Annotated in this window: 56 protein-coding genes and 1 tRNA gene (1 of these 57 only partly in view); 19 read left to right on the forward strand and 38 right to left on the reverse strand. The window is 64.7% G+C overall.

Annotated elements, in window-relative coordinates; all coding sequences use genetic code 11:
- Positions 1-258 precede the first annotated feature (258 nt).
- The 4 genes from U5798_RS18195 to U5798_RS18210 all read left to right on the forward strand — a co-directional run bounded on the left by U5798_RS18195 (position 259) and on the right by U5798_RS18210 (position 4,064).
- Positions 259-1,476, forward strand: coding sequence for a DUF2863 family protein (locus U5798_RS18195; RefSeq protein ID WP_124453116.1), 1,218 nt, complete (start codon positions 259-261; stop codon positions 1,474-1,476).
- Positions 1,477-1,687: 211 nt separating this feature from the next.
- Entirely contained in the window at positions 1,688-2,524 is an 837-nt protein-coding gene (locus U5798_RS18200; protein WP_124453114.1) for a response regulator transcription factor, read from the forward strand.
- 75 nt (positions 2,525-2,599) lie between these two features.
- Positions 2,600-3,274 (forward strand): energy-coupling factor ABC transporter permease, encoded by a 675-nt coding sequence (locus U5798_RS18205; protein WP_124453112.1) that lies wholly within the window; start codon positions 2,600-2,602, stop codon positions 3,272-3,274.
- 139 nt (positions 3,275-3,413) lie between these two features.
- The gene (locus tag U5798_RS18210) at positions 3,414-4,064 is read left to right on the forward strand and encodes a BspC domain-containing protein (RefSeq protein WP_124453110.1); all 651 of its coding nucleotides are present in this window, start codon (positions 3,414-3,416) and stop codon (positions 4,062-4,064) included.
- 82 nt (positions 4,065-4,146) lie between these two features.
- Here the strand turns inward: U5798_RS18210 and U5798_RS18215 are convergent, their stop codons facing one another.
- Positions 4,147-5,301: a M14-type cytosolic carboxypeptidase gene (locus tag U5798_RS18215; RefSeq protein WP_322082806.1), complete on the reverse strand. Its 1,155-nt coding sequence runs from the start codon at positions 5,299-5,301 to the stop codon at positions 4,147-4,149.
- A gap of 182 nt (positions 5,302-5,483) precedes the next feature.
- Entirely contained in the window at positions 5,484-6,266 is a 783-nt protein-coding gene (gene yaaA / locus U5798_RS18220) for a peroxide stress protein YaaA (RefSeq protein ID WP_322082807.1), read from the reverse strand.
- 57 nt (positions 6,267-6,323) lie between these two features.
- Here yaaA and U5798_RS18225 point away from each other — a divergent pair, with 57 nt between their 5' ends.
- Both U5798_RS18225 and U5798_RS18230 read left to right on the forward strand, forming a co-directional pair.
- Positions 6,324-6,821: a putative toxin-antitoxin system toxin component, PIN family gene (locus tag U5798_RS18225; RefSeq protein WP_124453104.1), complete on the forward strand. Its 498-nt coding sequence runs from the start codon at positions 6,324-6,326 to the stop codon at positions 6,819-6,821.
- Between the two features lie 33 nt (positions 6,822-6,854).
- A complete protein-coding gene (locus U5798_RS18230; RefSeq protein ID WP_322082808.1) occupies positions 6,855-8,027 on the forward strand; it encodes a pyridoxal phosphate-dependent aminotransferase in 1,173 nt (390 codons plus the stop codon).
- Between the two features lie 42 nt (positions 8,028-8,069).
- On the opposite strand, the gene U5798_RS18235 is transcribed toward U5798_RS18230, so the two are convergent.
- The gene (locus U5798_RS18235; protein ID WP_322082809.1) at positions 8,070-8,726 is read right to left on the reverse strand and encodes a glutathione S-transferase; all 657 of its coding nucleotides are present in this window, start codon (positions 8,724-8,726) and stop codon (positions 8,070-8,072) included.
- Between the two features lie 202 nt (positions 8,727-8,928).
- Here U5798_RS18235 and U5798_RS18240 point away from each other — a divergent pair, with 202 nt between their 5' ends.
- The gene (locus U5798_RS18240) at positions 8,929-9,720 is read left to right on the forward strand and encodes an oxepin-CoA hydrolase, alternative type (RefSeq protein ID WP_322082810.1); all 792 of its coding nucleotides are present in this window, start codon (positions 8,929-8,931) and stop codon (positions 9,718-9,720) included.
- Positions 9,721-9,927: 207 nt separating this feature from the next.
- Positions 9,928-10,620, forward strand: a complete 693-nt coding sequence (locus U5798_RS18245; protein ID WP_124453096.1) for a glutathione binding-like protein — start codon at positions 9,928-9,930, stop codon at positions 10,618-10,620.
- A gap of 52 nt (positions 10,621-10,672) precedes the next feature.
- On the opposite strand, the gene U5798_RS18250 is transcribed toward U5798_RS18245, so the two are convergent.
- From U5798_RS18250 to U5798_RS18385, 28 genes are all read right to left on the reverse strand, one after another.
- Entirely contained in the window at positions 10,673-11,149 is a 477-nt protein-coding gene (locus tag U5798_RS18250; protein ID WP_124453094.1) for a MaoC family dehydratase, read from the reverse strand.
- On the reverse strand, positions 11,146-11,607 hold the full coding sequence (locus U5798_RS18255) for a MaoC family dehydratase (protein ID WP_124453092.1): 462 nt from the start codon (positions 11,605-11,607) through the stop codon (positions 11,146-11,148). Before U5798_RS18255 ends, U5798_RS18250 begins: the two co-directional genes overlap by 4 nt.
- A 38-nt stretch (positions 11,608-11,645) precedes the next feature.
- A complete protein-coding gene (locus U5798_RS18260; RefSeq protein ID WP_124453090.1) occupies positions 11,646-12,779 on the reverse strand; it encodes an acyl-CoA dehydrogenase family protein in 1,134 nt (377 codons plus the stop codon).
- A gap of 19 nt (positions 12,780-12,798) precedes the next feature.
- Positions 12,799-13,995, reverse strand: coding sequence for an acyl-CoA dehydrogenase family protein (locus tag U5798_RS18265; RefSeq protein ID WP_322082811.1), 1,197 nt, complete (start codon positions 13,993-13,995; stop codon positions 12,799-12,801).
- 54 nt (positions 13,996-14,049) lie between these two features.
- A complete protein-coding gene (locus U5798_RS18270) occupies positions 14,050-14,472 on the reverse strand; it encodes a DUF1178 family protein (protein ID WP_034190812.1) in 423 nt (140 codons plus the stop codon).
- Positions 14,473-14,608: 136 nt separating this feature from the next.
- Positions 14,609-15,199: an NUDIX domain-containing protein gene (locus U5798_RS18275; protein ID WP_124453087.1), complete on the reverse strand. Its 591-nt coding sequence runs from the start codon at positions 15,197-15,199 to the stop codon at positions 14,609-14,611.
- A gap of 40 nt (positions 15,200-15,239) precedes the next feature.
- Positions 15,240-15,536, reverse strand: a complete 297-nt coding sequence (locus U5798_RS18280; RefSeq protein ID WP_034184896.1) for a DUF2818 family protein — start codon at positions 15,534-15,536, stop codon at positions 15,240-15,242.
- Positions 15,536-16,990: an NADH-quinone oxidoreductase subunit NuoN gene (nuoN, locus tag U5798_RS18285; protein WP_185658183.1), complete on the reverse strand. Its 1,455-nt coding sequence runs from the start codon at positions 16,988-16,990 to the stop codon at positions 15,536-15,538. Before nuoN ends, U5798_RS18280 begins: the two co-directional genes overlap by 1 nt.
- Positions 16,991-17,026: 36 nt before the next feature.
- Entirely contained in the window at positions 17,027-18,517 is a 1,491-nt protein-coding gene (locus U5798_RS18290) for an NADH-quinone oxidoreductase subunit M (protein WP_059233608.1), read from the reverse strand.
- Between the two features lie 18 nt (positions 18,518-18,535).
- Entirely contained in the window at positions 18,536-20,590 is a 2,055-nt protein-coding gene (gene nuoL, locus U5798_RS18295) for an NADH-quinone oxidoreductase subunit L (protein WP_124453083.1), read from the reverse strand.
- 17 nt (positions 20,591-20,607) lie between these two features.
- Positions 20,608-20,913 (reverse strand): NADH-quinone oxidoreductase subunit NuoK, encoded by a 306-nt coding sequence (nuoK, locus tag U5798_RS18300; protein ID WP_006478272.1) that lies wholly within the window; start codon positions 20,911-20,913, stop codon positions 20,608-20,610.
- A gap of 18 nt (positions 20,914-20,931) precedes the next feature.
- Complete coding sequence (locus U5798_RS18305) at positions 20,932-21,582, reverse strand: NADH-quinone oxidoreductase subunit J (protein WP_124453081.1); 651 nt, start codon at positions 21,580-21,582, stop codon at positions 20,932-20,934.
- 112 nt (positions 21,583-21,694) lie between these two features.
- Positions 21,695-22,183 (reverse strand): NADH-quinone oxidoreductase subunit NuoI, encoded by a 489-nt coding sequence (nuoI, locus tag U5798_RS18310; RefSeq protein WP_124453079.1) that lies wholly within the window; start codon positions 22,181-22,183, stop codon positions 21,695-21,697.
- Positions 22,184-22,193: 10 nt separating this feature from the next.
- Positions 22,194-23,261: an NADH-quinone oxidoreductase subunit NuoH gene (gene nuoH, locus U5798_RS18315; RefSeq protein ID WP_059233605.1), complete on the reverse strand. Its 1,068-nt coding sequence runs from the start codon at positions 23,259-23,261 to the stop codon at positions 22,194-22,196.
- Complete coding sequence (nuoG, locus tag U5798_RS18320; protein ID WP_322082812.1) at positions 23,262-25,592, reverse strand: NADH-quinone oxidoreductase subunit NuoG; 2,331 nt, start codon at positions 25,590-25,592, stop codon at positions 23,262-23,264.
- A gap of 82 nt (positions 25,593-25,674) precedes the next feature.
- Positions 25,675-26,985, reverse strand: coding sequence for an NADH-quinone oxidoreductase subunit NuoF (nuoF, locus tag U5798_RS18325; protein ID WP_034184889.1), 1,311 nt, complete (start codon positions 26,983-26,985; stop codon positions 25,675-25,677).
- On the reverse strand, positions 26,982-27,467 hold the full coding sequence (nuoE, locus tag U5798_RS18330; RefSeq protein ID WP_006756903.1) for an NADH-quinone oxidoreductase subunit NuoE: 486 nt from the start codon (positions 27,465-27,467) through the stop codon (positions 26,982-26,984). Before nuoE ends, nuoF begins: the two co-directional genes overlap by 4 nt.
- Before the next feature lie 172 nt (positions 27,468-27,639).
- Positions 27,640-28,893, reverse strand: a complete 1,254-nt coding sequence (locus U5798_RS18335; protein WP_124453075.1) for an NADH-quinone oxidoreductase subunit D — start codon at positions 28,891-28,893, stop codon at positions 27,640-27,642.
- Between the two features lie 9 nt (positions 28,894-28,902).
- Positions 28,903-29,505, reverse strand: coding sequence for an NADH-quinone oxidoreductase subunit C (locus U5798_RS18340; RefSeq protein ID WP_006478264.1), 603 nt, complete (start codon positions 29,503-29,505; stop codon positions 28,903-28,905).
- A gap of 21 nt (positions 29,506-29,526) precedes the next feature.
- On the reverse strand, positions 29,527-30,006 hold the full coding sequence (locus tag U5798_RS18345) for a NuoB/complex I 20 kDa subunit family protein (protein ID WP_006398799.1): 480 nt from the start codon (positions 30,004-30,006) through the stop codon (positions 29,527-29,529).
- Between the two features lie 62 nt (positions 30,007-30,068).
- Positions 30,069-30,428 carry an NADH-quinone oxidoreductase subunit A gene (locus tag U5798_RS18350; protein WP_006398798.1) on the reverse strand — a complete coding sequence of 120 codons (360 nt, stop codon included), beginning with the start codon at positions 30,426-30,428 and terminating at the stop codon, positions 30,069-30,071.
- Positions 30,429-30,581: 153 nt separating this feature from the next.
- Positions 30,582-30,666: transfer RNA gene (locus U5798_RS18355), tRNA-Leu, on the reverse strand.
- Between the two features lie 111 nt (positions 30,667-30,777).
- Positions 30,778-31,158, reverse strand: coding sequence for a preprotein translocase subunit SecG (gene secG, locus U5798_RS18360; protein WP_124453073.1), 381 nt, complete (start codon positions 31,156-31,158; stop codon positions 30,778-30,780).
- A gap of 72 nt (positions 31,159-31,230) precedes the next feature.
- The gene (gene tpiA, locus U5798_RS18365; RefSeq protein WP_124453071.1) at positions 31,231-31,986 is read right to left on the reverse strand and encodes a triose-phosphate isomerase; all 756 of its coding nucleotides are present in this window, start codon (positions 31,984-31,986) and stop codon (positions 31,231-31,233) included.
- A gap of 141 nt (positions 31,987-32,127) precedes the next feature.
- The gene (locus U5798_RS18370) at positions 32,128-33,147 is read right to left on the reverse strand and encodes an NAD(P)H-quinone oxidoreductase (RefSeq protein WP_124453069.1); all 1,020 of its coding nucleotides are present in this window, start codon (positions 33,145-33,147) and stop codon (positions 32,128-32,130) included.
- A 148-nt stretch (positions 33,148-33,295) separates the two neighbouring features.
- A complete protein-coding gene (gene pnp / locus U5798_RS18375; protein ID WP_124453067.1) occupies positions 33,296-35,443 on the reverse strand; it encodes a polyribonucleotide nucleotidyltransferase in 2,148 nt (715 codons plus the stop codon).
- A gap of 290 nt (positions 35,444-35,733) precedes the next feature.
- Positions 35,734-36,003 (reverse strand): 30S ribosomal protein S15, encoded by a 270-nt coding sequence (rpsO, locus tag U5798_RS18380; RefSeq protein WP_006398792.1) that lies wholly within the window; start codon positions 36,001-36,003, stop codon positions 35,734-35,736.
- A 107-nt stretch (positions 36,004-36,110) separates the two neighbouring features.
- Positions 36,111-37,370 (reverse strand): branched-chain amino acid ABC transporter substrate-binding protein, encoded by a 1,260-nt coding sequence (locus tag U5798_RS18385; RefSeq protein ID WP_322082813.1) that lies wholly within the window; start codon positions 37,368-37,370, stop codon positions 36,111-36,113.
- Positions 37,371-37,538: 168 nt separating this feature from the next.
- Here U5798_RS18385 and U5798_RS18390 point away from each other — a divergent pair, with 168 nt between their 5' ends.
- The 3 genes from U5798_RS18390 to U5798_RS18400 all read left to right on the forward strand — a co-directional run bounded on the left by U5798_RS18390 (position 37,539) and on the right by U5798_RS18400 (position 40,669).
- Entirely contained in the window at positions 37,539-38,051 is a 513-nt protein-coding gene (locus U5798_RS18390; RefSeq protein ID WP_322082814.1) for a hypothetical protein, read from the forward strand.
- 386 nt (positions 38,052-38,437) lie between these two features.
- Positions 38,438-39,079 carry a carbonic anhydrase gene (locus U5798_RS18395; RefSeq protein ID WP_322082815.1) on the forward strand — a complete coding sequence of 214 codons (642 nt, stop codon included), beginning with the start codon at positions 38,438-38,440 and terminating at the stop codon, positions 39,077-39,079.
- Positions 39,080-39,118: 39 nt separating this feature from the next.
- On the forward strand, positions 39,119-40,669 hold the full coding sequence (locus tag U5798_RS18400; RefSeq protein WP_322082816.1) for a SulP family inorganic anion transporter: 1,551 nt from the start codon (positions 39,119-39,121) through the stop codon (positions 40,667-40,669).
- 72 nt (positions 40,670-40,741) lie between these two features.
- On the opposite strand, the gene U5798_RS18405 is transcribed toward U5798_RS18400, so the two are convergent.
- The 7 genes from U5798_RS18405 to U5798_RS18435 all read right to left on the reverse strand — a co-directional run bounded on the left by U5798_RS18405 (position 40,742) and on the right by U5798_RS18435 (position 50,590).
- Positions 40,742-42,286, reverse strand: coding sequence for a 2-isopropylmalate synthase (locus U5798_RS18405; RefSeq protein WP_124453057.1), 1,545 nt, complete (start codon positions 42,284-42,286; stop codon positions 40,742-40,744).
- Between the two features lie 317 nt (positions 42,287-42,603).
- Positions 42,604-43,476: a CDP-diacylglycerol--serine O-phosphatidyltransferase gene (gene pssA / locus U5798_RS18410; RefSeq protein ID WP_089435395.1), complete on the reverse strand. Its 873-nt coding sequence runs from the start codon at positions 43,474-43,476 to the stop codon at positions 42,604-42,606.
- 15 nt (positions 43,477-43,491) lie between these two features.
- Positions 43,492-44,136, reverse strand: a complete 645-nt coding sequence (locus U5798_RS18415; RefSeq protein WP_124453055.1) for a phosphatidylserine decarboxylase — start codon at positions 44,134-44,136, stop codon at positions 43,492-43,494.
- 116 nt (positions 44,137-44,252) lie between these two features.
- The gene (gene ltrA, locus U5798_RS18420; protein WP_322082817.1) at positions 44,253-45,965 is read right to left on the reverse strand and encodes a group II intron reverse transcriptase/maturase; all 1,713 of its coding nucleotides are present in this window, start codon (positions 45,963-45,965) and stop codon (positions 44,253-44,255) included.
- A 1,136-nt stretch (positions 45,966-47,101) separates the two neighbouring features.
- Positions 47,102-48,118: a ketol-acid reductoisomerase gene (gene ilvC / locus U5798_RS18425; protein WP_322082818.1), complete on the reverse strand. Its 1,017-nt coding sequence runs from the start codon at positions 48,116-48,118 to the stop codon at positions 47,102-47,104.
- A 104-nt stretch (positions 48,119-48,222) separates the two neighbouring features.
- Complete coding sequence (ilvN, locus tag U5798_RS18430; protein ID WP_006398781.1) at positions 48,223-48,714, reverse strand: acetolactate synthase small subunit; 492 nt, start codon at positions 48,712-48,714, stop codon at positions 48,223-48,225.
- A gap of 112 nt (positions 48,715-48,826) precedes the next feature.
- Positions 48,827-50,590, reverse strand: coding sequence for an acetolactate synthase 3 catalytic subunit (locus U5798_RS18435; RefSeq protein ID WP_124453053.1), 1,764 nt, complete (start codon positions 50,588-50,590; stop codon positions 48,827-48,829).
- A 355-nt stretch (positions 50,591-50,945) separates the two neighbouring features.
- Between U5798_RS18435 and U5798_RS18440 the strand changes: the two genes are divergently transcribed.
- The 8 genes from U5798_RS18440 to U5798_RS18475 all read left to right on the forward strand — a co-directional run.
- Positions 50,946-51,509, forward strand: coding sequence for an RNA polymerase sigma factor (locus U5798_RS18440; protein ID WP_034190792.1), 564 nt, complete (start codon positions 50,946-50,948; stop codon positions 51,507-51,509).
- Complete coding sequence (locus U5798_RS18445) at positions 51,506-51,931, forward strand: DUF3619 family protein (protein ID WP_124453052.1); 426 nt, start codon at positions 51,506-51,508, stop codon at positions 51,929-51,931. Before U5798_RS18440 ends, U5798_RS18445 begins: the two co-directional genes overlap by 4 nt.
- Before the next feature lie 26 nt (positions 51,932-51,957).
- Positions 51,958-52,719 (forward strand): DUF3106 domain-containing protein, encoded by a 762-nt coding sequence (locus tag U5798_RS18450; protein WP_124453050.1) that lies wholly within the window; start codon positions 51,958-51,960, stop codon positions 52,717-52,719.
- Between the two features lie 6 nt (positions 52,720-52,725).
- On the forward strand, positions 52,726-53,232 hold the full coding sequence (locus tag U5798_RS18455; protein ID WP_322082819.1) for an RDD family protein: 507 nt from the start codon (positions 52,726-52,728) through the stop codon (positions 53,230-53,232).
- Positions 53,233-53,457: 225 nt separating this feature from the next.
- Complete coding sequence (locus U5798_RS18460) at positions 53,458-54,396, forward strand: UDP-2,3-diacylglucosamine diphosphatase (protein ID WP_124453045.1); 939 nt, start codon at positions 53,458-53,460, stop codon at positions 54,394-54,396.
- A 29-nt stretch (positions 54,397-54,425) separates the two neighbouring features.
- Positions 54,426-55,460, forward strand: coding sequence for a glycosyltransferase family 1 protein (locus tag U5798_RS18465; RefSeq protein WP_322082820.1), 1,035 nt, complete (start codon positions 54,426-54,428; stop codon positions 55,458-55,460).
- A complete protein-coding gene (locus U5798_RS18470) occupies positions 55,457-55,993 on the forward strand; it encodes a diacylglycerol kinase (protein WP_085042043.1) in 537 nt (178 codons plus the stop codon). The genes U5798_RS18465 and U5798_RS18470 overlap by 4 nt, the downstream gene beginning before the upstream one ends.
- A 215-nt stretch (positions 55,994-56,208) precedes the next feature.
- Positions 56,209-56,799: the 5' portion of a TetR/AcrR family transcriptional regulator gene (locus tag U5798_RS18475; RefSeq protein ID WP_021161119.1), read on the forward strand. The gene runs 168 nt beyond the window's last position; only the first 591 of its 759 coding nucleotides appear in the window; its start codon is at positions 56,209-56,211; its stop codon lies off the right edge, out of view.

The raw sequence follows: 56,799 nt of genomic DNA on the forward strand, positions 1-56,799 counted from the left end.
TTCTACTTCCGTACCGCCGAGGCCCGTACCACCTGCCCCAACAGCACCGCTTCCCTTCCTTCCCCGCCGTGTTTCCGTTAGCGCGAAAGAGGCGTGATTCTATGCACCTGATGGCAATCGCGCAAGGGGTTCGACGCAACTTTTTTACGAACGCTGCAAATTCGGCCGCTCGGCCCTGTCCGGGCACGAGACCGCTTATGGTGCAAAGAACGGACTAGAATGTGAGGTTCTTCGCCTCTTTCTATATACGTCTTTAATATGCGCCAGCGAATCGCCAAACGCCTCCCCCCCGATGCCGACAAACTGGTCGGCCTGTCGCTTGCGCTCTTCGCCTCGGGCAGCCGCATCGAGGATCGCTTCTGGGAAGCGAAGCTCGATGCGCTGCTCGCCAAGATTGTCCGCAACGGCAACCAGACCACGCTCGACGCAGCACTCGACCACCTTCAGCAGAATCACCCCGATGCGTACGGTGCGCTGGCCGACATGGCCGAGACGCACAGCGAGTCGATGGTGCTCGAGCACGACGGCCAACCATACGATGCGCTGCTGGTCGCGGTTCCGGTGCTTGCATGGACGCGCTACATGATTCCGTCGGGGCCGCTCAAGGGCGACGTTGCCGACGCACTGCGAACGCACCTGCAGGCGCATGTCCTCGCGAACGGTACGCTCGTCGGGCTCGCGCCGTTCCTCTACAGCATCGACCAGCTGCCGCGGCACCACGTCGAGACCTACCGGCTTGCGCAGCAGCTCGCACATGCGGCGATCAGCCAGCACACGCCCAAGCTGAGCTTCGGCGACCTGCCCGAAACGTCGCCGATCCTGGCCGACCCGCGCTTCCTGCTTGCGGTCGTCGCCGCGCCTGCCGGCGCGCCACTGTTCCGCTGGCAGGAAGAGGAGAACGGCAGCCGGATCGAACGCGGCCAGTGTCTCGAGCAGTGGACGGCCCAGGGCGGCCCGAACCTGTCGATCGCCCTGCCCGGCTGTGAATTCGAATGCCTGCTTCCGGACGCGTACTACTCGGCCTGCCGCGATGCGGACGAGCGCATTCGTCCGCACACGGTGCGAACGGCCATTCGTTATCTGTTTGACACACTTGGTGCGGCGCCGCAGGAGCTGCGCGCGGTGGTCGCGGGCTTCGGCGAGCGCCGTATCGACGAGTATCGTGTCGGCTTCACGCGGCGTGCCAGCAACGACGTGATCTACGGCGTCGTATGGCCGCTGTACGGCCGCGAAAACGGCGACGTGTCGATCGACAGCGCGACGCTCGAAGGCGAAGCGCCGATGGAAGGACCGCTCGAGGAAATCGTGAGCCTGCTGAAGGAATGCGGCGTAACCGACGTCCGCAGGCACGCGGGCCGCTTCGAACCGGAATACTGCGACGACTGCGGCGTGCCGCTCTACGCGGATCCGCTCGGCGAAATCGTCCATGCGGAGATGCCGGAAGACGCATCGCCCGCCCAGCCTCACTTCCACTGACCCGATGCCGCAGGCCTCCACGGCCTGCCGGTCCGAAGCCGCTCCCGGTTGCCGCCGGAGCGGCTTTTTTCTTGTCTGATCGTTTTCCGCCTGAAATTTCGGACAATTCCTAAGCCTTTCAGCCTAGCAGACATCGTGTAAGGTCTTTGTCATTATCGGGGCCAACGCATGCCCGACAGCAATCAATGACTCACCCTTACGGAGATTGAATATGCGGTTCCTGATGCTTAACTCAGACGCCGAGCGGCGTGATGGACTGAAGGCCCTGCTGCGGCAGATCGACCGTCACGCCAGCATCAACGATGCGCCCGACAGTTTTCAGGCGCGCCGCCTGCTGCGTGCCCAGCGTTTCGACCTCGTCGCAATCGACTGGCTCGACGTCGGCCGGCTCGGCGAGCTTCAGGCGCTCTGCAGCGCATGTTCGCCGACACCGGCCGCCGTGCTGGTCGACGAAGCGCCGCCCGACGCCGTCCAGCGCTTCTTCAACCATGGTGTCGCGGGCGTGATTCCGCATTCCACGCGTCCGCACCTGATCGTGCGAGCGCTGGAAATCGTGCTGCTGGGCGGGCACTACATTCCGCCGAGCGCGCTCAGCCTGCTGCCCTCCGTGGCTGCGGCACGCCACGATGCCCATTTCCAGACGCTTGCCGGATCGCTTCCGCGCCGCCCGCCAAGCGGCCTCCTGTCGCCGCGGCAAGCGCAGATCATGCGCTTCGTCCACATGGGCAGCACGAACAAGATGATCGCCCGCACACTCGGCATCAGCGAAGGCACCGTGAAGATCCACCTCGCCAGCATCTTCCAGCAGCTCGGTGCCGCGAACCGTGCCGCCGCAGTCGCGATCTACAACGGCTGGCTGTCACCACATCTCGAGGTGTTGCTGGCGAACCGCAACCGCGCACGCAAGCCTAGCATCGGCGAACGCGGTCCGGTTCCGCTGCGTTCACAACGGAGTGACCATCCGTACCCGCTGCCCGCCGCGAACGCCGGCGTACAGGACCTGCCGCTCGCCGCCGAGCCTCCGTCACGGTTCCGGCGCGGGCGCTAGGCAAACAGTCTCGATATTGCGACGGTCGGTATGCGCGGATTCCCACCTTTGATGCTCAACGAGTAATATGGACGCATGGGTTTTCTCTTCACACCGCTTCCGCTCTGGGTTGGCATCGGTGGCTGGATCGCCGCCGTGGCTCTGCTCGCGCTCGCGATCTGGAATCGCCCGTTCGTGCGCCTGCAGGACGCCACGCTCCAGCACGTGTGGCTCGCGCTCGTCACAGCGATCTCGGTACTCTGGGCATCGAATGCGTGGCTCGAAGACGGCATCGTCATGCATCTGCTTGGCGCCACGCTGCTCGTCACACTGTTCGACTGGACGCTCGCACTGATCGCGATGGGCGCCGTCACGGCGGTTGCCGCGATCATCTTCGACGCGCCGTGGCAGGGCATTGGCCTGACCTATCTGATCTACGGTGCACTGCCTGTCGCCGTGTCAGCGTTGCTGCAGCGCGCCGCGCTCGCGTGGCTGCCGCACAACCTTGCATCGTTCATCACCGGGCAGGGGTTCCTGTCGCCGGCCATCGCGATCGTCGCAGTCGCCGCGGCAGCGGCCGGCGTCCAGCTCGCGCTCGCGGATGGCGTGCCCGTCGTGATTCCTGCCGGCTATCTGCTGAACACTGCACTGCTCGCGCTCGGCGAAGCATGGTTCACCGGCATGGCGACGGCACTCATCGCCGTCTATCGCCCTGCGTGGGTCACGACCTTCGACGTCAGGCGCTATCGCCTCGGCGGCCCGCGCGCCTGAATTTCCCCCGGATTCGCGCACGTTCAACGCATACCGTCGGCTCCTTCCGCGCTGCGGCAGAATACGCCGTCTACTGCCGCACAACTTTTTTACGCTAAGATTGAACTCCTGTTCTTCATCGGGCATCTATACGTGCCCGATGTCTCATTCGCTCCTCACCAATAACCAGATGGACAGCTCACCTGCCTCGTTCCGGATTTTCCGGGCGCTCGGCAAGCTGGCAGCCTGTATCGCGGGCCTGTCGCTTGCGCTTCCCACACCGGCATTCGCCGACCTGCTCGACCAGCGCTCCGAACTGATCAACAAATTCGTCAACGAGATGCATGCCGATCCGCTCGCCGCCGATTGTGCGGCGCACGGCAGCTTCATCGCCAGCACGTCGACGGCGTTCGATCGCGTCGACTTCGCACCGAACGCATTCGACAGCGGCAACGCGACGATCACGCCCTGGAACGACTCGTTCGACCAGGGCAAGCAGCGCGTGAAGGTCGACAACATCGTCACCGTCGACGGCCAAGGCATCCACAGCGACGGCAGCGACCCGACACCGCTGAAATTCCGTTGCGGCTATGTCGGCCAGCAAATGCTCGCGTTCAGCTGGAACGACCCCGTTCCGCCGCTGAAGCCGCGCGCCGAACGCTCGTCGTCGACGAAGAAATTCAAGGGCAAGTCGCACCGCGGCAAGGCCAAGGCGAAGGCATCGGGCCGCACCAGCAAGAAAGCCGTCGCAACGAAAAAATCGAGCGGCCAGAAGAAGGTCGTGAAGAAGAAAACCGCGAAGAAGTCCTGATACGACCGAGCGGCAACGACAGACGCGAAAAAGCCGGGGCATCCTGAGATGCCCCGGCTTTTTTCGTATGACGGCGATACGCTTACGCGAACGTGTCGACGTGCACCAGGATCGCGGCCAGCATCGCCGCGCCGAGCGCCGCGCTGCGCTCGCCGTTCCAGCCGACGCGCTCGTCGGGCAGGTTCGCGTTGTCCTTGAACGGCATCTCGAGCGTCAGCGACAGGCAGCCGAACTGGTGGCCGATGTACTTCGACGCGAGCTTGAGCGCATCTTCCTTGTACTTGCTTGCCGCGTAGCCGTGCTCGGTCTGGAAGTCGGGGCTCGCGACCTTGAACGCGTCGATGAACGCAGTCTGTTCCTTGCCCTGCTGCTCGGTAAAGCTCGGCAACATCTCCGAACCGGCGACGAACACGTACGGCAGATCCTCGTCGCCGTGAATGTCAAAGAACATGTCGCAGCCGATTGCATGGATCGCGTCGCGCACGGCCAGCACCTCGGGGCTGCGTTCGGCATCCGGCGCCATCCACTCGCGATTCAGGTTCGCGCCTGCCGCGTTGGTGCGCAGGTTGCCATGCACACTGCCGTCCGGGTTCATGTTCGGGACGATGTGGAACGTCACGCGATCGTAGAGCTTGCGCGCGACCGGATCGCCGGCCCAGTCACCCCAGCCTGCCAGCCGCTTGACGAGCCCCTCGACGAACCATTCGGCCATCGATTCGCCCGGATGCTGGCGCGCGATGATCCACACCTTCTTCTTCGGCGCGTCGTCGGTTTCCGGCGTGCCGAGCGTCAGCAGCGACATCGGACGGCCCTCGACCGTGCGGCCGAGCTCGACGACGCTCGCCTGCGGCAACTGCTGGACAGCACCGAGAAACGCCGCGTGGCGCTCTTCCGAGTACGGTTCGAAATACGCGTAGTAGATGCCGTCGAACTCCGGCGTATGGTCGATGGTCATCGTCTTGCCGTCGAACGTCGTCGGCACGCGGAACCAGTCGACGCGGTCGTAGCTCGCCACCGCGTGGTAGTTGCGCCAGCCCGACGGATACGCGCAGTCGGCCGCGTTCTCGAACGTCATCACGCACCGCTCGCCGCGCGCGCCCGTCAAGCGGTAGTAAAACCATTGTGCGAATTCCGAGCGATTGTCGCCGCGCACGCGCAGCCGGATCGAGTCTGGGCTGTCGCACGATACGACGTCGATTGCGCCTGCGTCGAAATTGCTGGTGATCGAAAGTGCCATCTGTCTCTCCTGTGTCGACCGGCGTTAGCGCTTTAGCGCTTACACCGGTCCCATGCAAAGCTGTCGACCGGCGTTCGCGCTTTAGCGCCTGTGCCAGTCCTACGCGAAGCTGTCGACCGGGGCGCGCGGTGTACCACGTGCCCGGCCTCATGCGCCGGCCGTCTCGTGAACGGCCGGCCGGGTTACTCGCCGACGCGCCGGCGATATACGTAAGTCGAATCGTTCGACGCGGCCGCGTCGAATACATAGCCTTCCGTCGCGAAATCCTTGAGCGCCTTCGGGTCGGCAATCCGGTTCTCGACGATAAAACGCGCCATCAGGCCGCGCGCGCGCTTCGCATGGAAGCTGATGATCTTGTAGCGCCCGCCCTTCCAGTCCTCGAACACCGGCGTGACGACCGGCGCGGCCAGCAGTTTCGGCTTGACCGACTTGAAGTACTCGGTCGACGCGCAGTTGACCAGCACACGCGCCGCGCCGCTGCGCGTCTCGAGCTGCTCGTTCAGCGCCCGCGTGATGCGGTCGCCCCAGAACGCGTACAGATCCTTGCCGCGCGCGTTGGCGAAGCGCGTACCCATCTCGAGCCGGTACGGCTGCAGCAGGTCGAGCGGACGCAGCAGCCCGTACAGGCCCGACAGCACGCGCACGTGCTGCTGCGCATAGTCGAGATCGGCCGACGACAGCGATTTCGCGTCGAAACCTTCATAGACGTCGCCGTTGAACGCGAGCACAGCCTGCTTCGCGTTGGCCGGCGTAAAGGTCCGCGACCAGTCGGCGTAGCGCTGGAAATTCAGGCGCGCGAGCGGATCGGAAATATCCATCAGTGTCGCGATGTCCTGCGGCGACAGCTTGCGCAGGCCGTCGATCAGCTCGGACGCGTCGTCGACGAATGCAGGCTTCGTGTAAGACTGGACGTGCGCGGGCGTATCGTAGTCGAGGGATTTGGCTGGAGAGAGAACGATTATCATAGAGGCTCGCTGGCACGCCGTGCCTTGCGGTCAGACGAAAACCACCGATTGTAACGAATGACCCGCTCTCTCGCCCCGCATGCCGCACACCGCGTCGTGCTCGACTCGAACGTCTGGATCGACATCCTCGTATTCGACGACCCCGCTACGCGCCCGATCCGGGCCGCGCTGGAAAGCGGCGCGCTTGCCGCCGTGATCGACGGCCGCTGCCTGACCGAGCTCGAATACGTGCTCGACTATCCGCAGTTCCAGTCGCGCGCGATCGACAAGGCGGCCGCACTCGCGACCGTCGCCCGCCTCGCGAGCCTCGTCGAGCCGCCGCCCGTCGACGCCGACGCGCCGCCGCTGCCGAAGTGCAAGGACCGCGACGACCAGAAGTTTCTCGAACTCGCCCGCGCCGCGCAGGCCGAGTGGCTCGTGTCGAAAGACCGCGCGCTGCTGAAGCTCGCGAAGCGCACCGCACGCGACTTCGGCTTCCGGATCGCGCAGCCCGCGCCATTTGCCGAAGCTTGCGCGCTCGACGCCGCGCCGGACGCGACGACCACGCCGGCCTGACCTACGCCGCACCACCCGAATTCGACCGTATCGATGAACGCTCCTTCAGATATGCCAACGACTCCCGTTTTCCCCTCGCGCCTGCCGAACGTCGGCACGACGATCTTCACGGTCATGAGCGCGCTAGCCGCCGAAAAAGGCGCGGTGAACCTTGGCCAGGGCTTCCCGGATTTCGATTGCGACCCGCGCATCGTCGACGCGGTCGCGGCCGCGATGCGCAACGGGCACAACCAGTATCCGCCGATGGCCGGCGTCGCACCGCTGCGCAACGCGATCGCCGACAAGATCGCGCAGGTCTACGGCCGGCGCTACGATCCGGCCACCGAGATCACGGTGACGGCCGGCGCGACGCAGGCGCTGCTGACGGCGATCCTGTGTGCGGTGCATCCGGGCGATGAAGTGATCGTCGTCGAACCGACCTACGACAGCTACCTGCCGTCGATCGAACTCGCGGGCGGCACGCCCGTGTTCGTCACGCTGGAGGCGCCCGACTACGCGATCCCGTTCGACCGTCTCGCGGCCGCGATCACGCCGAAGACGCGCATGATCCTGATCAACACGCCGCACAACCCGACGGGTACCGTGTGGCGCGAGGCGGACATGCGCAAGCTCGAGGACATCGTGCGCGGCACCAACGTGCTGATCCTGTCGGACGAGGTGTACGAGCACATGGTCTACGACGGTGCGCGCCACGAAAGCGTCGCGCGCTACCCGGAACTCGCGGCGCGCAGCTTCATCGTGTCGAGCTTCGGCAAGACCTATCACGTGACGGGCTGGAAGGTCGGCTACGTCGCCGCGCCTGCCGCGCTGACCGCGGAATTCCGCAAGGTCCACCAGTTCAACGTATTCACGGTGAACACGCCGATGCAGTTCGGGCTCGCCGACTACCTGCGCGATCCGGCACCGTACCTGTCGCTGGCCGGCTTCTACCAGAAGAAGCGCGACTTCTTCCGTGCCGGCCTCGAGCGCACGCGCTTCAAGCTGCTGCCGTGCACGGGCACGTACTTCCAGTGCGTCGATTACTCGGCGATCAGCGACCTGCCCGAAGCGGAATTCTCGAAGTGGCTGACGTCGGAGATCGGCGTAGCCGCCATTCCGGTGTCGGCGTTCTATCACGAGCCGCACGAATCGGGCGTCGTACGCTTCTGCTTCGCGAAGCAGGAAAGCACGCTCGCGTCCGCGCTCGAACGACTCGCCCGGCTGTAAGTCCCGCACGGGCGGCGACGGGCCGCCCTGCGGGAACCGCGCTTACGGACGTGCGACGCTCGTCGCGTCGATGTACGCCTTGCGCTCGGCTGCCACGCGCTGCGCGGCCGGACGCTCGCCGACCAGCTTCGCGTGCGCCTTCCAGTCGATGCCGGCGTCGAGCAGGAAATCGCGTCCGAATATGGCCTTCGTCGCCATCCCGATGACCGGCAGATGGACCCACGCGGCGATGTCCGCAAGGCCGAACGCGTCGCCGAGCACATACGGCGAAAACTGCGTCATCTGCTTGAACGCATCGATCGCGCGCGGCAGGCGCTTCTCGACGTGCGCCTTCATCCCGTCGCTGACCTTGCCGCCGAAAAACGCCTCCGTATAGACCTCTCGCGCCATCCATTCGAGATACAGCTCGAGCGTCTCGACCAGTTCGCGCACCTTCGCTGCCGCGAACGGGCTCGCCGGAAAAATGCCTTTCCCGGGATAGCGCGCGGCCAGGTATTCGATGATCGCCTGCGACTCGAACAGCGCGCCTTCCTCGGTCTTCAGGAACGGAATCTTGCCGAGCGGCGAATCGACGAGCTTGGCCGGATCGCTGATCGGCAAGCCGCACACCGACTCCTCGAACGGGATATCGTGCTCGAGCAGCACGAACTTCACCTTGTTGTAATAGTTGGACAACGGAATACCGCACAGCTGTAGCATCAAAGTCTCCTTCCTTGCTGAAGCGCGGCCTCAACAGTGCCGGCCGCATCGGGATTCATCGCGCTGAAAAGCACGTCCGTGCTAGTCTAAAGCAAGTTTTGCGTTCGCCCCGACAACATTACATCCGTTGCGGCAGCCGTTCCGCCTGTCCGCGCAACATGCGCGGCGCCGCCGCGCCGCCATCCGATGGAGACACGCTCGCATGAGTGCTGAACTGCTGGCATCGCGTCCGCCCGAGAGCGATTCGACGCTCGTCCTCACGCTGTCCAATCCCGGCGCGCGCAACGCGCTGCATCCCGACATGTACGCGGCCGGCATCGAAGCGATCGCCACCGCCGATCGCGATCCCGCGATTCGCGCGGTCGTCCTGACGGGCGCCGATCGCTTCTTCTGCGCAGGCGGCAACCTGAACCGCCTGCTCGAGAACCGTTCGAAGGATCCGTCCTACCAGGCCGACAGCATCGATCAGCTCGCCGCGTGGGTCACGGCGATCCGCGCGTCGACGAAACCGGTGATCGCGGCCGTCGAAGGCGCCGCCGCCGGCGCGGGCTTCTCGCTTGCGCTCGCGTGCGACCTGACCGTCGCCGCGCACGACGCGAAATTCGTGATGTCGTATGCGCGTGTGGGCCTGACGCCGGACGGCGGCGGTTCGTGGTTCCTCGCGCACGCCCTGCCGCGCGCGATGGCGGCCGAGATCCTGTTCGAAGGCAAGCCGGTCACGGCCGAGCGCCTGCATGCGCTCGGCGTCATCAACCGGCTCGCCGTGCCCGGCGCGGCACTGACGGACGCGCTCGCATGGGCCGAAACACTCGCCGGCATCTCGCCGAACGCACTCGCGCGCATCAAGTCGCTGCTCGACGACGCGACGGCGCAACCGCTCGAACCGCATCTCGGCACCGAGCGCGATCATTTCGTCACGTCGCTGCATCATGCGGACGGGCTCGAAGGCATTACCGCATTTCTCGAGAAACGCCAGCCGCGCTACAAGCGCTGATTCGCCCTGTCGCACCGGCGATCGAAGCCGCACGAAAATGTACCGAAACGCGCCGCGCACGACGTCGACGACACGCTCCACGTCGCTGCGCGCACGCATCCGCAGGCACGATTCCGTCGCCAGCAGCCCGCGTCGATCCATGCTCTAATGACCGCCTGTCGCGGCGCTCCCGGCGCCGTTTTCGCGCATGCAACCAAGGAGTTGACGATGATCGACGTCTATAGCTGGGCGACCCCGAACGGCCACAAGGTACACATCATGCTCGAGGAAACGGGCCTCGCATACCGTGTTCATCCGGTCGATATCGGCGCGGGCGACCAGTTCGAGCCCGACTTCCTGAAGATCAGCCCGAACAACAAGATTCCGGCCATCGTCGATCCGGACGGCCCTGGCGGCAAGCCGATCTCGCTGTTCGAATCGGGTGCGATCCTGATCTATCTCGCGGAGAAGACCGGCAAGTTCCTGCCGGCCGATCCGGCCGCGCGCTATGCGACGCTCGAGTGGCTGATGTTCCAGATGGGCGGTGTCGGCCCGATGCTCGGACAGGCACACCACTTCCGCATGTATGCGCCGGAGAAGATCGAATACGCGGTCAACCGCTACACGAACGAAGCGAAGCGCCTGTACAACGTGATGGACAAGCGCCTCGGCGAATCGGAGTATCTCGCGGGCGACACGTACACGATCGCAGACATTGCGACGTTCCCGTGGACGCGTTCGTGGCAAAACCAGGGCATCGTGCTCGACGAGCTGCCGAACGTGAAGCGCTGGTTCGATGCGATCGCCGCGCGACCGGCCGTGCAGCGCGGCGTCGAAGTGCTCGCGTCGATGCGCAAGGCACTGCAGGACGACAAGGCGCGAGAAGTGCTTTTCGGCGCGACGCAATACGCGAAGCACTGACACGCATGTGACGTGACCGGCGGGGCGGCCGCCGTGCCTGCCGCCCCGCGCTTCAGAAGTAGTGTAGCGTGATGAACTCTGCCGCGCACACCGGCAGCGGCGCATCGGGACGCTCGGCCTGGATCGACACCGACCACGTCACCTGCACCCCGCCCTGCGCGGCGTCGGCGGTTTCCTTCACCGCAAACAGCGCGCGCACGCGTGCACCGACCGGCACGGGCTTCAGGAATCGCACGCGATTCAGCCCGTAGTTCACACCCATCTTCTGCTCGAAGCGCATCGCGTCGGTCATCAACGCAGGGATCAGCGACAGCGTCAGGAACCCGTGTGCGATCGGGCCGCCGAACGGCGACTCGCGTCGCGCGCGCTCGGGGTCGACGTGGATCCATTGATGATCGCCGGTCGCGTCGGCGAAACCGTCGACGCGAGGCTGGTCGATCGCGATCCAGCCGCTCGCGAGCGGCTCCGCGCCGACCCTCGCCTGCAGCGCCTGCGCCGACGCGATCAGCGGCAAGGTCACGCCCGTCATCCTTTCGTGCCTCCCGGATGGCGCAGCCCGAACAGCACCTTCGTATGCACGCTGATCACCGTCTCGCCGGCTTCGTTCACGCCGACCCACTCCGTCGACACGATGCCGCGGTCGGGCTTGCTCTCCGACACGCGCTTGTCGTGGACCTTCTGGTACATCGTGATCGTGTCGCCGGCCCGCACCGGCTTAAGCCAGCGGATCGAGTCGATGCCGGGCGAGCCCATGCTGGTCGAATCCGGCCCGAGCTTCTTGACGAGCAGGCTCATGAACACCGAGCACGTATGCCAGCCGCTCGCGACGAGGCCGCCGAAATGCGATGCCTTCCCCGCTTCTTCGTCGAGGTGAAACGGTTGCGGGTCATAGCGTTCGGCGAACGCCTTGATGTCGTCGGGCTCGAACGTGTAGCGGCCCACTTCGGTGGTGCTGCCCACCACCAGGTCTTCGTAACTGATACCCACTTGCAGGTCTCCTCGTCTGGGACGCTCGCGCGTCGCCGTCATGCTGCGTCGGTCTGCGCGAAATCGGGCAGCGCGGCGAAGCGGGCAAGATGATGATCGGTGTCGCCGAGCGTCGTCTCGATGATCGTCAGCCGCTTGAACAAATGCGCAGCGGCGACCTCGTTGGTCACACCCATGCCGCCGTGCAACTGGACGGCCTGCTGGCCGACGAAGCGCGCGGCCGCGCCGATCCGGGCCTTCGCGGCCGACACGGCCTTGCGCCGCGCATCGGCGTCGCCGCTCGCGTAACGCACTGCCGCCAGATAGGTCAGCGAACGCGCCTGCTCCGCGTGGATCAGCATGTCGACCATCCGGTGCTGCAGCGCCTGGAAGCGCGCGATCGGCACGCCGAACTGCTCGCGCGTCTTCGTGTATTCGACCGTCGCGCGATTCAGCTCGTCGAGCGCGCCGACCGCTTCCGCGCACAGCAGGAACGTCGCGTAATCGGCAATCTGCTCGAGCGCCGCCGCGTCGCGCGCACCACCCGTCAGCAGTCGGGCCGGCGTTTCGTTGAATTCGAGCGTTGCGGCACGCTGGCCGTCGATCGTCCGGTAGTCGGCCACCTTCGCGTTCGACGCATCGCGTTCGACGACGAAAAGGCCGATGCCGCCGCCATCGACGCGTGCCGGCACGATCCACGCCTGCACCTGTGCGCCGTGCTGAACGACCGACTTGATACCGGTCAGCCGGTACGTGCCGCCCTGTTCGTGCGCGTGCGTGTCGAGTTCGTACAGGTCGTAGCGCGCATGCGGCTCATGGAACGCCACCGCCAGCCGCTTCTGTCCCTGCGCGACCGCCTCCAGCAGCGCCGCATCCTCGCCTGCACCGGAGCCGGCGATGCGCAACGCCTCGACACCGACCGCGGTGGCCCAGTACGGCTCGATCACCAGCGCGCGGCCGAGCTCCTGCATCACGACCAGCATGTCGACCGGGCCGCCGCCGAAGCCGCCCTGCGCGTCCGGCACGGGCAGCGCGGTCAGCCCCAGTTCCGTGAACGCGCTCCATTGCGTGTCCGACACGCCCGTGTCGCTGCGCACGATCGCCTGGCGCGCCTCGAAGCCGTATTGCTCGCCGAGATAACGGCGCAGCGCGTCGGAAAACTGCTGCTGCTCATCGGTAAAGCTGAAATCCATGGTTGTCTCCGTTCCCTGATCACAGCCCCAGAATCATCTGCGCGATGATGTTCTTCTGGATCTCGTTCGAACCGCCGTAGATCGACGTCTTCCGGTAATTGAAGTAGTACGCGGCGAGCGGTGCCGCATCGTCGTCGCCCGCGATGCTGTGCTCGCGCTCGCCGTCCAGGAACGGCACGTCGAATGGCGCGGCGAGCGGACCGATCGCGTCGACCATCAGTTCGGTGAGCGCCTGCTGTACCTCGGTGCCCTTGATCTTCAGCATCGATGCCTCGGGGCCGGGCCCCTTGCCGCTCGTCTCGCGGCTGACGACACGCAGCACCGTCACCTCGAGCGCCATCAGCTCGACTTCGAGCGCCGCGACCTTCGCGGCAAATACCGGATCGGCGAGCAACGGCTTGCCGTTCTTGCGCTGGTTCGACGCCACGCGCTTCAGGAACGCGAGCTCGCGCTTCGACGCACCGACGCGCGCGATGCCGGTGCGCTCATGGCCGAGCAGATATTTCGCATAGGTCCAGCCGCGGTTCTCGTCGCCCACGAGGTTTTCGACCGGCACCTTCACGTCCTCGAAGAACACTTCGTTGACCTCGTGGTCCTCGTCGAGCATGACGATCGGGCGCACCGTGATGCCGGGCGTCTTCATGTCGATCAGCAGGAACGAGATGCCCTCCTGCTTCTTCGCGGCCGGATCGGTGCGCACGAGGCAGAACATCATGTCGGCGTACTGGCCGAGCGTCGTCCAGGTCTTCTGGCCGTTGACGACATAGTGGTCGCCGTGGCGCTCGGCGCGCGTGCGCAACGACGCGAGGTCGGATCCCGAACCGGGCTCCGAGTAACCCTGGCACCACCAGTCGGAACCGTCGAGTATGCGCGGCAGATAGTGCCGCTTCTGTGCTTCGCTGCCGTACTTCATCAGCACCGGCGCGACCATCGACACGCCGAACGGCAACACGGTCGGCGCACCGATCCGTGCGCACTCCTCGTCCCAGATGTGCCGCTGCGTCGCGTTCCAGCCCGGGCCGCCGTATTCGACGGGCCAGGCAGGCGCGGACCAGCCGCGCTGGCCGAGAATCCGGTGCCAGCTCGCGAAATCCTCGCGGTCGAGTCGTTTGTGATCGAGTACTTTGGCGCGCAGTGCGCGAGGCAGGTTGGCCTCGAGCCAGGCGCGGACGTCAACGCGAAATGCGTCGTCGGCGGGTGAATAATCCAGATCCATGCGCAGTGTCTCCTGTCCGCGGCCGTCCGGCCCGGCAAAGACACACTGCGTACGTCATTGCAGCGGTTCTTTCAGCGCGGCTGGAATCGGCAGCGGCATCACGTCGATGCCTTCTTCGGCCAGGGATTGCGCATCTTCCGGCGTCGTGACGCCACGAATGCTGCGTGCGGGCGCCTCGTTGTAATGGATGCGCCGCGCTTCCTCGGCGAAGCGCTCGCCCACGTTCTCGGTCTTCTCCAGCACCTCGCGCAGCGCGCGCATCACCTGCGCCTGCAGCGCACGCGGATCGGCCGGCCGGGCCTGCGTCGCGCCCGACAGGTTCAGGCGCGGCGCCGACGGCAGACGGTTGACCTCGGTCGTCCCGCACACCGGACATTCGACCAGCTTGCGGGACAACTGCGCTTCGAATTCATCGGCGGAAGCAAACCAGCCTTCGAACCGATGACCGTGCGGGCACTGTAAATCGAGGACCTTCATGCTGAATCAGGGCGTGTGACGAGTGTAGCGCAAAAAGCGAGTTTTTGAACGATCGTGCTAAATCCGGATCGCGCGGCAGGAACGCACCGCGTCACCGGATTGTAACGCGGCGCCCCACCCGCTGCTGACGCCCCGCTCAGGGCGTCACGACCGGCCCGAGCGGCCAGGTGCCGGACAGCACCTTGTCGAGCCACATCGTGCCGATGATCGTCTTCACGTCGGTGATCTGGCCCGTGCGCACCCATTCCTGCAGGTCGGCCTGCGTGGCGGTAAAGGTTTCGAGGAATTCGCCTTCGTCGAGCTTGCGCTCGCCGGCCGTGAGCCCGCGCGCCAGGTACAGGTCGATGAATTCGGTCGAGTAGGAAATGATCGGGTGAATGCGGGCCAGGAACACGTATTCGCGTGCCGTATAACCCGTTTCCTCGCGCAGCTCGCGCACGGCACACGCAAGCGCCCCTTCGTTCGGATCGAGCTTGCCGGCCGGGAATTCGGCCATTACCTTGCCGATCGGGTAGCGATACTGGCTTTCCATCAGCACGCGGCCGTCGTCGAACAGCGGGATCACCATCACCGCGCCCGGATGCTGGACGTATTCGCGCGTGGCCTTCTTGCCGTCCGGCAGACGGACGGTGTCGCGCTTGAGCTTGAGGAACGAGCCTTCGAAAATCGCCTCGCTCTCGAGGCAGGTTTCGGTGAGTGCGGCGTCGTGATTGGGTAGTTCGGCCATCGGCGGCTCCTGAATTGAGCGCGACGGACGGCCGGAGCCGTCAGCGTCGTTTGACGAGATACTGGAACGTGAAGCCGGGGAACGCGAACACGATGAAGAGACTGAACGTGATCGCGTAAAACTGCCAGCCCTGTTCGAAGCGGTTGCCGGCGCGCGACTCGAGCCAGAAGCCGAGCGCGCCGACAACGAAGTACAGCACGATCAGCTCGCCGATCCGCACCCACGCACTCTTCTTCGCCGCGCCGAACGGCACGACGGCGAAGAGGCGTTGGTTCAGGAACGGCAGGTTGGCGCACACGAGCGCCAACAGCACGATAAACCAGCCGGCTGCCGACATTACAGCGGCAGCGTGTGACGGATTGCCTGCAGGCAGGCCGTCAGCAGCGGGCTCGGGATCAGGCCGAGCACGACGACCGCCAGGCCGTTCAGCACGAGGATCGTGCGCTTGCAGAAATCACCCGAGATCGGCGTCGAGTCCTGCGGTGCATCGAAGTACATCAGCTTCACGATGCGCAGGTAGTAGAACGCGCCGAACAGCGACGTGATCACGGCCAGCACGGCCAGCCACGTGAGGCCCGCGTTGACGGTCGCCTCGAGCACGGCCAGCTTCGCGTAGAAGCCGACGGTCGGCGGGATGCCGGCCAGCGAGAACATCATGACCATCATCACGAACGCGAACACCGGGCTGCGCTTGTTGAGGCCCTTGAAGTCGTCGATCGTCTCTGCTTCGAAATCGCGGCGTGCGAGCAGCATCACCACGCCGAACGAGCCGAGCGTCGTGATCAGGTAGACGATCGCGTAGAACATCGCCGAGCTGTACGCATTCGCCGGTGCCGTCGCGTCGCCCTTCACGATGCCTGCGAGCAGGCCGAGCAGCACGAAGCCCATGTTCGAGATCGCCGAGTACGCGAGCATCCGCTTGATGTTGCGCTGGACGATACCGGTGATGTTACCGACGATCAGCGACAGCGCCGCGAGGATCACGAGCGCGGTCTGCCAGTTCTGTGCAAGCGGCAGCAGGCCCATCACCAGGAAACGCAGGCCCCACGCGAACGCGGCAACCTTCGGGCCGCCGCCGACGAACAGCGTCATCGCGGTCGGTGCACCCTGGTAGACGTCCGGCACCCACATGTGGAACGGCACGGCGCCGAGCTTGAAGGCAATACCGGCGACGACGAAGACCACCCCGAACATCAGCACGGCTGCGTCGGTGTTGCCGCCGACGGCCTTGTACACCTCGCCCAGCTCGAGCGAGCCGGTCGCGCCGTAGAGCATCGAGATGCCGTACAGCACGAAGCCCGATGCGAGTGCGCCCAGCACGTAGTACTTCATCGCGGCTTCGCTCGACTGCGCGGCGTCGCGGCGCAGCGCGATGACGGCGTACAACGACAGCGACATCAGTTCGAGACCGAGGTACAGCGTCAGGAAGTTGTTGCCCGACACCATGACCAGCTGGCCGAGCAGCGAGAACATGCCGAGCAGGAAGACGTCGCCGCGGAACATGTCGCGATCTTCGAGGTACTTGCGCGAATAGACGAGCGAGACCGCGAAACCGAACGACACGACCGCCTTCATCATGCTCGCGAACGAGTCGACGACGATCATCTTCGAGAAGAAGTAGTACTGCTGCGGGTCGAGCGCCTGCACCGCGAACCACACGCCGGCGACGACCGACGAAACGACCGCGATCAGATAGGTCAGGCGGCGGCCGGAAGCACCGGTAAAGGTATCGTTCAGCCATGCGACGACGATGGCGGCCATCACCAGCGCGTCAGGCAACAGGACATTCATAGGAGCGTTCATGATCTTGAGTTCCTCCGCTCGCGATTACTGGGCCAGCGGCAGCTTCGACTGCGCGACATGGGAGAGGAGGTTTTCCACGGAAACGTGCATCACGTCGGTGAAAGGCTTCGGATACAGGCCCATCAGCATCGTGAACGCGGCAAGCACGGCCAGCATCAGGAATTCGCGACGGCCGATGTCCTTCAGCTTGGCAACGTGATCGTTCGCCACCGCGCCGAAGTACACGCGCTTGTACATCCACAGCGTGTAAGCCGCGCCGAGGATCAGCGTGAACGCCGCGCCGAAGGCGATCCAGAAGTTGTACTGGACGGCCGCGAGAATCACCATGAACTCGCCGACGAAACCCGAGGTACCCGGAAGGCCGCAGTTGGCCATCGAGAACAGCATCGCGAATGCCGCGAACTTCGGCATCACGTTGACGACGCCGCCGTAATCGGCGATCTGGCGCGAGTGCACGCGGTCGTACAGCACGCCGATGCAGAGGAACATCGCGCCCGACACGAAGCCGTGCGAGATCATCTGGATGATCGCGCCTTCGACGCCGAGCTGGTTGAAGATGAAGAAACCGAGCGTGACGAAGCCCATGTGCGCGATCGACGAATACGCGACCAGCTTCTTCATGTCGGACTGCACCATCGCGACGAGGCCGATGTAGATCACCGCGATCAGCGACAGCGTGATCACGACCGGTGCCAGGAAGTGGCTCGCGTCAGGCGTGATCGGCAGCGAGAAGCGCAGGAAACCGTACGCGCCGAGCTTCAGCATGATCGCAGCCAGCACGACCGAGCCGCCCGTCGGCGCTTCCACGTGCGCATCCGGCAGCCACGTGTGCACCGGCCACATCGGCACCTTCACCGCGAACGCGAGGAAGAACGCGATGAACAGCAGGATCTGCGGCGTCATCGCGATCTTCGCGTTCTGCCACGTCGCGAGGTCGAACGAGTGCGTTTCCGTGTACAGGTAGATCAGCGCGACCAGCATCAGCAGCGAGCCGGCCAGCGTGTACAGGAAGAACTTGAACGCCGCATACACGCGGTTCGGGCCGCCCCACACGCCGATGATGATGTACATCGGGATCAGGGTCGCTTCGAAGAACACGTAGAACAGCAGGCCGTCGGCCGACGAGAACACGCCGATCATGATCCCGGACAGGATCAGGAAGGCCGCGAGGTATTGCGCGACGTTCTCGGTGATCACTTCCCACGCGGCGATCACGACGATCACCGTGATCAGCGCGGTCAGCACGACGAACCACATCGAGATGCCGTCGACGCCGAGGTGATAGGCGATGTCGAAACGTTCGATCCAGGTCGACTTCTCGACGAACTGCAGCGCAGCCGTGCTCGAGTCGAAGCCCGTGATCAGCGGGATCGTGACCGCGAGACCGAGCAGCGAGCCGATCAGCGCGACCCAGCGGGCCGTTCCCGGATTTTTGTCGTTACCCACCGCGAGTACCAGGAGGCCGAAAACGATCGGCAACCAGATCGCGGTACTGAGAATCGGAAAAGCGTGCATTGTTCTTGTCCCCTCGCCTTATTTGCCGCCGAGCGTTACAAACAGGGTCAGGAGCCCCAGCATGCCGATGATCATGGCGAACGCGTAGTGATAGATGTAACCGGATTGGAGGAAGCGGATCACGCTGGCGAACCAGCCGATGAACCGGGCGCTGCCGTTGACGAGGCCGTCGATCACCACGACGTCACCTTCCTTCCACAGGCCGCGGCCGATCGCCACCGAACCACGGGCGAACACCACTTCGTTGATCTTGTCCATGTAGTACTTGTTGTCCAGCAGCGTGTAGATCGGGCCGAACGCGCGGCGGATCGACGCCGGCAGTTCCGGACGCTTCAGGTACAGGAACCAGGCGACGACGACACCGGCGAGCGCGAGCCAGACCGGCAGGCCCGACACCGAGTGCAGGCCCATGCCCACCCAGCCGTGGAACTCCTCGGCCATCTCGGCCAGCGCCGGATGGTTTTCACCGATGAAGATCACCTTGTCGAATGCGACGCCGTGCTGGAAGAAGTCGCCGAACAGCATCGGGCTGATCGCGATCGCACCGATGATGACCGACGGGATCGCCAGCAGGACCAGCGGCACCCACACGACCCACGGGGTCTCGTGCGGCTCGTGCGCGTGGTCGTCATGACCGTGGCCATGGCCGTGGTCATCGTGGCCGTGCGCGGCCGCCATGCCCATCGGCGATTCCGGATGCTTCGGCTTGCGGAAACGCTCTTCGCCGTGGAACACCAGGAAGTACATGCGGAACGAGTACAGCGCCGTGACGAACACGCTCGCGACGACCGCGAAGTACGCGAAGCCCGAACCCGGCAGGTGCGACAGCTTCACCGCGTCGATGATCGAGTCCTTCGAGTAGAAGCCCGAGAAGAACGGCGTACCGATCAGCGCGAGCGAACCGACGAGCGACGTGATCCACGTGATCGGCATGTACTTGCGCAGGCCGCCCATGTTGCGCATGTCCTGGTCGTGGTGCATGCCCATGATGACCGAGCCGGCGCCGAGGAACAGCAGCGCCTTGAAGAACGCGTGCGTCATCAGGTGGAACACGGCGACCGGGTAAGCGGACACGCCGAGCGCGACGGTCATGTAGCCGAGCTGCGACAGCGTCGAGTATGCGACCACGCGCTTGATGTCGTTCTGGACGATGCCGAGGAAGCCCATGAAGAGCGCCGTGATCGCGCCGATCACCGTGATGAACGACAGCGCGGTATCCGACAGCTCGAACAGCGGCGACATGCGCGACACCATGAAGATGCCGGCCGTCACCATCGTCGCCGCGTGAATCAGCGCCGAGATCGGGGTCGGGCCTTCCATCGAGTCCGGCAGCCACACGTGCAGCGGGAACTGCGCCGACTTGCCCATCGCGCCGATGAACAGGCAGATACAGGCAACGGTCAGCAGGCCCCAGTCGGTGCCCGGGAAGTGCAGGCTCGCGAGTTCCGCGCGCTTCGCGAACACTTCGCCGTAGTTCATCGAGCCGGCGAACGCGAGCAGCAGGCCGATGCCGAGCAGGAAGCCGAAGTCGCCCACGCGGTTCACGAGGAACGCCTTCATGTTCGCGTAGATCGCGCTCTCACGCGTGAAGTAGAAGCCGATCAGCAGGTACGACACCAGACCCACCGCTTCCCAGCCGAAGAACAGCTGCAGGAAGTTGTTGCTCATCACGAGCATCAGCATCGAGAACGTGAACAGCGAGATGTACGAGAAGAAGCGCTGGTAGCCGTCTTCCTCCGCCATGTAACCGATCGTGTACACGTGCACCATCAGCGAGACGAAGGTCACGACGACCATCATCATCGCGGTCAGCGAATCCACGAGGAAGCCGACTTCGAGTTTCAGCGAACCGACGTTCATCCATTCGTAGACGGTCGCGTTGAAGCTTGCGCCGCCCATCACGTCGAAGAAGACTTTCGCCGACAGGAGGAACGCGATCATTACGCCGAGGATCGTGATCCGGTGTGCGCCCTTGCGCCCGACTGCGTTCCCGAACAGCCCCGCAATCAGCGAGCCGGCCAGCGGAGCGAGCGGAATCGCCAGCAGCAGGTTTTCATTGAGTGTCGTTGACATAACAGCGTTGCCTGAAATTAACCTTTGAGCTGATCGAGATCCTCGACATTGATCGTGTCGAGCTTACGGAACAGGGTCACCAGAATCGCGAGGCCGATCGCGGCTTCCGCTGCGGCGACGGTCAGCACGAAGAACACGAAGATCTGGCCGTGCACATCGCCGAGGTAATGCGAGAACGCGACGAAGTTGGTATTCACCGCCAGCAGCATCAGCTCGATCGACATCAGGATGATGATGACGTTGCGGCGGTTCAGGAAGATCCCGACGATCGCGATCGCAAACAGGATCGCGCCGAGCACAAGGTAGTGAGCAAGAGTCAGCATGATTTTCTTTTCCTCCGCTTAGCCGTTGGTGCCCGAACCGGCTTCGCTCTGCGCCGTTTCCGGCTGCGGCTTTTCCGCTTCCATCTTCACGAGGCGCACGCGGTCGTTGCGGTGCACCTTGACCTGATCCGACACGCGCTGGCGCTTGCTGTCCTTGCCCTTGCGCTCGGTCAGCCCGATGGCGGCAATGATCGCGACCAGCAGCACGAGGCCGGCGATTTCAAACGCGAAGATGTAGTCGGTGTAGATGACCTTGCCGATCAGGCGCGTGTTCGACCAGTTGGCCATCTCGCCCGTCGCCATCGCGTGCACCGTGTGCGTGTCGCCGTAGCCGCGCCACAGGATCAGCGCGGTCTCGATCACGATGATCGCGCCGACCACGGTCGCCATCGGAACGAAACGCTTGAAGTCGCGGCGCAGGTAGTCGATGTTGATGTCCAGCATCATCACGACGAACAGGAACAGCACCATCACGGCGCCCACGTAGACCAGCACCAGCAGGATCGCGAGGAATTCCGCTTCCAGCAGCATCCAGATCGCGGCGGCGTTGAAGAACGCCAGCACAAGGAAAAGCGCAGACGCCACCGGGTTGCGCGAAGTGATCACCTTCAGCCCTGATACCACCAGGAGCAGCGCGAAGATGTAGAACAGTACGGTCGTGAATTCCATGATTACCGGTTCATCGTTAGGCCATAGTCAGGCGCGGCTTGCGGGACGCTCTCGCGTGCCGCACCCGTCGCGGCGGCTCGGCCCTGGCTTCGGGCCGGCACTGCAAACACAATCAACGATACGGCGCGTCGGCAGCCTTCGCCGCGGCGATGTCCTTCTCGTAGCGATCGCCCACCGCGAGCAGCATTTCCTTCGTGAAATACAGGTCGCCGCGCTTTTCGCCGTGGTACTCGAGAATCTGCGTCTCGACGATCGAATCGACCGGGCAGCTCTCTTCGCAGAAACCGCAGAAGATGCACTTCGTCAGGTCGATGTCGTAGCGCGTCGTGCGGCGCGTGTTGTCCGCGCGCGTTTCCGATTCGATCGTGATCGCCAGCGCGGGGCACACGGCCTCGCACAGCTTGCACGCGATGCAGCGCTCTTCGCCGTTTTCGTAGCGGCGCAGTGCATGCAGCCCGCGGAAACGCGGCGAGATCGGGGTCTTTTCTTCCGGGAACTGCACGGTGACCTTGCGCTTGAACGTGTAACGACCGGTCAGCGCGAGCCCCTTCAGCAGCTCGGTCAGGAAGAAAGTCTTAAAGAAGTGTTGGATAGCCGTCATGATTTCGTCCTTACTTCACCCAGATGTTCAGCGGCGACATCATCCAGAAGCCAACCACGATCACCCAGATCACCGTGACGGGCAGGAACACCTTCCAGCCCAGGCGCATGATCTGGTCGTAACGGTAGCGCGGGAACGTCGCGCGGACCCAGATGAACACCGACAGCAGTGCGAAGACCTTCAGCACCAGCCAGAAGATGCCCGGGATGAACGACAGGAATTCGAACGGTGCGTCCCAGCCGCCGAGGAACAGCGTCGCGGCCAGCGCCGAGATCACGATCATGTTGATGTACTCGGCGAGGAAGAACAGCGCGAACGCCATGCCCGAGTAATCGATCATGTGACCCGCGACGATCTCCGACTCCCCTTCCACCACGTCGAACGGGTGGCGGTTCGTTTCGGCGATGCCCGAGATGAAGTACACGACGAACGCAGGCAGCAGCGGCAGCCAGTTCCACGACAGGAAGTTCACGCCGTGGCCCGCGAAGAAGCCGTGCTGTTGCGAACCGACGATTTCGGACAGGTTCAGGCTGCCGGCCGTCATCAGCACCAGCACCAGCGCGAAGCCCATCGAGATTTCGTACGACACCATCTGTGCCGCGGCGCGCATCGCGCCGAGGAACGCGTACTTCGAGTTCGATGCCCAGCCCGCCAGAATCACCGCGTACACGCCGATCGACGAGATCGCCATCGCGTACAGCAGGCCCGCGTTCACGTTCGCGAGGACCGCTTCGGCCTGGAACGGAATCACGGCCCACACGGCGAACGCCGGCACGACGGTCATGACCGGCGCGATCAGGTACAGCCAGCGGCTGGCCGCGCTCGGCTGAATGACTTCCTTCAGCAGCAGCTTCAGCACGTCGGCGATCGGCTGCAGCAGGCCGCCGGGGCCGACGCGGTTCGGGCCGAGACGCACGTGCATCCAGCCGATCAGCTTGCGTTCCCACAGAATCAGGTACGCGACGCACAGCAGGATGACGACGGAGACGACGAGGATGCGCACGACTGCCCACACCGTCGGCCACGCGAAGCCGAGAAGCTCGGCCCCGCCCGCGTTGATCGTATCGAACAAGCTCATTTACGCCTTCTCCACCACCAGTTCACCGGACAGGCTGCCGAGCGCTGCGCCGGCAGGCGTCGCCGCCGACACGCGAACGACCGTCTCCGCAAGATTCGCGTCGCGCACGGCCGGCAACTGCACCGCACGCTCGCCCTGGCGCACGCGCACGGCGTCGCCTTCCTTCAAGCCCAGCTTGTCGAACAGCGCGGCCGGCAGGGCTGCGGCATTCGCCGCCTTCGCGGCGGTCGTCAGGTGCAGCGCACCTGCACGGCGCACGAGCGAGTCGGCGTGATAGATCGGTACATCGGCCAGGCGCTCGAAACCGCCGTTCGCGGCGTTCGCCGCGGCGCGCACCGGCGCGACCGACGTCTGGTTCGACAGGCGGCCTGCGACGCCGGCGTCGCCGAGTGCCGCGAGACGCACTTCTTCCGCGGTCTCGTATTCGAAGTTCGGCAGGCCGAGCAGGCTGCCGAGCACGCGCAGCACCTTCCAGCCCGGACGCGTGTCGCCGAGCGGGCGCACGACGCCGTTGAAGCTCTGCACGGTGCCTTCCGCGTTGACGTACGTGCCGGCCGTTTCCGTGAACGGCGCAACCGGCAGCAGCACGTCGGCGTAGTCGAGGCCGTGCTTGAACGGCGACATCACGACGACCATTTCGGCCTGGTTCAGCGCGGCCAGTGCCTGCGCCGGATCGGCGGTGTCGAATTCCGGCTCGACGTTCAGCAGCACGTAGCCCTTGCGCGGCTGCGCGAATGCTTCACGTGCATTCAGGCCGCCTTCGCCCGGCAGTGCGCCGACGACGTGCGCGCCGACCGTGTTCGCCGCTTCCGTCAGGAAGCCGAACGTGGCGCCGGTGTTGTCGGCGATCCACTTGGCGACGGCGTGCAGCTTCGCGAATTCCGGGTGACGGACCGCGACGTTGCCGAGCAGCACCGCACGGCGTTCGCCGTTCGAGAGCGACTGCGCGACAGCCTGGGCGGCCGGCGATGCGGTGACGCCTGCCAGCGCGTCGGGCAGCGCGACGCCGCGCAGTTGCGCGACGGCCGCGGCGATGCCGGCCAGCTCGTCGAGCCATGCGGACGGTGCAGCGACGATGCGTTGCGCGGTCGGGATCAGTGCGTCGTCACCGGTCGCGTGCAGGAAGTGCAGCTTCGCACCGTTCTTCGCAGCCTGACGCAGGCGCGACGCGAACAGCGGGTGGTCGCGGCGCAGGAACGAACCGACGACGAACGCGGCATCCACGTTCGACAGGTCGGCGATCGGCATGCCGAGCCACGGTGCGCCCTGGACCTGCGCCGAGAAATCCTGCTGACGCAGACGGAAGTCGACGTTCGGCGTCTTCAGTTCGTTGGCGAGCTGCTTCACGAGGAACAGCTCTTCAGCGGTGCTGTGCGCGCTCGCGAGCATCGCCAGCGCGTTCGCGCCGTGATCCGCGGCGATGCCCTTCAGGCCCTTCGCGACGTATTCGAGCGCGGTCTGCCAGTCGGTTTCGATCCACTGGCCGCCCTGCTTCAGCATCGGCTTCGTCAGGCGCTCTTCGCTGTTGAGGCCTTCATACGAGAAGCGGTCCTTGTCCGAGATCCAGCATTCGTTGATCGCTTCGTTCTCGAACGGCAGCACGCGCATCACGCGGTTGTTCTTCACCTGCACGACGAGGTTCGCGCCGACGGAATCGTGCGGGCTCACCGACTTGCGACGCGACAGTTCCCACGTACGGGCGCTGTAGCGGAACGGCTTGCTGGTCAGCGCACCGACCGGGCACAGGTCGATCATGTTGCCCGACATTTCGGAATCGACCGTCTTGCCGACGAACGTCGTGATTTCCGAGTGCTCGCCGCGGCCCAGCATGCCGAACTCCATCACGCCGGCGATTTCCTGACCGAAGCGGACGCAGCGCGTGCAGTGGATGCAGCGCGACATTTCTTCCATCGAGATCAGCGGGCCCACGTTCTTGTGGAACACCACGCGCTTTTCTTCCGAGTAGCGCGACGACGACTTGCCGTAGCCGACCGCCAGATCCTGCAGCTGGCATTCACCGCCCTGATCGCAGATCGGGCAATCGAGCGGGTGATTGATGAGGAGGAATTCCATCACCGACTGCTGCGCCTTCACAGCCTTGTCGGACTGCGTGTGGACGATCATGCCGGCCGACACGGGGGTCGCGCAGGCTGGCACGGCCTTCGGCATCTTCTCGACTTCGACGAGACACATCCGGCAGTTGGCCGCAACCGACAGTTTCTTGTGATAGCAGAAGTGAGGAATGTACGTATCCGCCTTGTGCGCAGCCTGGATCACCATGCTGCCTTCGGGCACCTCGACCTTCTTGCCGTCTATTTCAAGTTCAACCATGATGGTGAATGGTCCTTAACCTATTTCCGCCCGTTCGCGCCTTCGCCCGACCGTGCGCTCAAATTCCGCAACCGGGTTCGCTTCAGGCTGCCGCCGCGTGCGCGTGGCCGCCGACCATGCAGTGCTTGTGCTCGACGTGGTACGCGAATTCGTCCCAGTAGTGCTTGAGCATCCCGCGCACCGGCATCGCCGCCGCATCGCCGAGTGCACAGATCGTGCGGCCCATGATGTTCTCGGCCACCGAGTTCAGCAGGTCCAGATCTTCCTGGCGCCCTTCGCCGTGCTCGATACGGTTCACGACGCGGTACAGCCAGCCGGTGCCTTCACGGCACGGCGTGCACTGGCCGCACGATTCCTCGTAATAGAAGTACGACAGGCGCAGCAGCGAGCGCACCATGCAACGCGTCTCGTCCATCACGATCACCGCGCCCGAGCCGAGCATCGAGCCGGCCTTCGCGATCGAATCGTAGTCGAGATCCGTCTGCATCATGATGTCGCCCGGGATCACCGGCGCCGACGAACCGCCCGGAATCACGGCCTTGATCTTCTTGCCGCCGCGCATCCCGCCGGCGAGCTCCATCAGCGTCGCGAACGGCGTGCCGAGCGGCACTTCGTAGTTGCCCGGACGCTCGACGTCGCCCGACACCGAGAAAATCTTCGTGCCGCCGTTGTTCGGCTTGCCGATCTCGAGGTAGTTCTGCGGCCCGATGGACAGCAGGAACGGCACCGCCGCGAACGTCTCGGTGTTGTTGATCGTGGTCGGCTTGCCGTACACGCCGAAGCTCGCCGGGAACGGCGGCTTGAAGCGCGGCTGGCCCTTCTTGCCTTCGAGCGACTCGAGCAGCGCCGTTTCCTCGCCGCAGATGTACGCGCCGTAACCGTGGTGCGCGTGCAGCTGGAACGAGAATTCCGAGCCCATGATGTGGTCGCCGAGGAACCCGGCTGCGCGCGCTTCATCGAGCGCGGCTTCGAAGCGTCGATACACTTCGAAGATTTCGCCGTGGATGTAGTTGTAGCCGACGGTGATGCCCATCGCATATGCGCCGATGGCCATGCCTTCGATCAGCGCGTGCGGGTTCCAGCGCAGGATGTCGCGATCCTTGAACGTGCCCGGTTCGCCTTCGTCCGAGTTGCAGACGAGGTACTTCTGCCCCGGGAACTGGCGCGGCATGAAGCTCCACTTCAAGCCGGTCGGGAAGCCCGCACCGCCGCGGCCGCGCAGGCCCGACGCCTTCACGTCGGCGATCACCTGCTCGGGGGGAATCTTTTCTTCGAGAATGCGGCGCAGCTGCTTGTAGCCGCCGCGTGCAACGTAATCTTCGAGATGCCAGTTCTCGCCGTTCAGACCAGCGAGGATCAGCGGTTTGATGTGACGGTCGTGGAGGGACGTCATTTCGAGAGCTCCTCAAGCAGCTGGTCGATCTTCTCGCGGCTCATGAAGCTGCACATTCTGTGATTGTTCACCAGCAGCACCGGCGCATCGCCGCACGAGCCCATGCATTCGCCTTCCTTCAGCGTGAACTTGCCGTCGGGCGTGGTCTCGCCGAAGCCGATGCCGAGCTTCTGTTTCAGGTAGTCGGCAGTCGCTTCCGCGCCGCCGTGCGGGCCGAGCTGGCACGGCAGGTTCGTACAGAGCGTGATCTTGTGCTTGCCGACCGGGTTGAGCTCGTACATCGTGTAGAACGTCGCGACTTCCTGCACGGCAACGGCCGGCATGCCGAGATAGTCCGCGACGAACTGCATCAGTTCGGGCGACAGCCAGCCGTGCTCTTCTTGAGCCACGGCCAACGCCGACATCACGGCGGACTGTTTCTGATCGGCGGGATACTTCGTCAACGCTCGATCGATTTCCTTCAGGCCTTCAGCTGAGATCATTTTCAGACACGACTCTTTCAATTCCTACCGAACGAACAACCTGCCGCACACTGGGGTGCATGGACGGCAGACCTGGCGCTCACTCTGTTGACAGCTTGCGAAGCCGCGCCGGTTCAGCGCGCATCGCGTGTGACTTACTGCTCGCCGCCCGCTCGCGCAGGCGGCGCAACCATTAGCGATCGATCTCGCCGAACACGATGTCCTGCGTACCGATGATCGTGACGGCGTCGGCGATCATGTGACCGCGCGCCATTTCGTCGAGCGACGCCAGGTGAGCGAAACCCGGTGCGCGAATCTTGAGGCGATACGGCTTGTTGGCACCGTCCGACACGAGGTAGATGCCGAATTCACCCTTCGGATGCTCGACCGCCGCGTACGCTTCGCCTTCCGGCACATGAAAACCTTCGGTGAAGAGCTTGAAGTGGTGAATCAAGTCTTCCATGTTGGTCTTCATGCCGACGCGCGACGGCGGGGCAACCTTGTGATTGTCCGTCATCACCGGGCCCGGATTCTTGCGGAGCCACTCAATACACTGTTTCGCGATGCGGATCGACTGGCGCATTTCTTCGACGCGCACCAGATAGCGGTCGTAGCAATCGCCGTTCACGCCGACCGGCACGTCGAAATCGATGCGATCGTACACTTCGTACGGCTGCTTCTTGCGCAGATCCCATGCGATACCCGAGCCGCGCAGCATCGGGCCCGTCAGGCCCATCTGCAGCGCACGTTCCGGGCTGACCACGCCGATCCCGACCAGACGCTGCTTCCAGATCCGGTTGTCGGTGAGCAGCGTTTCGTATTCGTCGACGCACTTCGGGAAGCGCGTGAAGAAGTCGTCGATGAAGTCGAGCACCGAGCCGCTGCGCGCTTCGTTCATCTTCGCGAGCGCCTTCTCGTTGCGAATCTTCGACGCCTTGTATTGCGGCATTGCGTCAGGCAGGTCGCGGTAGACGCCGCCCGGACGGTAGTACGCCGCGTGCATCCGGGCGCCGGACACAGCCTCGTACACGTCCATCAGGTCTTCGCGTTCGCGGAAGGCGTACAGGAACACGGCCATCGCGCCGACGTCGAGTGCGTGCGCGCCGATCCACATCAGGTGGTTCAGCACGCGCGTGATCTCGTCGAACAGCACGCGGATGTACTGCGCGCGCTCCGGCACGTCGATGCCGAGCAGCTTCTCGATCGCGAGCACGTAGCCGTGCTCGTTGACCATCATCGACACGTAGTCGAGACGGTCCATGTACGGCACGGACTGGATGAAGGTCTTGGATTCCGCGAGCTTTTCCGTCGCGCGGTGCAGCAGGCCGATGTGCGGATCGGCACGCTGGATGACTTCGCCGTCGAGCTCGAGCACGAGGCGCAGCACGCCGTGCGCTGCCGGGTGCTGCGGGCCGAAGTTGAGCGTGTAGTTCTTGATTTCTGCCATGACGCCCCCTTAATGTTTCAGACCGCCATAGCGATCCTCGCGGATCACGCGCGGCGTGATTTCGCGCGGCTCGATCGTCACCGGCTGGTACACGACCCGCTTCTCTTCCGGGTCGTAACGCATTTCGACGTAGCCCGACACCGGGAAGTCCTTGCGGAACGGGTGACCGATGAAGCCGTAGTCGGTGAGGATGCGGCGCAGGTCGGGGTGGCCTTCGAACACGATGCCGTACAGGTCGAACGCTTCACGCTCGTACCAGTTCGCGGAGGTCCAGATGTCGACCAGCGATGCCACGATCGGCAGGTCGTCGTCCGGCGCGAATGCGCGCAGGCGCAGGCGCCAGTTGTTCGTGACCGACAGCAGGTGCGACACAGCCGCGAAACGCGGGCCGTCGTAGGCGCCGTCGCCGAAGGTCTGGTAGTCGACGCCGCAGAGATCGATCAGCTGCTCGAAACGGAGCTTCGGATCGTCGCGCAGCGTCTTTGCGACTTCGAGGTAATCGCTCGCCTTCACGACGAGCGTCAGTTCACCGATCGCTTCGGTGAGGCTCACCACGCGCGCGCCGAGCGCGGCTTCGAGGTTTGCCTTGAGGGTCTCGATTTTGCTTGCCATATTGAGGGGACGCTCGGGGCTTTATTGACGGGCGATGGTATTGGTGCGGCGGATCTTCGCCTGAAGCTGGATCACGCCATAGACCAGCGCCTCGGCCGTGGGCGGACAGCCCGGCACGTAGACGTCGACCGGCACGATCCGGTCGCAACCGCGGACCACCGAATACGAGTAGTGGTAGTAACCGCCACCGTTCGCGCACGATCCCATCGAGATCACCCAGCGCGGCTCGGCCATCTGGTCGTACACGCGACGCAGCGCCGGCGCCATCTTGTTGCACAGCGTGCCGGCGACGATCATCACGTCCGACTGACGCGGACTCGGACGGAACACGACCCCGAACCGGTCCAGGTCATAACGGGCCGCGCCCGCATGCATCATCTCGACGGCGCAACACGCGAGCCCGAACGTCATCGGCCACAGCGAGCCGGTACGCGTCCAGTTGATCAGCTTGTCAGCCGTCGTGGTGACAAACCCTTCCTTCAAGACCCCTTCGATACTCATTTGCTTTCCACTCCAGACGAGCGACCGAGCGTGGCCGCCCATGCAAACCGGCGATTAACCCATCACTCCCAGTCGAGGCCGCCTTTCTTCCAGATATAGGCAAAGCCCAGCAGGAATTCGAGCAGAAAAATCATCATTGCGATGAAACCCGGCCAGCCGATGTCCCGGAGCGCGACGCCCCACGGAAACAGGAATGCGGTTTCGAGATCGAAGATGATGAACAGGATGGCGACGAGGTAATACCGGACGTCGAATTTCATCCGGGCGTCTTCAAAGGCTTCGAAGCCGCACTCGTACGGTGCGTTCTTCTCGACGTCCGGCTTGTTGGGACCCAGGAGCTTGCCGATGCTGACCAGCGCTATACCTAAACCAGTGCCCACGAGGAGGAACAACAAGACGGGGTAATAGGCTGCGAGGTTCAAGGCAATCCTCTATCGGTTGGTTCTGAGCGTCCGGAGAATACCACTTCCGGCGGAAGGAATCATTTCGGAGTGCAGGCGATCGCAAGACAACCGCAAGCACACCCCAGAAATGAAAAATGCCAGCCACTAGAAGCGGCTGGCATTGAGTAACTTTGGTGCCGACGGCGAGACTCGAACTCGCACAGCTTTCGCCACTACCCCCTCAAGATAGCGTGTCTACCAATTTCACCACGTCGGCACTGCATGCAACTCGGGTTGTGCTGCTTGTTTCCCGCGAATCGCTTCAAGAATTAAATTCTAACCCGAGTTCCAGATTTGTTCAACGCACAAACGCAAAAAATTTAACTTTTTATTTCGGGACATCCTGGCCCGGCGCGCTTGCAGCCGAACCCGCAACAGCGGCGGATGCCGCGACTGCCGGTGCCGATGCTGCAGGCGCCGATGCCGGTGCGGTCGCTACCGCGCCGAGCACGCCGGCCGACGGCGTCGACTTGTACGAACCGAGGTACGTCAGCGCGAGCGTCGCGACGAAGAAGATCGTCGCGAGAATGCCCGTCGTGCGCGACAGGAAGTTCGCCGACCCCGTCGCACCGAACAGGCTGCCCGACGCGCCGCTGCCGAACGCGGCGCCCATGTCGGCACCCTTGCCGTGCTGCAGCAGCACGAGACCAATCACACCGAGTGCAGACAGCACCTGCACCACAATAATCAGCGTCTTGAATAACAGCATCACACCCACCCGATTGGATCGGGCGACCGGACCGTCCGGCCGCCGTCATGGTTCAATTCGATCTCGGACCGCTTATCGCGCGGCCCGGCAGATCGCCAGGAAATCTTCCGCCTTCAACGACGCGCCGCCGATCAGGCCGCCGTCGATGTCCGGCTGCGCGAACAGCTCTTCCGCGTTGTCCGGCTTCACGCTGCCGCCGTACAGCACGGATACGTCCGCCGCACCCTTCGCCGCGAGGCGCGCGCGCAGGAACGCGTGCACGTCCTGCGCCTGCGCCGACGTCGCGCTCTTGCCCGTGCCGATCGCCCAGACCGGCTCGTACGCGACGACGATGCGGGCAGCCTCGTCGGCCGTCAGCACGGCCAGCACCGCGTCGAGCTGCGCACCGACGACCTGCTCGGTCGCACCCGACTCGCGCTCGGCGAGCGTCTCGCCGACGCACACGACCGGCGTGAGGCCGGCTGCGAGCGCGCGCTGCGTCTTCGCCGCGACCGTCTCGTTGCTTTCGCGGTGATACGCGCGGCGCTCCGAGTGACCGACGATCGCATAGCGTGCGCCGAACTCCGCGACCATCGCGGCCGCCACTTCGCCGGTGAACGCGCCCTGTTCGTGCGCGGACACGTCCTGCGCGCCCCAGGCGACACGGCCGCCATCGAGCTGCGCGTGAACCTGCGCGAGATACGGGAACGGCACGCACACGCCGACCGACGTTTCGGCCGCCACCGCGCCCACGCCCTGCACCACTTCGTTCAGCAACGCCTGGTTGCCGGCCAGCCGGCCGTGCATCTTCCAGTTGCCGATCACCCGCTTAGTTCTCTGTTTCGACATCGTGTCTGTCTCGTCACCGCTTGGTCATTAACGCGCCGGAAACCGGCCGTCAGGTTTGATCTGGCGAAGCAAACCCGCGATTTTACTGCGCACGGCTTGAACCGGTCAAACCGCGCATGTCAAGCCCGGCCACACGGGCCGTCAGGCGTTCGTACCCCAATCGAGGACGATCTTGCCGGTGTGCTCGCTGCTTTCCATCAGCGCATGCGCCTGCGCGGCGTCCGCGGCCGGCAGCACGCGATAGATCACCGGCTTGATGCGGCCGTCGGCGATCAGCGGCCACACGCGCGCCTTCAGTTGCGCGGCGATGCGCGCCTTGAACTCGACCGGGCGCGGCCGCAGCGTCGAACCCGTGATGGTCAGCCGGCGGCGCAGGATCTCGCTCAGGTTGACGTCGGCCTTCGCGCCGCCGAGCAGCGCGATCAGCACGAGACGGCCACCGTCCGCGAGCGCGGACAGCTCGCGCGGCACGTACGAGCCCGCCACCATGTCGAGGATCACGTCGACGCCGCGATCGTGTGTCAGCGACTTCACGACCTCGACGAAGTCTTCGGTCTTGTAGTTGATCGCACGTTCGGCGCCGAGCGCCTCGCACGCGCGGCATTTGTCGGCGGTGCCGGCCGTCGCGAACACGCGAAAGCCGAGCGCATGCGCGATCTGGATGGCCGTCACGCCGATGCCGCTCGAGCCGCCCTGAACCAGCAGCGTCTCCTGCTCGCCGCCTTCGCCCGCGCCGAGCCCCGCACGGTCGAACACGTTGCTCCACACGGTGAAGAACGTTTCGGGCAGCGACGCGGCCTCGATATCGGTGAGCCCGTCGGGCACGGGCAGGCATTGCGGCAGCGGTGCGACCGCGTATTCGGCGTAACCGCCGCCCGCGAGCAGCGCGCACACGCGATCGCCCAGCTTCAGGCCGAACGGGTTCAGCGCGACATCGGACAGATCGCCGCCGACGATTTCGCCCGCCACCTCGAGCCCCGGCAGATCCGACGCACCCGGCGGCGGCGCATAGGCACCCTTGCGCTGGAACACGTCGGGCCGGTTCACGCCGGAAGCCGCCACCTTGATCAGCACCTCGCCGCGCTTCGGTTCGGGGCGCGGACGCTCCGCAAGCTTCAGCACGTCGGGGGCGCCGAATTCGGTGATTTCGATGGCTTTCATGGTGAGGGAGGCTCCAGGATCGGAATCGGATGGCACGCCCGCGCGCACGGCACGAGCGCCTCGCCGGCGCTGCTGCGCCGCACAACGATGCTACAGAAAAAACGGCCGGCGCGCTTTCGCACTGCCGGCCGTTGGTCCGCCCGTCCGCTTACTGCTGCGGCGGCGTGTCCGACTGCGCTGCCGCGGCTGCTTCGTTCAGCAGCGCCTTGGCCGACAGGCGCACACGGCCCTTCTCGTCCGTCTGAATGACCTTGACCTTGACCTGCTGACCTTCCTTCAGGTAGTCGTTGATGTCCTTCACACGCTCGTTGACGATTTCCGAGATGTGCAGCAGGCCGTCCTTGCCCGGCAGCAGGTTCACGATCGCGCCGAAATCGAGCAGCTTGAGCACCGTGCCTTCGTACACCTGGCCGACTTCGATTTCGGCCGTGATTTGCTCGATGCGCTTCTTCGCTTCGGCCATGCCGTCGCTGTTCGTGCTCGCGATCGTCACGACGCCGTCATCGGAGATGTCGATGGTCGTGCCCGTTTCTTCCGTCAGCGCGCGAATCACCGAACCGCCCTTGCCGATCACGTCGCGGATCTTTTCCGGGTTGATCTTGATCGTGATCATGCGCGGCGCGAATTCCGACAGTTGCGTGTTCGCACCCGAGACTGCCGACGTCATCTTGCCGAGGATGTGCATGCGGCCTTCCTTCGCCTGCGCGAGCGCGACCTGCATGATTTCCTTCGTGATGCCCTGGATCTTGATGTCCATCTGCAGCGCCGTCACGCCTTGCTCCGTGCCGGCCACCTTGAAGTCCATGTCGCCGAGGTGATCTTCGTCGCCGAGGATGTCGGTCAGCACCGCGAACTTGTTGCCTTCGAGGATCAGGCCCATCGCGATACCCGCGACGTGCGCCTTCATCGGCACGCCGGCGTCCATCAGCGCGAGGCAGCCGCCGCACACCGATGCCATCGACGACGAACCGTTCGATTCGGTGATTTCCGACACGACGCGGATCGAGTAACCGAATTCGTCAGCGCTCGGCAGGCACTTGACCAGCGCGCGCTTCGCGAGGCGGCCGTGGCCGATTTCGCGGCGCTTCGGCGAGCCGACGCGGCCCGTTTCGCCGGTCGCGAACGGCGGCATGTTGTAGTGGAGCATGAAGCGCTCGCGGTATTCGCCTTCGAGCGCGTCGATGATCTGCTCGTCACCCTTCGTGCCGAGCGTCGCGACGACCAGCGCCTGCGTCTCGCCGCGCGTGAACAGCGCCGAGCCGTGGGTACGCGGCAGCACGCCGGTGCGGATTTCGATCGGGCGCACGGTGCGCGTGTCGCGGCCGTCGATACGCGGCTCGCCGTTCAGGATCTGCGAACGGACGATCTTTGCCTCGATGTCGAACAGCACGTTGCCGACGGTAGCCTTGTCGGCCGCGACCGTACCGGCCGCCAGCGCCTCTTCCTCGAGCTTCGCCGAGGTCGCCGCGTAGACTTCCTTCAGCTTCGCCGAACGCGCTTGCTTGTCGCGCAGCTGGTAAGCGGCGAGCAGGTCGTTCTGCGCCAGCTCGGTCACGCGTGCGATCAGCGGCTCGTTCTTCGGCGCCGGCTGCCAGTCCCACTCGGGCTTGCCGCCTTCGCGCACCAGCTCGTGGATCGCGTCGATCGCAATCTGCATCTGCTCGTGACCGAACACCACTGCGCCCAGCATCACGTCTTCCGACAGCTGGTCGGCTTCCGACTCGACCATCAGCACGGCGCGCTCCGTACCCGCGACGACGAGGTCGAGGCTCGATGCCTTGATCTGGTCACGCGTCGGGTTCAGCACGTATGCGTTGTCGATGTACGCCACGCGTGCGGCACCGACCGGGCCGTTGAACGGCAGGCCCGACACGGCGAGCGCAGCCGATGCGCCGATCAGCGCGGGGATGTCCGCCGGGATTTCCGGGTTCACGGACAGCACGTGGATCACGACCTGGACTTCGTTGTAGAAGCCTTCCGGGAACAGCGGGCGCAGCGGACGGTCGATCAGGCGCGACGTCAGCGTCTCGTGCTCCGACGGACGGCCTTCGCGGCGGAAGAAACCGCCCGGGATCTTGCCGGCCGAGTAGGTCTTCTCGAGGTAATCGACGGTCAGCGGGAAGAAGTCCTGACCCGGCTTCGCCGACTTCGCGCCGACGACGGTTGCCAGCACGACGGTGTCTTCGACGTCGACGATCACCGCACCGCTCGCCTGGCGAGCGACTTCACCGGTTTCGAGGCGCACCTTGTGCTGGCCCCACTGGAATTCCTTCACGACCTTGTTGAACATGGACATGGTTGCTCCTTTGTATTCATGCATTTCATTCGCCGCGCCGGCCATCCGGCACGGCGGCGTCCCGACCGAATCACCCGGAGCAAGGTGTGTTTTTTATGCCATTCCAGCGCGGCGCTCGCGCAGCGACGCGCTGGAATGACACGAATCCTGCCCCGGTATCAGTCGTTGCGGCTGCCCCGCACGAACGTGCCGGACAGCCTGCGATGCGCGTGACGCTACGCACCGCGCAAAAACAAAATGCCTGTATCAGCGGACTGACACAGGCATCTTGCTGGCGGCAATCGCCTCGATTACTTACGCAGACCCAGCTTCTCGATCAGTGCGCGGTAACGGTCGGCATCCTTGCCCTTGAGGTAGTCGAGCAGCTTGCGGCGGCGGCTCACCATGCGCAGCAGGCCGCGGCGGCTGTGGTGATCCTTCGCGTGGGTCTTGAAGTGACCCGTCAGTTCGACGATACGTGCGGTCAGCAGTGCGACCTGGACTTCGGGCGACCCCGTGTCGTTGGTACCGCGGGCGAACTGAGCAACGACTTCCGACTTCTTGATATCTGCAACAGACATGTGATTTCCTTTCTAACTGAACAGGCGGACACGGAAGAATGGCCGTGCCGTGACTTACAACCGGCGGGCATTGTAGCACAACTCCTCGCCGTTCTTACCGCTCCCTGTCACGGACGCGTCATCGAGCATGCGGACGGCATCTCCGTGCGCTGCGCCGGCACCGCCAGCACCGTCCGGAAGCCATAGCCCGACCCCTCGTTGTCGAAGCGCACGCCCGGCGTGCCGGCCTTGTCCATCTCCATCACATAAAGGGGCTGGATCAACTGATGATCCTGCGCGCGCATCCGCGACGCATGGAAACCGTCGTCGAACGACAAACCCTCGAGCGCCCGCGCGACCGCGACAGGGTCGGCCGATCCCGCTCGGCTCATCGCCGCGGCCAGCATCTCGATCATCAGGCTCATCCGCCGCACCGGATAGTCGTCCTGCGCGGCCGGGAAACGGGTCCGGAACACGCGGTAGAACGCGTCCGATTTCGCGCCGCCCGCGTTCGGGTGCCAGTCGGCCACGGCCACGACGCGCCCGACGCCGGCGTCGCCGAGCGCGGCCGGCGCGCCGAGGCTGTTGCCGTAGAACGTGTAGAACTTCGCGTTCAGCCCCTGCTCGCGCGCCGCTTTCACGAGCAGCGTGAGGTCGTTGCCCCAGTTGCCGGTCACGACGGCGTCCGCCCCGCTCGCGCGGATCTTCGCGATATACGGCGCAAAATCCTTGATCCGGCCGATCGGGTGGAATTCGTCGCCGGCGATCGTCACGTCCGGGCGCCGCGTGGCCAGCGCCTGCCGCGCGAGCGCGCTGACATCGTGGCCGAAGCTGTAGTCCTGGTTCAGCAGATAGACCCTGCGCAGCGCGCGGTCGCGCGCCATCACGTCCGCGAGCGCGGCCATCCGCATGCCCGCGTGCGCATCGAAGCGGAAATGCCAGAAGCTGCAGCGCGCACCGGTCAGCGCGGGATCGTCGGCCGAATAGTTCAGGAACAGCATCCGGTTGTCCGGGTCGCGCGCGTTCAGCTTGTCGAGCGCCGCGACGAGCGCGGCCGCGACGGCCGAGCTGTTGCCCTGCGCAACGAAGCCGATATGGCGGTCCACGGCCGCGCGCAGCTGCACGAGCGCCTCCTCCGGGCTCCCCTTGCTGTCGAGCACGACGAGTTCGAGCGGGTGCGCGCCGTCGCGCAGCTTCACGCCGCCCGCCGCGTTGACCTGCTCGACGCCGAAGCGCAGGTTGCGCTCGACCGCCGCGCCCGCGTTCGCGAACGGGCCCGACATCCCTTCGACCAGCGCGATCCGCACGGGCTCGCCGCCGGCAAACGCGGACGACACGAGCATCCATCCTGCGCTCAACGCGAGCGCGCACCGCTTCCAACCCTGCATCGGCCACCTGCCCTTCAATCTGCCCGAGAAGCGCGGATCATAGGCCGGCGCGCCCGCCGCCCGCAAGCCCGGCCCTGCCGGCGATCCGCACCGATTTTTTCCGGGCGATGCACCGTCGCGCGTCGTCCGTGATACAACGGGTCCTGTTTCCGTGTTCTGGAGGATCCCATGCGCATTCGCATTCCCGCGCGCCTGCCGGTGCTGGCCGCCTGTGCCGCCGCACTGCTGGCCGGTTGCGCGCAACCGTGGCAGCAATACCAGGCCGGCCAGGACGAGTCGGCGATCGTCGCGCGCATGGGGCCGCCGCGCGAGATCTACGACCTGCCCGGCGGCGGCAAGCGACTGATGTGGCCGACCCAGCCGATGGGCGAGGTCACGATCGCGGCCGATGTCGACGCGGCCCACAAGATCGTCAACGTGCGCCAGGTGTTGCAGCCGAGCGAGTTCTATCGCGCGGAAATCGGCAAATGGACGAAGACCGACGTGCTCGTCAATTTCGGACGCCCGGTCGAGACGTCCTACTTCCCGCTGATGAAGCGCGAGGTGTGGACCTACCGGTATCTCGAGGACAACGTCTGGTACATGATGTACAGCTTCTATTTCGATCCGCAGGGCATCCTGCGCATCACGCAGAAAACCCCGGACCCGCTGCACGATCCCGATCGCCGCAACCTGTTCTGACCTGACCGATTACGCATTTACACGCAATTATCACAATGGCCATTCACGAATTATTGCGGAATGGCCATTTCCTTTTTTCCGCCGCCTTATTTAATTCGAGGATTATTGCGGAAAACTTTCCCGATCGATGACGCGCCGATGGCAATCCGCTGAACGCCCCGTCATGCGGGCCATTGCGCCGAATCAGGCATATCCGGTGCATGTCATGCGTTGGGTTGGTGCACACGATGCACTACGCCAAATCAATTTGAAACAATTTGTTTCATTGCACCCGGAGTGCTAGGGCATACCCCTAATATCAGTCGAAACCGAACCTTTCAATTCAGAAAGATTGCGATTGCGTCATTTCATCGATATTTATTTGCCTTGGTCACAAAGGAGTCCTCATGAATCGCCCCAAGAGCATGCTGGTTGCCAACATTGCCTGGGCCCGCGAGACGCGTGAACACTCGCCCGGCTTCTTCGACGCGCTCGCGCGCGGCCAGAACCCGCGCGTCCTGTGGATCGGCTGCGCCGACAGCCGCGTGCCGGCCGAAACCATCACGCACTGCGCGCCCGGCGAACTGTTCGTCCATCGCAACATCGCGAACCTGTTCCACCCCGACGACGACAATTCCGCCAGCGTGCTCGAGTACGCGGTGCGCGTGCTGAAGGTCGACCACGTGATCGTGTGCGGGCACTACGGCTGCGGCGGCGTGCGCGCGTCGCTGCTACCGCCGCCGGCCGACCTGCCGCACGTCGCGCGCCGCATCGCACCGCTCTGCGCGCTCGCGCGGCGCCATCGCGACACGCTCGGCGAGCTCGACGACACGGCGGCCGCCGATCGCCTCGCCGAACTGAACGTGCTCGAACAGGTACGGCTGCTGCGCGCGTCGCCGATCGTGCGCGGTCGCGAGCGGCCGCCGCTCGTGCATGGCTGGATCTTCTCGCTCGCCGACGGTCGCCTGCTGGAGCTCGATTCGGGCTACGCGGCGGCGCCCGTCGACGTCGAACCCGCGCTGGCCGCAACCGCCGACGCGCTCGGCTGATGCATCCCCCGCCCCAACGCCAATGAAATCGCCCCAACCATGAAACTGAACGAGCGCCTGTCCACCCTGCCGCGCGACATCGTCGCCGGCATCGTCGTTTTCCTCGTCGCGCTGCCGCTCTGTCTCGGCATCGCCAACGCCTCGGGCGTCGAGCCGTTCGCCGGGCTCGTGTCCGGCATCGTCGGCGGCATCGTCGTCGCGCTGCTGAGCGGCTCGTCGCTGTCCGTCAGCGGGCCGGCCGCCGGCCTCGTCGTGATCGTCGTCGAAGGGATCGCGCAACTCGGCAGCTTCTCCGCGTTCCTGCTCGCGGTGCTGCTGTCCGGCGTGCTGCAGTTCGGGTTCGGCATGCTGCGCGCCGGCCGCTTCGCCGCCTACGTGCCGTCGCCCGTCATCAAGGGCATGCTCGCCGCGATCGGCCTGCTGCTGATCGTGAAGCAGATCCCGTTCGCGTTCGGCATCGGCGGCTCGGCCGCGCAACCGTTTGCGAACTGGCCGGGCCTGCCGGTCGCATGGGCCGCCACGGCCATCGCGCTCGCGTCGCTCGCGCTGCTGATCGCGTGGGACACGCCTGTACTGCGCCGCTTCGCGCTGGTGCGCTCGGTACCCGCGCCGCTCGCAGTCGTCGTGCTCGGGATCGGCGCGACGCTCGTGCTGGGCTTCGTCGCGCCGGCCGTCGCGCCGGGCGCCGCCCATCGCGTGACGCTGCCCGAGCTCGGGTCGTTCGCGGCGCTCGCGGCCTCGCTCAAGCATGCGGAGCTCGGCCCGAACTTCGCGCAGCTCGTCAATCCGGACGTGTGGCGCGTCGCGATCACGCTCGCGGTCGTCGCGAGCCTCGAGACGCTGCTGAGCCTCGAAGCCGTCGAGCAGATCGACCCGAAGCGCCGGCCGGTGCAGCCCGATCGCGAGCTGAAGGCCCAGGGCGTCGGCAATCTCGTCGCGGGCGCCGTTGGCGGGCTGCCGATCACGTCGGTGATCGTACGCAGCTCGGTTAACGTCAACGCGGGCGCGCAAAGCCGGATGTCGGCCATCGTCCACGGGATTTTGCTGCTCGCGAGCGTGTTCGCGCTCACCGGACTCATCAACCTGATCCCGCTCGCGAGCCTCGCCGCAATCCTGATCCACACGGGCTTCAAGCTCGCGAAGCCGACGCTGTTCCGTTCGGTGATGAAGCAAGGGCCGGCCGCGTTCGTGCCGTTCGCGGCGACGATCATCGGCGTGCTCTCGGTCGACCTGCTGTTCGGCATCGCGCTCGGCCTCGCGTGCAGCGTGCTGGCGGTCGCCGTCGCGAACCTGAAGAGCCCCGTCACGCTCGCGCAGCACGACGACCACTTCCTGCTGTCGTTCCGCAAGGACGTGTCGTTCCTCGGCAAGGTGCAGGTCAAGCACCACCTGCGGCACATTCCGGACCGCGCGGCGGTGATCATCGACGCGACACGCGCCGACTACATCGATCACGACGTGCTCGAACTGCTCGACGCGTTCGTCGCCGATGCGCCGCGTCGCGGGATCGCGGTCGAGTTCCGCCGGCGCAGCCCGGCGCCGCGCCCGGCGACGCGCCGCTGGCTGTTCCGCGCGCCGGCCGCCGAATGAGCGGCAGATGAAAAAACGCCCCGGCGGCGCAGGGCCGCACGGGGCGTTCCGGAGAGGCTCAGCGCGCGGCGCTTACGAGCGCTGCGGGTTGAGCTTGTCGTCCTTCGAATGCAGCTTGTTCAGCGCGGAGATGTACGCCTTCGCCGATGCGGCGACGATGTCCGGATCGGTGCCGACGCCATTGACGATCCGCCCGCTCTTCGACAGGCGGACGGTCACCTCGCCCTGCGCCTGCGTGCCGGTCGTGATGGCGTTCACCGAGTACAGCAGCAGTTCGGACCCGCTGCCGACTTCACCCTCGATCGCATTGAACGTCGCGTCGACCGGGCCGTTGCCGCGCGCCTCGCCCGTCACTTCCTGGCCTTCGACCGCGAACACGACCTTCGCCTGCGGCTGCTCGCCCGTTTCCGAGCGCTGCGACAGCGACACGAACTTGTAGTGCTCCTGCTCGTGCGCGAGCGCCGACTCTTCGGAGACGATCGCGATGATGTCCTCGTCGAAGATCTCGGCCTTGCGGTCGGCCAGATCCTTGAAACGCATGAACGCGGCGTTCAGTTCGGCTTCGCTGTCGAGCGACACGCCGAGTTCCTGCAGGCGCTGCTTGAACGCGTTACGGCCCGACAGCTTGCCGAGCACGATCTTGTTCGCAGTCCAGCCCACGTCTTCCGCGCGCATGATCTCGTAGGTGTCGCGTGCCTTCAGCACGCCGTCCTGGTGGATGCCCGACGCGTGCGCGAACGCGTTCGCGCCGACCACCGCCTTGTTCGGCTGCACGACGAAACCGGTGATCTGCGACACGAGCTTCGACGTCGGCACGATCTGCGTCGTGTCGATGCCGACGTCGAGGCCGAAGTAGTCCTTGCGCGTCTTCACGGCCATCACGATTTCTTCGAGCGACGTGTTGCCCGCGCGCTCGCCGAGCCCGTTGATCGTGCACTCGATCTGGCGCGCACCGCCGATCTTCACGCCGGCCAGCGAGTTCGCGACCGCCATCCCGAGGTCGTTGTGGCAGTGCACCGAGAAGATCGCCTTGTCCGAGTTCGGAATGCGCTCGCGCAGCGTCTTCACGAGGTTGCCGTAGAGCTCCGGCACGCCGTAGCCGACCGTGTCGGCGATGTTGATCGTCGTCGCGCCTTCCGCGATCACGGCTTCCAGCACGCGGCACAGGAAATCGAGATCCGAACGGCTGCCGTCTTCCGGCGAGAATTCGACGTTGTCGGTGAACTTGCGCGCGAAACGCACCGCGAGACGTGCCTGCTCGAACACCTGGTCGGGCGTCATCCGCAGCTTCTTCTCCATGTGCAGCGGCGACGTCGCGATGAACGTGTGGATCCGCGAGCTGTTGGCCGGCTTCAGCGCGTCGGCCGCGCGCTGGATGTCCTTGTCGTTGGCTCGCGCCAGCGAACAGATCGTGCTGTCCTTCACGAGACCGGCGATCGTGTGGATCGCGTCGAAGTCGCCGTTCGAGCTGGCCGCGAAGCCGGCTTCGATCACGTCGACCTTCATCCGCTCGAGGTTCTTCGCGATGCGGATTTTCTCTTCCTTCGTCATCGACGCGCCGGGCGATTGTTCGCCGTCACGCAACGTCGTATCGAAAATGATCAGCTTGTCTGTCATGGGGGGCTCCAGGGCTCTTTATACGGAAGTCAAACGCAATGAGATCGCGCCACCGCTGGCGACGCTCAACAACAGACGAGGCTTGAGACGGGGGGGCGAGAACGGTCAGCGCGGCAGGCGCACCAAAGCTAGCGCGCGTAGCGGCGCACCGGCTAGAAGGAGGGAGAGGCGGGAAGATGCAGTCATGCCGAAGACTATAGCGGCATTCCGGTGACCGCGCAATCGGACGCCGCCCGGGGATTCCCGCGGCCTGGCGCGAAAAGGGGGACAAATAAAAACGGCGGCCTCGAGGCCGCCGTTTCCGGGTCAATCGCACGTCAGTGATCGCGCTGCGACGAGCGCGCCGGATTCGCGCGCCCGCGGACGGCCATATAGGCCCAGAACACATAGCCCGACAGCCCGTACAGGACAAACAGGCAGAACAGCATCAGCGGCGGATCGGACGACACGAGCACGAACGCGACGACGACCAGCAGGATCGCCGCGAACGGCACGCGGTGCCGCACGTCGAGCGCCTTGCCGCTGTAGAACGGCGCGTTCGACACCATCGTCACGCCCGCGTAGATCGTCAGCACGAACGCGACCCACGGCAGCCAGCCGAGCTTCATCGGCACGCGGTTGTCGGTCGCGAGCCACACGAAGCCCGCGATCAGCGCGGCGGCGGCCGGGCTCGGCAGCCCCTGGAAGAAGCGCTTGTCGACCACGCCGATGTTCGTGTTGAAGCGCGCGAGACGCAGCGCGGCGCCCGAGCAGTAGACGAACGCGGCGAGCCAGCCCCAGCGGCCGAGATCCTTCAGCACCCACTCGTACATCACGAGCGCGGGCGCGACGCCGAACGACACCATGTCCGACAGGCTGTCGAACTGCTCGCCGAACGCGCTCTGCGTGTGCGTCATGCGTGCGACGCGCCCGTCCATCCCGTCGAGCACCATCGCGACGAAAATCGCGATCGCGGCGATCTCGAAGCGCACGTTCATCGCCTGCACGACCGCGAAGAAGCCGCAGAACAGCGCGGCGGTCGTGAATGCGTTCGGCAGCAGGTAGATGCCGCGCGTCTTCAGGAACCGCTGGCGCGCGGCGCGGCGGCTCTCGAGCGGCGCCGCATCGGGCGCCATCACCTTGTTGCGGCGGAACGGGCGTGGCGTCTGGCCGGAGCCGTTACGCGGCCGACGCGGTTTGAATGCGGCCATCGTGCGCCCCGCCGCTTACTGCTCGAGCTCGGCGAGGATCGTCGACGACGCGTAGACCTTCTCGCCGATCGACACCTTCGCGCGGCTGCCGAGCGGCAGGTACACGTCGACGCGCGAACCGAAGCGGATGAAACCGTAGCGCTGGCCGCGCGACAGCGGCTCGCCGGCCCGGACGTAGCAGAGGATCCGGCGGGCGACCAGGCCCGCGATCTGCACGGCGGTGACGGTCTTGCCGCTTGCCGTCTGGATCACGACCGCATTGCGCTCGTTCTCGGTCGACGCCTTGTCGATCGCCGCGTTCAGGAACGCGCCCGGGAAGTATTCGACCTTGGTGATCGCGCCATCGACCGGCGAACGCTGCGAGTGGACATTGAATACATTCATGAACACGCTGATCTTCAGCGCTTCACGGTTCGCGTACGGGTCTTGTGCGGTCTCGACCGCGACGATGCGGCCGTCTGCCGGGCACAGCACCGCATTCGGCTGCGCCGGGATCGGGCGCTGCGGATCGCGGAAGAACTGGACGACGAAGACGAGCAGCAGCCAGAACGGCCACGCGAAGCCGAAGCCCCCGACGGCGTGGATCAACAGCGCGACGACGGCAGCAATCGCGATGAACGGCCAGCCTTCGCGCGCGATGATCGGATGAGGATAGTTCATGGATTCGTTCTGTGTTCGGTGAATTGGTAGGGTAGCCCCCTCTCCTTGCGGAGAAGGGGCCCCCTAGGAACCGTACGTGCGAGTTTCCCCGCATACGGCTCGAGCCTACATGTAAATCAAAGTCCGACCTGGGGTCGGACCGGCTTAGTTACCGCAATTTTACCGGCGTGCACCTGCCGGTGGCAGTCGGGGTGAAGCAAGACCCGGTTGGACAGAGCATCGGTTCCGCCATGCATCCGGTATTCCAGATGGTGGTCGTGCCAACCCGTCTCGTCCGACAGGGCACAGCCGCAGTGCGCACACAACCCGCCCTGCGACATGTACAGGCTCGCCCATTGTTTTCGGTAGCGCATGGTGTCTCCCATCCGCTCCTGCCGCAATTGCTCGCCGTATTGCTCCCACTCCAGATCAAAGGGGTTGTAGCCGCCCTTGATCTTCTTGTGCCGTTTGATTTCCGTACCACTGAGGTGGTACAGCTCATTCAGCCCCTGACTGCCGTCTTCGCGCACCGCTCGGACAGCGAATACCCAGTGTCGAGTTCCGACCGTGTGGAAATATTTCTTTCTCACCCACTCGGCCCTCTTCTTCGGGTGCCGCCTCCTCGCCCACCGCCAGAGCCTCTGAAAGACCAAAGACTCCATGCGGCTGTACGCCTGCTTCGCCACCACGGGGCGGTGGTACTGCGCCCACCCTCGTAGCATCGGGCTCAGCAATCGAATCAAGTCCGACTGCTTTGCCGCCTTGTTGCCGCTGATCGTCTCCGCAACCTTGCGATAGAACGTCTGCACGTTCTTCTTGCTCGGTTTGATGAGTAGCGTTCCCGAGTACTTCCGGAAATTCCACCCAAGGAAATCGAAGCCTTCGTCAATGTGCACGATGCGCGTCTTCTCCTCGGAAAGTTGCAGTCCTCGCTGCGCAAGGAATGCCTCCACCCAAGGCTTAACTTCGCTGGCCAGCATCTCTTGAGAGTCGCCGGTGATCACGAAGTCGTCCGCGTATCGCACCGCATTCACCTTCAACTTCTTGGCCTTCGCGATCCCGAATCTCGCACGCAAGTGCTCGATCAGTTCACGCTCCAACCCGTTCAGCGTCACGTTGGCCAGCGTTGGGGAAATGATGCCTCCCTGTGGCGTACCGGCCTCGGTTGCCTGTAGCTGCCCCTTGTAAATCAGGCCAGCCTTCAACCACTTGCGGAGGATCTCCTTGTCCATCGGGACATGGTTCACCAGCCAGTCATGGTTGATGTAGTCGAAGCAGCCCTTGATGTCCGCCTCCAAGACCCATTGGGCCGAAGCCTTCTGAGACAGCGAGACAAACAACTGCGACATAGCGTCGGCCGTCGAGCGATGAATCCGGAACCCATATGAGTTCGGGTCGCTCGTCGATTCCGACACCGGCTCCAAAGCCAACAAGTACAGGGCTTGCATCGCCCTGTCCCGCATGGTCGGTATGCCCAGGGGGCGTAACTTTCCATTGGCCTTGGGGATAAAGACTCTCCGTAATGGCAGAGGCTTGTATCCGCGCCGCTTCAACTTGCCGACAGCTTCCCATCGGCTCTCAGGCGTGTCCCACAGTTCGCGATCGACTCCAGCCGTTCGCGCACCTTGGTTCTGCGTAACACGTCGTACCGCATACAGCTTCGCGGACAACGTGCGGGTCAGCATCCTTTGCAGGGCTTTCACCCTGCGCCAGTCACCTTCCCGCGTCGCCTTCGCAATTCGAATCTGCATCCCTCTCACGTTCCGTTCCACTCGACGCCAATCTACGGCGTACCAGTGGTCCGGCGCGTGGGAAAACGCAGATCCATCCTTTCGGACGGATACTTTCATGCTGCTCTCCTACCTTGGGGTGATCAGCCCTCCAGTAGGGACACAGCTGCCCCAGTGGGGCAGATATGCCCCACTGGGGAACCACTCTCGTTCTAGGTATGGGCACGTGCGTCCATACTTCGAACTGGTACTTGCAAGCGGACACATGTGCCCGCGTTGCTCCAAGTCAAAAGGTCAGTCAGCCGTCTTGCGACGGTAGACCAGACGGAAGTCTGCCCGCTTTCGCGTGAGGTAATGTTTCAACCTCTATCCGAGCCATTACAGCCCGACATTCGCTTTTTCCGTCCTCCCATACCCGCACCGCTAACAGCGTCCCTCACGGTTCGCCTGCCAACCCTAAAGCGTTGGCAGCGATACGGGCTTACCGCGTTCCCGGCATGTCACACGACCGATTTAGGTTCTGCCTCTCCCCCGACGGTCTAACGACGACGTAACCCGAGCTTTGAGCGGGTTATCCGACCGCACACCTTTTGGTTCATGCCTGACAGCAGCTTAGGCACTTCGCCTACTTACGAGGTTTATCAGCAGTTCACTTACGTTAACCATGTCGGCCAGCCTTGCTCCTTGACCCCATCGCTGCTAGGAGTCTCCACACACGTACCTCACGGCCCGTGCATGCCCGAAAGTTCCGGGGGCTACGTTGTTGGAAGAGCTTCACACCCCACCGTTACCAGTGACGCATGTCTTCCTAGGCGACCGTTGGTCGCACAACGGGTTTCCTCCCTCACCAATGTTCCGGCGAAGTAAAACAATGACACACCGAGCATTCGCTCGACTAAGATCGCGTCCCCGCATCCGGAAGCTACGGGGAATTTGCAAACACCAACCCGCTTTGTTAGCGGAGTTGAAGCCGCTAACTTGGCGGGACCTGACGGTAATCAGGCCAATGCAATGCGATGGACGGTCAGTTTCAACCGCCCCTCGCCACCGGTAGGTTCCAGCGTACTGCTGCCAGTTCCCACCTCTCACAAAGGGTGACCAGAGGTCACCAATAGGTCGGCTCATCGCCGACAGTCGTTGCGACTCGCGTCGCACCAAAGCCCGTAGGATAGCAAAAGCCGCCCGGGGCACTGCTGCCTTCGGACGGCTTTTTGATACCGACCCTCCACTCGAAGGGCCGGAACAGCACGCGGTGCTTAGTTCTTCGTCTGGTCGACGAGCTTGTTCTTCGCGATCCACGGCATCATCGCACGCAGCTTCGCACCGACCTGTTCGATCTGGTGCTCGGCCGTCAGGCGACGGCGCGACTGCAGCGTCGGTGCGCCTGCCTTGTTCTCGAGAATGAAGCTCTTCGCGTACTCGCCCGTCTGGATGTCGGTCAGGCACTGCTTCATCGCCTTCTTCGTCTCTTCCGTGACGACGCGCGGGCCCGTCACGTACTCGCCGTATTCGGCGTTGTTCGAGATCGAGTAGTTCATGTTCGCGATGCCGCCTTCGTAGATCAGGTCGACGATCAGCTTCAGTTCGTGCAGGCACTCGAAGTACGCCATTTCCGGCGCGTAGCCTGCTTCGACCAGCGTCTCGAAGCCGGCCTTGATCAGCTCGACGGTACCGCCGCACAGCACGACCTGCTCGCCGAACAGGTCGGTTTCGGTCTCTTCACGGAAGTTCGTCTCGATGATGCCGGCACGGCCGCCGCCGTTCGCTGCCGCGTACGACAGCGCGATGTCGCGTGCCGCGCCCGACTTGTTCTGCGCAACCGCGATCAGGTGCGGCACGCCGCCACCTTGCGAGTACGTGCCGCGCACGGTGTGGCCCGGTGCCTTCGGCGCGATCATGATCACGTCGAGGTCGGCGCGCGGGATCACCTGGCCGTAGTGGACGTTGAAGCCGTGCGCGAATGCCAGCGCCGCACCTTGCTTGATGTTCGCGTGCACTTCCTTCGCGTACACGTCGGCGATCTGCTCGTCCGGCAGCAGCATCATGACGACGTCTGCGCCCTTCACCGCTTCCGCGACTTCCTTGACCGACAGGCCGGCGTTTTCGGCCTTGCTCCACGACGCGCCGTCCTTGCGCAGGCCGACCGTCACGTTCACGCCGCTTTCCTTCAGGTTCAGCGCGTGTGCATGGCCTTGCGAGCCGTAGCCGATGATCGTGACTTGCTTGCCCTTGATGAGGGAGAGGTCGGCGTCTTTGTCGTAGAAAACGTTCATGATGGTTCCTTCGCTAATTCAAAAATTCAACAATTCGTTCGGATGGAGTACTGCGGGCCGGGACATGACGGCGCACCCGGCGTGCCTGTTTGGCAATTTCGGCATCACACCTTCAGGATGCGCTCGCCGCGCCCGATGCCGGAGCTGCCGGTGCGCACGGTCTCCAGGATCGCGCCCGCGTCCAGCCCCTGGATGAATGCGTCGAGCTTGTCGCTCGCGCCCGTCAATTCGATCGTGTAGGTCTTTTCGGTCACGTCGATGATGCGGCCGCGGAAAATGTCCGACATCCGCTTCATTTCTTCGCGCTCCTTGCCCACTGCACGTACCTTGATCAGCATCAGCTCGCGTTCGATGTGTGCACCGTCGGTCAGGTCCACCACTTTCACCACCTCGATCAGGCGGTTCAGATGCTTCGTGATCTGTTCGATCACGTCGTCGGAGCCAATGGAAACGATGGTGAGCCGCGACAGCGATTGGTCTTCGGTCGGCGCCACCGTCAAGGTTTCGATGTTGTAGCCGCGTGCGGAGAACAGGCCGACCACGCGCGACAGCGCGCCCGGTTCGTTCTCCAGCAGGACGGAAATGATGTGTCTCATGTTCGCTTCTTCCAGAATGTGTCCGTGTCGATTCACTCGCGCCGCGCGCCGCCCGGTGCCGCACCGCCTTTCGTGAAGGCGGCCGCATCGGGCTCAAGCGCGCGTCGCGCCGTTACAGGTCTTCCGATCCGAGCAGCATCTCGGTGATGCCCTTGCCGGCCTGTACCATCGGCCAGACGTTTTCGGTCGGATCGGTCTGGAAGTCGAGAAACACGGTGCGGTCCTTCAGGCGCAGCGCTTCCTTCAGCGCCGGCTCCACATCCGAGGTCTTTTCGATCCGCAAGCCCACATGGCCGTACGCTTCGGCGAGCTTCACGAAATCCGGCAGCGCATCCATGTACGAATGCGAATAGCGCTTGCTGTATTCGATCTGCTGCCACTGGCGGACCATGCCGAGATAGCGGTTGTTCAGCGAAATGATCTTCACGGGCGTGTCGTACTGCAGGCAGGTCGACAGTTCCTGGATGCACATCTGGATCGAGCCTTCGCCCGTGATGCACAGCACGTCGTCGTCCGGGTGCGCCATCTTGACGCCCATCGCTGCCGGCAGGCCGAAGCCCATCGTGCCGAGGCCGCCGGAGTTGATCCAGCGACGCGGCTTGTTGAATCGGTAGAACTGCGCAGCCCACATCTGGTGCTGGCCGACGTCCGAGCACACGAACGCATTGCCGTCCGTCAGCTCCCACGCCTTCTCCACCACGTACTGCGGCTTGATGATCTCGCTTTCGCGGTCGTACTTCAGGCAGTCCTTCGAGCGCCAGCCCTCGATGTCCTTCCACCACTGGGCGAGCGCCTCGGTGTCGGGGCCGTGCTCGGCCGTCTGCAGCTGCTCGATCAGCTCCTTCAGCACTTCCTTCACGTCGCCGACGATCGGGATGTCGACCTTCACGCGCTTCGAGATCGACGACGGGTCGATGTCGATGTGGATGATCTTGCGCGGACGCGACGCGAAGTGCGCCGGGTCGCCGATCACGCGGTCGTCGAAGCGGGCACCGATCGCGATCAGCACGTCGCAGTGCTGCATCGCCATGTTCGCTTCGTAGGTGCCGTGCATGCCGAGCATGCCGAGGAATTTCCTGTCCGACGCGCGATAGCCGCCGAGGCCCATCAGCGTGTTTGTGACCGGGTAGCCGAGCAGGTCCGCGAACTGGTTCAGCTCACGCGACGCATCGGCGAGGATGATGCCGCCACCCGTGTAGATGTACGGGCGCTTGGCCGTCAGCAGCAGCGACACGGCCTTGCGGATCTGGCCCGAATGGCCCTTCGTGACGGGGTTGTACGAACGCAGCGACACGCTCTTGACCGGCTCGTACTGGCACGGCGTCTTCGAGATGTCCTTCGGGATGTCGATCAGCACCGGGCCCGGACGGCCGGTACGGGCGATGTAGAACGCCTTCTTGACGGTTTCCGCGAGGTCGCGCACGTCCTTCACGAGGAAGTTGTGCTTCACGCACGGACGCGTGATGCCGACGGTGTCGCATTCCTGGAAAGCATCCTGGCCGATCGCGGCAGTCGGCACCTGGCCGCTGATCACGACCATCGGGATCGAATCCATGTAGGCCGTTGCGATGCCGGTCACCGCGTTGGTGACACCGGGGCCCGACGTCACGAGACAGACGCCAACATTGCCGGTGGAACGCGCATACGCATCGGCTGCGTGCACGGCCGCCTGTTCATGGCGCACCAGCACGTGCTGAATCTTGTCCTGCTTGTACAGCTCGTCGTAGATGTAGAGAACCGAGCCGCCGGGGTAGCCCCAGATGAATTCGACGTTTTCGTCGGCGAGTGCCTTCATCAGCACGGTGCCGCCGATGGAGTCGCTATCGGGAGGGGAAAGGGGTTCCGACGTGGAGAATTCCGCGCTGGGCATGTTCATTTTGACCTTTCGAATTTTCGGCAAAAAATTGATCGGGTGCTCTCTGCCGGGCTTGTGGCTCGGGTTCAAGCGGCGCGTCCAGTTTGAAGGGCGGGCTTCTTGGGCCAGCCTCAAATGAGACCATCACTTCATGTTGCGAATCGCTGACGATAGCGGGTCGCGATTGGGTCGTCAAGCAAAATATCCCGCACCGCATCATGCACGCCGCCCGGCGCCCCACTGCCGCGGCTCGCGCGCAACGTGCAGCGCCCGCCCCGGTGCCAAGCGGCACGAAAATTTGATAGCATCCGCGGGTTTTACGAAATTTTTCGACCTTTTTCACCACGCAGCGGCCCGCAGCGCATACCTTCACGGAATGGCATCAGACAAGGAACTCGCCGACTTTCTGGCGGGCGTCGAAAGGCGCGCGTTCAAGCAGGCCGCGTACGCCGTGCGTGACGACGATGCGTCGCTCGACATCGTGCAGGACGCGATGATCAAGCTCGCCGAAAAGTACGGCGACCGGCCGGCGGCCGAATTGCCGCTGCTTTTTCAACGGATCCTGCAGAATACGGTCCACGACTGGTTTCGTCGGCAGAAAGTCCGCAACACCTGGGTCACGCTCTTCTCGTCGCTGAACAATACCGACGACGAAGACTTCGACCCGCTCGAAACACTCGAATCCGCGGACGACAACGCGGGCGTCGAGAGCAGCGAGCATCGCCTCGAAAGAGAGCAGGTTCTGGCCCTGATCGACGAAGAAATCCAGAAGCTTCCGGCGCGTCAACGGGAAGCGTTCCTGATGCGTTATTGGGAAGATATGGATGTCGCCGAGACTGCCGCCGCAATGGGGTGCTCCGAGGGCAGCGTGAAGACGCACTGCTCGCGGGCCACCCATACACTGGCGCAAGCGCTCAAGGCCAAAGGAATCACGCTATGAGCTCCGCTCCCGCAAATCGAGAATACGAATTCGCGCTGAAGGTGCGCCGCGCGCTTGACGAGCGCACGGCCGCCCTGCCTGCCGCGACCACCGACCGCCTGGCCGTCGCCCGCCGGGCCGCGCTCGCGCGCAAGAAGCCCGAAGCCGCGACCGCGCCGGTGTTCGTGCCGGCCTTCGCCGGCGCGGCCGGCGCCTACGGCACGGCTCCCGCGAGCCGCCCGCAGGCGTCGTTCGCGCGCCGCCTGCTGCGCGCGTGGCCGCTGGCGCTGCTGCTCGCGGGGCTCGTCGGCATCGCCTACTGGGAAGACATGCAGCGCACCGCCGAACTCGCCGACATCGACGCGGCGATGCTCAGCGACGACCTGCCGCTCAACGCGTATCTCGATCACGGGTTCAACGCGTATCTTTCGCGCGCTCACTAACAGACAATAACGAGGGGATCGCACGGGTGAGTCAGAAGCGCGGCCTGGCCGTATTTTTCGGATGCGTGATTGCGATCGCCGTTTCCTACGTCGCCACGTATTCCCGATTCCACCCGGCCCCCGCGACGACCACCGTCGCGGCCGTCAGCCCCGCCGCGCCGGCCTCGGCCGCGACCGGGCTGACCACCGAACTCCCGCCGCTGCCCCTGCCGCTGCCGGCCGCCACCGGCCCGCTGTCGTGGGCGCGCCTCACGCCGGCCCAGCACGCGGCCCTCGCGCCGTTCGCCGATCAATGGGACGGCTTCAGCGACGCCCGCAAGCGAAAATGGCTGAAGATCGCATCGCGTTTCGCGAAGTTGACGCCCGATGACCAGAAACGCCTGCAGGACCGGATGACCGAATGGGCGAAGATGACGCCCGAGCAGCGCCGCGTCGCGCGCGAGAACTACCAGAGCGCGAAGGAGCTGTCCGCGCAGGCGCGCGAGCGCGCGTGGAAGGCCTATCAGCAACTCCCCGAGGAACAGAAGGAACGTCTCGCGGCCGCCGAGCGCCGCCGCAAGCCGAGCGTCGTCAGCGCACCGCCGACCGTCGCCGACCGTGACGTCCGCCGCCTCGTCAATTCGCACGAACATCCGGCAAGCGGCGCGGCCGCCGCACCGGCGCCCGCGTCGGCCGGGGCCGCCGCGCAGCCGGTGCCGGCCTCGTCGACGGCCGGCACCGCATCCGCACCGCCCGCCGTGGCGCCCGTATCGCCCGCCGACGCCCCCTCGCTGTTCAAGGGCTCCTGAGCGGCCGTGGCGAACGCCCGCGCACCCGACACCACAACCACCACGCCGTCCGTGCGGCGGCGTCTCGCCGCGCTGCTCTACGAAGGCGTGCTGCTGTTCGGCGTCGTGTTCTTCGCCGGGCTCGCGTTCAGCCTCGCGACGCAGCAACGCAACGGCCTCGTCCATCACAACCTGCTCGCCGCGTGGATCGCGCTCGTCGTCGGCGCGTACTTCGTGTGGTTCTGGACCCACGGCGGCCAGACGCTGCCGATGAAGACCTGGCGGCTGCGCCTCGAATCGTCGAGCGGCCGGCCGCTGGGCGCCGGCCACGCGCTCGTCCGCTATGCGCTCGGCTGGCTGTGGTTCCTGCCGCCGCTCGCGCTGCATCCGCTCCTCGGCCTGTCGGTGCCCGTCACGCTCGCGCTCACGGCCGCCTGGGTCGTCATCTGGGCCGGCGCTGCCCGGCTGCATGGCGATCGCCAGTTCCCGCACGACCGGATCGCGCGCACACGCGTCGTCGCCCTACCACGCTGACGCGCCGCATTCGCCAGACGAAAACCGCTCGTACCGCCTTCCGTCACCCCGCCCGACGGCCTTGCCGCACAACCGTCGGCCGTTCCGTGCGGCAGGTTACGCAACGCCCGTCGATTCACTGCTAAACACCCTGCAACGGCCGTAATAAGAACGTCTCGTGACTGTCATGGCACAGTCACGCCCGCATGGCGGAATGCCGGTAATGTCAACCGGCGCGAGTCATGCATGGGCCAGAAAACGTCCGCGACCTCCCTGTTCCGTCACCCTATCGGCGCCCGCGCCGCCACCGCCTTCCTGTCCGGCTCGGCTGTCACCGATGGCCTGGCGTCGCAAGAACCGCCTGCCGCGCACACCACGCAGCACGACGACCCCGACCCGTCCACCCATCGGTACCGCACCATCTGGCTGTCCGACATCCACCTCGGCTCGAGCGGCTGCCAGGCGCCGTACCTGCTCGACTTCCTGCGCCACAACGATTCGGAATACCTGTACCTCGTCGGCGACATCATCGACGGCTGGCAGCTGAAGAAGGGCTGGTACTGGCCGCAGGCGCACAACGACGTCGTGCAGAAGATCCTGCGCAAGGCGCGCAAGGGCACGCAGGTCGTCTACATCCCCGGCAACCACGACGAAGGCGCGCGGCAGTTCTGCGATCTCGCGTTCGGCGACATCCAGGTGCGCGGCGAGGCGTTCCACACGACGCTCGCGGGCAAACGTTTGTGGATCGTGCACGGCGACCTGTTCGACGGCGTGATCCAGCATGCGAAATGGCTCGCGTACCTCGGCGACACGCTGTACACGCTGATCCTCGTGCTGAACCGCTGGTTCAACCGGATCCGCAGCCGGCTCGGCTTCCAGTACTGGTCGCTGTCGCAGTACCTGAAGCACCAGGTCAAGAACGCGGTCAACTTCATCTCGCAGTTCGAGACCGTGATGACCGACGAGGCGCGCCGCCGCGGCTGCGACGGCGTCGTGTGCGGCCACATCCACAAGGCCGAGATCCGCGACATCGACGGCGTGCTGTACTGCAACGACGGCGACTGGGTCGAAAGCCTGTCCGCACTCGTCGAAACGATGGAAGGCGAACTGAAGATCGTCTACTGGACGGTGATGCGCACCGCACCGTCGGAGACCGCGTCGCGCAAGGCCAAGGCCACTGCCTGACACAACCCTACTTACAGGACAAAGCCGCGATGAAGATCATGATCGTCACCGACGCGTGGGAACCGCAGGTCAACGGCGTCGTGCGCACGCTGAAGAGCACGTCGCGCGAACTCACCGCGCTCGGCCACCGCGTCGAACTGCTGACGCCGCTGGAATTCCGCACGATACCCTGCCCGACCTACCCCGAGATCCGCCTGTCGATCCTGCCGTACCGCAAGCTGCGCGCGCGGATCGATGCGTTCGCACCCGATGCGCTGCACATCGCGACCGAAGGCCCGCTCGGCCTCGCCGCGCGGCGCTACGCGCGCTCGCGCAAGCTGCCGTACACGACCGCGTACCACACGCGCTTTCCGGAATACGTGCAGGCGCGCTTCGGCATCCCGCTGGCCGCGACCTATCGCTTCCTGCACTGGTTCCACGGCCCGTCGCTCGCGGTGATGGCGCCGACGCCGGTCGTCAAGCAGGACCTCGAGAAATTCGGCTTCACGAACGTCGTGCTGTGGACCCGCGGCGTCGATCTCGACATTTTCCGGCCGATGGAGTCGAAGGTGCTCAACACCGCGCGGCCGATCTTCCTGTACGTGGGGCGCGTCGCGATCGAGAAGAACGTCGAGGCGTTCCTGCGCCTGGACCTGCCCGGCTCGAAGTGGGTCGCGGGCGAAGGCCCCGCGCTCGCGGAGCTGAAGTCGCGCTATCCGGAGGCGAACTATCTCGGCGTGCTGTCACAGGGCGAGCTTGCAAAGGTGTATGCTGCGGCCGACGTGTTCGTGTTCCCGAGTCGCACCGACACGTTCGGCCTCGTGCTGCTCGAAGCCCTCGCCTGCGGCACGCCGGTGGCCGCGTATCCCGTCACGGGCCCGATCGACGTGCTCGGCGAAGGCGACGCGGGCGCGATGCACGAGGACCTGCAGGAAGCCTGCCTCGAAGCGCTGAAGATCGAACGCACGACTGCGCGCGCGTGGGCGGAACGCTTCTCGTGGCGCGCAGCATCCGAGCAGTTCGCGTCGCATCTGAAGCCGCTGCCGAAGACCGCGTACTCGCCAGCAGAAGGTGCCGCCGTTTGAAACGAGACCTGAACGACAAGACCCCGCCCCCTGCCTCCACGCCGCAACGGCACCGCCCGTTCGACGAGGAAGAGCCGCACGCCGAAGCGGACGTGCACGCGCACGAGCCGCTCGGCCCCGACGACCAGTTGTCGCCGCTGCCGCCGAACCCGTACAAGCGCCACCGCGGCATCACGCGCGCGTGGTACGCCCTCAAGCATTCGCTGAACGGCTTTCGCGTCGCGATCCGCGAGGAGAGCGCGTTTCGCCAGGAACTCACGCTCGCCGCGCTGATGCTCCCGATCGGTGCGTTCGCGCCGGTGCCGGCCGCGTCGCGCGCGTTGCTGATCGGCTCGGTACTGCTCGTGCTGATCGTCGAGCTGCTGAACTCGAGCGTCGAGGCCGCGATCGACCGCATCTCGCTCGAGCGCCACGAACTCTCCAAGCGCGCGAAGGATCTCGGCAGCGCGGCCGTGACGGTTGCGCTGTTCGCGTGCGTGACGACGTGGGGCTTCGTGCTCGGCCCGGTCGTCGCACACTGGCTCGGCTTCTAGACGAGTGTCGGGGAGTATCGGGCGGACGCGTCGCGCGCCGCCCGCGTGCGGCGCTGCACCATGCGCCGCGCGGGGCCGCGATCACGAAATGCCCCGGTGGGGCGAAACCCCGGTTTATAATCGTCCGCTAGACATAGAACAGCAACCCGCGCCGGACGAATCACGCAGCATCGATTGCAGCGCCCGCCAGTCCGGCACACACAGGGCCGGACGACATGGAAGCGAAACCTCCCCGCCGCACCCGCGAACGGATTCTCGAGTTGTCGTTGAAACTCTTCAACGAGATCGGCGAGCCGAACGTCACGACCACGACGATCGCCGAGGAAATGGAAATCAGTCCAGGCAACCTGTACTACCATTTCCGCAACAAGGACGACATCATCAACAGCATCTTCGCGCAGTTCGAGCAGCAGATCGAACGGCGGCTGCGCTTCCCTGAAGATCACCGTCCGACGATCGACGAAACCTGGTCGTACCTGCAGTACATGGCCGATTTCATGTGGACCTACCGGTTCCTGTATCGCGACCTCAACGACCTGCTCGCCCGCAACCGCACGCTCGAGACGCACTTCAAGCAGATCATCAGCCACAAGGTGCGCTTCGCGCGCGACATGTGCGAGCTGCTCGTGTCCGACGCGGAAATGGTCGCCACGCCCGCCGAGATCGAAGTCATTGCCACCAACATGGCCGTGATCTCGACCTACTGGCTGTCGTATCAGTACGTGATGCACCCGCGCAAATACAACGACCAGGACGCGATCCGCGAGGAACTGCACCAGGTCAGCATGCACGTGATCTCCGTGATG

The sequence above is a fragment of the Burkholderia sp. BCC1972 genome, assembly GCF_905339605.1.
In the GTDB taxonomy this organism is placed as follows: domain Bacteria; phylum Pseudomonadota; class Gammaproteobacteria; order Burkholderiales; family Burkholderiaceae; genus Burkholderia.

Coding starts and splice junctions, on each gene's coding strand:
- U5798_RS18195 (WP_124453116.1), top strand. CDS start 259: ATGCGCCAGCGAATCGCCAAACGCCTCCCCCCCGATGCCGACAAACTG.
- U5798_RS18200 (WP_124453114.1), top strand. CDS start 1,688: ATGCGGTTCCTGATGCTTAACTCAGACGCCGAGCGGCGTGATGGACTG.
- U5798_RS18205 (WP_124453112.1), top strand. CDS start 2,600: ATGGGTTTTCTCTTCACACCGCTTCCGCTCTGGGTTGGCATCGGTGGC.
- U5798_RS18210 (WP_124453110.1), top strand. CDS start 3,414: ATGTCTCATTCGCTCCTCACCAATAACCAGATGGACAGCTCACCTGCC.
- U5798_RS18215 (WP_322082806.1), bottom strand. CDS start 5,301: ATGGCACTTTCGATCACCAGCAATTTCGACGCAGGCGCAATCGACGTC.
- yaaA (WP_322082807.1), bottom strand. CDS start 6,266: ATGATAATCGTTCTCTCTCCAGCCAAATCCCTCGACTACGATACGCCC.
- U5798_RS18225 (WP_124453104.1), top strand. CDS start 6,324: ATGACCCGCTCTCTCGCCCCGCATGCCGCACACCGCGTCGTGCTCGAC.
- U5798_RS18230 (WP_322082808.1), top strand. CDS start 6,855: ATGAACGCTCCTTCAGATATGCCAACGACTCCCGTTTTCCCCTCGCGC.
- U5798_RS18235 (WP_322082809.1), bottom strand. CDS start 8,726: ATGCTACAGCTGTGCGGTATTCCGTTGTCCAACTATTACAACAAGGTG.
- U5798_RS18240 (WP_322082810.1), top strand. CDS start 8,929: ATGAGTGCTGAACTGCTGGCATCGCGTCCGCCCGAGAGCGATTCGACG.
- U5798_RS18245 (WP_124453096.1), top strand. CDS start 9,928: ATGATCGACGTCTATAGCTGGGCGACCCCGAACGGCCACAAGGTACAC.
- U5798_RS18250 (WP_124453094.1), bottom strand. CDS start 11,149: ATGACGGGCGTGACCTTGCCGCTGATCGCGTCGGCGCAGGCGCTGCAG.
- U5798_RS18260 (WP_124453090.1), bottom strand. CDS start 12,779: ATGGATTTCAGCTTTACCGATGAGCAGCAGCAGTTTTCCGACGCGCTG.
- U5798_RS18265 (WP_322082811.1), bottom strand. CDS start 13,995: ATGGATCTGGATTATTCACCCGCCGACGACGCATTTCGCGTTGACGTC.
- U5798_RS18270 (WP_034190812.1), bottom strand. CDS start 14,472: ATGAAGGTCCTCGATTTACAGTGCCCGCACGGTCATCGGTTCGAAGGC.
- U5798_RS18275 (WP_124453087.1), bottom strand. CDS start 15,199: ATGGCCGAACTACCCAATCACGACGCCGCACTCACCGAAACCTGCCTC.
- U5798_RS18280 (WP_034184896.1), bottom strand. CDS start 15,536: ATGTCGGCAGCCGGCTGGTTTATCGTGCTGTTGGCGCTCGTGTGCGCC.
- nuoN (WP_185658183.1), bottom strand. CDS start 16,990: ATGAATGTCCTGTTGCCTGACGCGCTGGTGATGGCCGCCATCGTCGTC.
- U5798_RS18290 (WP_059233608.1), bottom strand. CDS start 18,517: ATGCACGCTTTTCCGATTCTCAGTACCGCGATCTGGTTGCCGATCGTT.
- nuoL (WP_124453083.1), bottom strand. CDS start 20,590: ATGTCAACGACACTCAATGAAAACCTGCTGCTGGCGATTCCGCTCGCT.
- nuoK (WP_006478272.1), bottom strand. CDS start 20,913: ATGCTGACTCTTGCTCACTACCTTGTGCTCGGCGCGATCCTGTTTGCG.
- U5798_RS18305 (WP_124453081.1), bottom strand. CDS start 21,582: ATGGAATTCACGACCGTACTGTTCTACATCTTCGCGCTGCTCCTGGTG.
- nuoI (WP_124453079.1), bottom strand. CDS start 22,183: ATGACGGCTATCCAACACTTCTTTAAGACTTTCTTCCTGACCGAGCTG.
- nuoH (WP_059233605.1), bottom strand. CDS start 23,261: ATGAGCTTGTTCGATACGATCAACGCGGGCGGGGCCGAGCTTCTCGGC.
- nuoG (WP_322082812.1), bottom strand. CDS start 25,592: ATGGTTGAACTTGAAATAGACGGCAAGAAGGTCGAGGTGCCCGAAGGC.
- nuoF (WP_034184889.1), bottom strand. CDS start 26,985: ATGACGTCCCTCCACGACCGTCACATCAAACCGCTGATCCTCGCTGGT.
- nuoE (WP_006756903.1), bottom strand. CDS start 27,467: ATGATCTCAGCTGAAGGCCTGAAGGAAATCGATCGAGCGTTGACGAAG.
- U5798_RS18335 (WP_124453075.1), bottom strand. CDS start 28,893: ATGGCAGAAATCAAGAACTACACGCTCAACTTCGGCCCGCAGCACCCG.
- U5798_RS18340 (WP_006478264.1), bottom strand. CDS start 29,505: ATGGCAAGCAAAATCGAGACCCTCAAGGCAAACCTCGAAGCCGCGCTC.
- U5798_RS18345 (WP_006398799.1), bottom strand. CDS start 30,006: ATGAGTATCGAAGGGGTCTTGAAGGAAGGGTTTGTCACCACGACGGCT.
- secG (WP_124453073.1), bottom strand. CDS start 31,158: ATGCTGTTATTCAAGACGCTGATTATTGTGGTGCAGGTGCTGTCTGCA.
- tpiA (WP_124453071.1), bottom strand. CDS start 31,986: ATGTCGAAACAGAGAACTAAGCGGGTGATCGGCAACTGGAAGATGCAC.
- U5798_RS18370 (WP_124453069.1), bottom strand. CDS start 33,147: ATGAAAGCCATCGAAATCACCGAATTCGGCGCCCCCGACGTGCTGAAG.
- pnp (WP_124453067.1), bottom strand. CDS start 35,443: ATGTCCATGTTCAACAAGGTCGTGAAGGAATTCCAGTGGGGCCAGCAC.
- rpsO (WP_006398792.1), bottom strand. CDS start 36,003: ATGTCTGTTGCAGATATCAAGAAGTCGGAAGTCGTTGCTCAGTTCGCC.
- U5798_RS18385 (WP_322082813.1), bottom strand. CDS start 37,370: ATGCAGGGTTGGAAGCGGTGCGCGCTCGCGTTGAGCGCAGGATGGATG.
- U5798_RS18390 (WP_322082814.1), top strand. CDS start 37,539: ATGCGCATTCGCATTCCCGCGCGCCTGCCGGTGCTGGCCGCCTGTGCC.
- U5798_RS18395 (WP_322082815.1), top strand. CDS start 38,438: ATGAATCGCCCCAAGAGCATGCTGGTTGCCAACATTGCCTGGGCCCGC.
- U5798_RS18400 (WP_322082816.1), top strand. CDS start 39,119: ATGAAACTGAACGAGCGCCTGTCCACCCTGCCGCGCGACATCGTCGCC.
- U5798_RS18405 (WP_124453057.1), bottom strand. CDS start 42,286: ATGACAGACAAGCTGATCATTTTCGATACGACGTTGCGTGACGGCGAA.
- pssA (WP_089435395.1), bottom strand. CDS start 43,476: ATGGCCGCATTCAAACCGCGTCGGCCGCGTAACGGCTCCGGCCAGACG.
- U5798_RS18415 (WP_124453055.1), bottom strand. CDS start 44,136: ATGAACTATCCTCATCCGATCATCGCGCGCGAAGGCTGGCCGTTCATC.
- ltrA (WP_322082817.1), bottom strand. CDS start 45,965: ATGAAAGTATCCGTCCGAAAGGATGGATCTGCGTTTTCCCACGCGCCG.
- ilvC (WP_322082818.1), bottom strand. CDS start 48,118: ATGAACGTTTTCTACGACAAAGACGCCGACCTCTCCCTCATCAAGGGC.
- ilvN (WP_006398781.1), bottom strand. CDS start 48,714: ATGAGACACATCATTTCCGTCCTGCTGGAGAACGAACCGGGCGCGCTG.
- U5798_RS18435 (WP_124453053.1), bottom strand. CDS start 50,590: ATGAACATGCCCAGCGCGGAATTCTCCACGTCGGAACCCCTTTCCCCT.
- U5798_RS18440 (WP_034190792.1), top strand. CDS start 50,946: ATGGCATCAGACAAGGAACTCGCCGACTTTCTGGCGGGCGTCGAAAGG.
- U5798_RS18445 (WP_124453052.1), top strand. CDS start 51,506: ATGAGCTCCGCTCCCGCAAATCGAGAATACGAATTCGCGCTGAAGGTG.
- U5798_RS18460 (WP_124453045.1), top strand. CDS start 53,458: ATGGGCCAGAAAACGTCCGCGACCTCCCTGTTCCGTCACCCTATCGGC.
- U5798_RS18465 (WP_322082820.1), top strand. CDS start 54,426: ATGAAGATCATGATCGTCACCGACGCGTGGGAACCGCAGGTCAACGGC.